Source organism: Flavobacterium chuncheonense, from assembly GCF_042686145.1.
Classification (GTDB): domain Bacteria; phylum Bacteroidota; class Bacteroidia; order Flavobacteriales; family Flavobacteriaceae; genus Flavobacterium; species Flavobacterium chuncheonense.
In genome coordinates this window covers 57,672-115,342 of sequence record NZ_JBHUPC010000012.1, presented here as the reverse complement: position 1 = coordinate 115,342, position 57,671 = coordinate 57,672, and the positions used below count along the sequence as shown (strand labels likewise).

Sequence of the window (57,671 nt, the reverse complement as noted above, 5' to 3'; positions counted from 1 at the left end):
TTATTGTTTAAATACGATTTAAATATCCCTTTTAGAGTTGGATCTGCGGATGGTATTTCTAATTATAATTTTGAATTGATTCAAGATTTTATTTTGTATGTTTTAACTATATTTTTATTGAGTTATTTTATCAACAAACTGGTAATTCCATTTGGTAAATAATTATTCTAGGTTTGTATTTTTCAAAGGACTTAGGTTTAAAAGAGCTATTATTTATTTTTACATCGTTTTACGAATTGTTTTTTTTATATTTGAAAATGTAGTAATAGTTTTAAAAATGAAATCATTAATAGTTTTTTGTGTTTTAGTATTAATGTTACAATTGAGTTGTAAAATTTCATCTATAGCATCCTTAGATAATGATACTGAATCTGCATCAAAGAGAATTTTAGGTGTGTGGGTAAGAGAAAACAGTATAAGCGATAAAATTGAATTTTTAACTAATGGTCAGATTAAACGTTATGAAGATAATATTTTAATATATACCGATTATTATGCAATAACAAATACATGTAATGGAATAGACTCAGGAAATAATCAGCTTTTTTTACAAGTGATTGATTCAAATGATGGTAGTTTTACATGTGATATAATTAATAGTGTTGATGATGGAGGAAATGGTATATTATCATTAACTACTGCTGGTCAAGGAAAATTGGTTGTATATTTAAAACAATAGGTTAAAATTTTTATCTATTTTTTTTTGTTAAAACACCATGTTTTAGTGTGTTATGAATTGTTGAAAGAATACTGTTTTGAATGCTTTTTGTAAATATATGCTTTATAAAGTCTTTTTAAAGTGTTCAAGGGTTTGGTTAAATGAGTTTTATCATAAAAAAAAAGCTCCTATTTTTAATAGGAGCTTTTGATTTTGTATGGAAAAGGAAAATTATAATTTCCCCATGTTCTGTGCTAAAGTTTCAATGAATTTACTGATAGGCCCTTTTACCATCATAGCCATCATTGGGTTGAATTGCCCTTCAAATAAGAGTTGTACTTCACTTTTGTTTTCGTCAAGGCTATTAATGTTACCTGTTAATGTAAAAGGAAGTTTGTCGCTTGCAGCTCCTAATATTACTTTAGAAAACTCTTGCTTGTCTTTCATTTTTAATTTGATTTCAGGCATCCCTTTTAAGCCAAAAATGAAAGCGTCGTTGTCTAATACTTCAAACTTAGCAATGTTGTCTGGCATTAATTTTTCAAAGTTTTTAACGTCTGTTAATGCATTAAAAATGTAAGCTGCAGACTTGTCTATGGTAACTTTTGGGCTTTCTAAATTCATAGTTTGTTTTTTATTTCGATACTTCTACATTCCAAGTTGATGGACTTTTGCGCCATTCTTGTAAAGTAGCCATTTCGTTTTCATTAATATATTGTTTTGCTACCGCTCTTTTCAATAAGTTGTCGTAATTGCTTAACGTGAATACGTCTAGTTTTGCTTCAGCAATTTTTTCAACCGAAATATCAAAGCCATAAGTAAAAATTGCAGCCATACCTTTTACGTTGGCACCTTCGTTACGTAATGCTTCTACAGCTTGTAAGCTACTTCCACCTGTACTGATTAAATCTTCCACTACAACAACGTTTTGACCTTTTTCGAAGTGACCTTCTACTTGGTTTTGGCGACCGTGTTTTTTAGCTTCTGGGCGAACATAAACAAATGGTAGTCCCATAGCTTCAGCAACTAAAATTCCTATTCCAATTGCACCTGTAGCTACACCAGCAATAACGTCTGGACGACCAAATTTATCTTCGATATGTTTGGCAAATTCATCTCTTACATAATTACGAACCGCTGGAAATGAAAGGATTATGCGGTTATCGCAATAAATTGGAGACTTCCAGCCTGAAGCCCATGTAAAAGGATTTTTAGAATTTAATTTAATTGCGTTTATTTGTAAAAGCAATTCGGCTGTTTGTTCGGCAGTGTTGTTATTAAAAATCATATTGCAAATGTATAAAGTTTTTGTTAACGATAAGTCACTTTTTTTGACAAATGAGGTTCAAAAAGAGACAGATTTTCAAATTTTTCTTCTAGAAAGTATTGATATCAAGAAGCTTATTGTGAAAATGTATCAAAATAAAATTTCAAGTGCTTTTTTGTACCATCCGGACGAAAAACTTATCATGAAAACTTTAAGGGCAAAAATACCTGTTGTAAAAGCTGGAGGAGGATTGGTTTATAATGACGAAGGAAAAGTGCTTTTCATTTTTCGTAATGGAAAATGGGACCTTCCAAAGGGTGGAACGGAGAAGAATGAAACCATGGAACAAACGGCAATTCGAGAAGTAGAAGAGGAGACAGGTGTAACGGGATTGTCAATTGTACAAAAGCTGCAAAAGACCTATCATATTTTCAAACGTAACGGTCGTTATAAGTTAAAAGTAACGTATTGGTACGAAATGAAAACTGCGTATCAAGGAACTCCTCAAGGACAAATAGAGGAGGGGATTGAAAAAGTAGAATGGATTAACCCAAACGATATTTCTAAAGTTTTAGAGAATTCTTACGAAAATATTAAGCTTTTATTTGAAGAAGCTAAAGTAAAAGGATAATTAATTATTTGTTTTTCTTCAAGATTTTATACTCTTCGTAGCACGAACTGATAGCATCCATGATTTGTAAATCGTTAGCTGTTTTGATAAAGTATTCCGAATAATTACAGTTTTGCAAAATAAGCGGAATATCGTCTTTGTCGATTTCTAATAGTGCAGCTAGGGTTTCACGGTCAAATTTGGTAGCCAATAATTCACGCACAGTGTCATCTTTTTTCATTTCCTTCAACTTCTTCATTTGTTTTGGTCGCTTACCAAAAGCATTGTAAAGAAAATCAGCAGGATTGAAAATAGATTGTAATACCTTGGTTACGGCACCAGGTGATTTGTTTCCGGCTTCGTATCCGGCATTTAATCCCGAAATACTATAACGGTAATTATCTTCTTTTACGGGGATTAATTTGGTGTCAACTTCCATATAACCTGTCAAGTTATATTGCCCCAAGATAATTTCTTCAAGAGCATATGCTTTTTCTGTTAAGGCTACTTTAGATGATTTGTTTTTCACCCAGTCGTGGGTTACTTTTAGTTTTATAGTTTCAAACCCTAAATAGGAGAAAAGTAAAGTGTCATTTGCACGAGCATGAATTTCAAAAAAGCCATTTCCATCGGTTACGGTTCCTTTTACACGAGTTGTATTGATGACGTGAACGTTGCTCATGGGTAGGCGTGTAGTGTTATTTATAACTGTGCCTTCAATAATACTTACTATGGTGTCATTTTGGCTAAAGCCTAAATGGGTAACGAGTAAAAATAAAAAAACTATAAAATATCTCATGCGTTGATTATTGATTCAAAAATACAAATCAAACTGAGATATTTTATAGTTTATATTTAATTTATAAGAAAATTAACTAATAAGTTGTTAACTTCTTCTTGAGCGTTTTGCTTTTTCAAAAAAACCTTTAGATTCACCACCTTCGCTTCTGCGACCACGGCTTTCAGTTCCTCTTTTTTCAAATTTACGTTCTCCAGGTTTACTGTCTCCACGTCTTTCGCTTCCGCCACGTCTTTCACCACCTTTTGAGCCTCTGTCGCTTCTCTCGCCTCTGAAACCACCGCCGCCACGTCTTTCGCCGCCACGACCATTGTGATCTCTTCTTCTACTATTGCTTCCGCCGTCGTTTTTAGAGATTTCAACATTAATTTTTCTGCCTTCTAATTGGAATGAATTTAAGATTTCCATTACTTTCGGAGCTAACTCAGCATCGGTGTTAAAGAAAGAGAAGCCTTCTTTTACATCAACTTTGAAAACATCGTCACGACCTAAGTCTAATGTTTCTTTTAAGAAGTCTTTTAATGACATCCAGTCGAAATTATCTCTAGCACCAATATTAATGAAGAATCGAACTGCGCCATCAGTAGGCATTTCACCACTTTCTCTACGAGTTCCTCCGTCAGAAGATAAATCTCTTGATTTTTTATAGTAATTGATAAAACGATTGAATTCAACCGATACCATTTTCTTGATTAATTCTTCTTTAGGAATGTCTTTTAAAACCTCCTCGATTGCAGGTAAGTAAGTGTCAATTTCGTGGTCTACTTCTACATCTTTAATTTTGTTAGCCAAGTGGAATAACTGAATTTCGCAGATTTCCATTCCTGAAGGAATTGGTTTTTCTTCAAATTTCATTTTGATGATACGCTCGATTGCAGAAATCTTACGTAATTCACTTTTAGTGATAATTACTAATGAAGTTCCTGATTTTCCAGCACGACCTGTACGACCTGAACGGTGTGTGTAGGTTTCTACTTCGTCAGGTAGTTGATAATTGATAACGTGTGTAATGTCGTCAACGTCAATTCCACGAGCAGCTACGTCAGTTGCCACTAACATTTGAATTTGTCTACCACGGAATGATTTCATAACGCCATCACGTTGTGCTTGCGATAAGTCACCGTGTAATGCCGCAGCACTATATCCGTCTTCAATTAATTTTTCAGCAACTGCTTGTGTGTCTCTTTTGGTTCTACAGAAAATTACAGAGAAAATATCTGGGTTAGCATCAGCAAGACGTTTTAAAGCTGCATAACGATCACGAGCGCTTACTAAATAAAACTCGTGCGATACATTTTCGTTACCTGAATTTTTATGTCCAACCGTAATTTCTAATGGTTTTCTCATGAAATCTTTTGCAATACGTGCTACTTCTTGTGGCATAGTTGCAGAGAATAACCAAGTGCTTTTTTCTTTTGGTGTATCTGATAAAATTGAAGTAATGTCTTCATAGAATCCCATGTTTAACATTTCATCTGCTTCATCTAATACACAATAGTTAATGTTTTTAATGTTAACCATTCCACGGTTAATCATATCTTGCATTCTTCCTGGAGTAGCCACAATAATTTGTGCTCCTCTACGTATGTCTTTTGCTTGTTCTGTGATACTAGCTCCTCCATAAACGGCTACAGTGTGTAATCCTTTTATGTATTTTGAGTATAACTTAATTTCATTTGTAATTTGAAGACATAACTCTCTTGTAGGCGATAAAATTAATGCTTGTGTTTCTCTGTTTTCAGCATCAATTTTTTGAATAAGTGGAAAACCAAACGCTGCAGTCTTACCCGTTCCGGTTTGCGCCAACGCTACAATGTCTGTGTCTTTTTCCAATAATAGGGGAATCGCTTTTTCCTGTACTTCCGATGGATTCTCAAATCCAAGGTCTTTGATCGCGAGCAGAAGCGATTCGTTTAGACCTAATTGTTCAAATTTATTCATGTATGTATTTAAAATTGGGTGCAAAGGTACATTTAATTAATCATATAATCTAATTTGTTAGCTATTGATTTTCAAAAAGTTAACTTTGATTAGGTGTTGTAGTGTTATAAAAAGTGTTTTTGTTGTTTAGAATAGTTGTTTAAAAAAATGAAATCTTGTTACATTTGCTAGTAACTTAGTTGAAAAGCAATGATAGAAGTTTTAGATATTATAGGTGTGTTTGTTTTTGCCATTTCAGGTGTTTTGGCGGCAATTAATAAAAAGCTCGATTTGTTTGGGGTTTTTATTATTGCTTTTGTAACGGCTTTAGGTGGAGGGACTTTACGTGATACTTTGATAGGAAGAACGCCTGTTGGGTGGATGGTTGATCTACAATATGTATACTTGATTATCGCTGCTTATGTTGTAGCGATTGTTTTTCGAAATTACCTTAATAAATTACGTATTTCATTGTTTTTGTTTGATACAATTGGATTAGGGGTATTTACTTTAATTGGTATCGAGAAAGGGTTAGAATACGGTTTACATCCTACTATTTGTATTGCTTTAGGAACAATTACGGCTAGTTTTGGAGGGCTTATTCGTGATATTTTATGTAACGAAATTCCGTTGTTATTGCGTAAAGGGACTATTTATGCAACAATTTGTATTGTTGGCGGTGTGTTATTTTTTGTTTTGCGTGAAATTGAAGTGGATAACTCAGTAAACGAACTTTTAACCTCTCTTTTTATTATAATATTCCGTTTAGCGGTTGTTCGTTATGGTTGGAGTTTACCTGTTTTAAAAATCAAGACTGCCTAAAAACTCAATTAGCTTTCTAGTCGCAATTCCTCTATGGCTTAATTTTGCTTTCTCATCCATTGTCATTTCTGCAAAGGTAGTAGTGTGGTTTTCTGGAGTAAAAATGGGATCGTATCCGAAGCCTTTATCGCCTCTTTTTTCAGAAATAATTGTACCTTCTATAATTCCTGTAAACAGCTTTTGTTGCTTGTTAAGGTTCAGTGCAATTACGGTTTTAAATTGTGCTGTTCTATCTTCTGAGTTCGAAAGTTCAGAAAGTAATTTATCCATATTGTCGTTTGCATTCTTTTGTTCGCCTGCATAACGAGCAGAATAAACCCCAGGAGAGCCATTTAAAGCTTTTACTTCCAATCCGGTATCATCGGCAAAACAATTGTATCCGTATTTTTCGGTAATATAATTTGCTTTTAAAATGGCATTTCCTTCTATAGTTTCAGCTGTTTCTGGAATATCTTCTGTGCAACCAATATCTTCTAAACTTAATAGTGTTATAGAAGCGGGTAACATTTTTTTGATTTCAGCAATTTTATTGGGATTGTTAGAAGCGAAAACGAGTTGCATTTTGAAATGGATTATGTATAAACATCAAAGTTACAAAAACGAAATGGTATAAAAGTATAAAAGCCGAGGTGGAGCCCCCGACTTTTATGGTGAACGTGTAACCACATTGCTGTGCGTTCGGGTGCAAAGGTAATTTAATATTTCAAATACACAACGATTTTATACAATTAAAAAAAATTATTATTAAGTCATTTTAATTCTTATTTTTGCCTCGTTTTTAAAACAATAAGTATTATGGTAAAAGATTTATTTGAAAGAATACAACAAAATAAAGGACCTCTAGGAAAGTGGGCATCTCAAGCTGAAGGATATTATGTGTTTCCTAAGTTAGAAGGGGAACTTGGACCGAGAATGGATTTCCATGGTAAGCGTATATTAAACTGGTCAATAAATGATTATTTAGGTTTAGCAAACCATCCAGAAGTAAGAAAAGCGGATGCTGAGGCAGCACAAAACTGGGGTGCAGCATATCCAATGGGAGCTCGTATGATGAGTGGTCACACGAAATACCATGAGCAATTAGAAAATGAATTGGCAGCTTTTGTACAAAAAGAGGCAGCATACTTATTGAATTTCGGTTACCAAGGTATGGTGTCTATTATAGATGCTTTGGTTACTAAAAATGATATCATTGTTTATGACGTAGATTCTCATGCTTGTATTATTGACGGTGTTCGTTTGCACATGGGAAAACGTTTTACATACAAGCATAATGATTTAGAAAGTATGGAAAAAAACTTGCAACGTGCTACTAAAATGGCTACGGAAACAGGTGGAGGAATACTTTTTATTACTGAAGGTGTATTTGGAATGCGTGGTCAACAAGGAAAATTAAAAGAAATTGTTGCTATGAAAGAAAAATACAATTTCCGTTTATTAGTAGATGACGCACATGGTTTTGGTACACTTGGTAAAACAGGAGCTGGAGCAGGTGAGGAGCAAGGTTGTCAAGATGGTATTGATGTGTACTTTTCGACTTTTGCTAAATCTATGGCTAATATTGGAGCTTTCGTAGCTGCAGATCAAGATATTATTGATTATTTAAAATATAATTTACGTTCGCAAATGTTTGCTAAAGCGTTACCAATGATTCAAACGATTGGTTCGTTAAAACGTTTGGAGATTTTACGTAATTCATCTGAAATTAAAGATAAATTATGGGAAAACGTAAATGCATTACAAAACGGATTAAAGGATAGAGGGTTCAATATTGGAGATACTAATACTTGTATTACGCCAGTATATTTAGAAGGTTCTATTCCAGAAGCAATGGTAATGGTAAATGATTTACGTGAAAATTATGGAATCTTCCTTTCTATTGTGGTTTATCCAGTAATTCCAAAAGGTATCATCTTATTGAGAATGATTCCTACTGCTTCTCATACAATGGAAGATATCAATGAAACTTTAGCCGCTTTTGAAGCTATCCGCGAGAAATTAACAAACGGTACTTATAAAGCAGTTGCTGAAGCAAATGTTGAAAATGTTGAGTAATCTCAATAAAATATAATAATAAAAAAAGCCATCATTTCGATGGCTTTTTTATGCTGTTATCTAAAATTTTTCAAATATGTTTTTCGACGTTTGTTGATTCTCGGATTGAAATTTTTCCACAAATTATGCATCGCATTGTTTTCTTCTAACTCTGGTGTACGGATACAGGTATTAATATTTTTGGCTTCGAATACTTTGTAATATTCTTCAAAAATAATTGCGGTAACCCCTTTGTTTTGAAATTCTGGAGTTACACCTATTAGATAGAATACAGCTTCTTTAGAGTGTTTTTTCGCTTGTAACAAGTGCCAAAATCCAAAAGGGAATAATTTTCCGTTTGCTTTTTGAAGTGCTTTAGCAAAATTTGGCATTACAATGGTGAAAGCAATCATATTATTGTTTTCATCCATAATGAATTTGATGTACTCCGGATTAATGAAACTGATGTGTTTCTTTTTGATGTGTTCAATTTGTTCTGGAGTAACAGCAACAAAGGATTGTAAAACGGAATACGTTTTGTTAAATAAGTCAAACATTTGATCAACATACGGCATGATTTCTTCAGATTTTTTGAAGTTTAATGCTGTAAGTTTGTAGCGCTCTTTAATCATCTGACTTGCTCTAATGAATGGTGCAGGGTTTACATCAAGCATTGAGAAAACACTTTCTTGGTACTCTTTTTCAGGGCTAAAACCCAGTTTTTCAAAATGTTCTTTGTAATACGGCATACTGTACCATGAAATCATAGTGCCTAATTCTTCGAACCCTTCAGTTAAAACGCCTACTTTGTCGAGGTTTGAAAAACCTAATGGTCCTTCGTAATGGTCCATTCCTTTTGCTTTTCCAAATTCTTCAACTTTTTCCAAAAGAGCTTTAGTAACTTCAATGTCATCGATAACATCAAACCAACCAAAACGCGTTTTCTTCTTGTTTAATTGGTTTACTTCTTGCCAATTTACAATAGCAGCTACTTTTCCTACAATCATATTGTTTTTATAAGCCAAATACAATTGAATGTCGCAATTTTTAAGATTTGGATTCTTCTCTTTGTCAAAAGTTTCCATTTCTTCTGAAATTAATGGAGGTACCCAATAAGGGTTGTTTTTAAATAAATCAAAGGAAAATAAAACAAAGTCTTTCATTTCCTTTTTGGTATGTACTTCTTTAACTGTTATCATATTAATCTACTGCGTCTTTTCTTTTTTTAGCTTCTTTATCGGCTTTCTTCTTCATTTTTTGATCCATTTTGCTGCCTTTGTTCTTTTCGATTTTTACTTCTTCGTAAGTATCGGCAAAGCGCCAAGAGAAACCAACTCCTGCTGAGAATAAACTAGGAGTGTTTTTGATGTTTTTACCCACTGAAGCATCAACTTGCATTTTTGAGTTAATCAAATAAGCAGCTCCTAAACGGAATACTCCATCTGAGTAATAATCTCCGTTGTAACCTTGATTTTCAACAAATCCAGACCATTTTGCGTTAAATCCTCGGGTAAGTGTAACTATATAGTTTAAACTTGCGAAATCGGTTCCGATTTTATCATACATGATATTGGTAACCAATACCCAGCGTAATCCAAAATGATTTTGAGCGATTAATGCAACTTTTGGACTTACCGTTGCTTCTTCAATTTCTTCAGGTGCGTAATTGAATGGATTATCTCCAAAACTAAAATTTGCACCCCCATATGCCGCTACAGCAGGAATAAATTGTCTCCATTTGAAACGGTGGTTGGCTTTCCAGCTGTATACATTTGGTTTTTCCTCGTAGTTTTTAAAAGGATCATAAATCAAATATTTAGCACCTAATGTCAATTGACGTAAACCACTTCTATTTTCTTCGTAAAATGTAGAGGTATATTTGTCAGTTTGATACTGAATTTCTCCAATAATCTCCAACTCTTCTTTCCAAACACCATAACGGATAGCAAGTTCTCCTAAAAAGCCATTGGCGTCATATTTTAATTTATCATGATTTTCATTCAAATAGGTTAAGCCTAATTCCGTTTGAAATACTTTTTTACCCACTGCAAAAGCCATCATTGATTTTCCAGGTCGGTTAGAATTAATTTCATCGGTAAACTGTGCAAACTGTATTTGGTATACAAAAAGTAAGAGTACAACTAGTGCTTTTGGGTATCTCATAGTGGTTCGTTTTATTTTCAAAAATAGTACTTTTATAATAATTTTAAGAAAGATTTGATACTAAATAAACGCAGATATCCATATATTTGAGCTTTAAAAAGTTTGATAAATGGAATTGGCTTCTTTTACAGGTTTTGTAAGAACCTTAATTTGGATTATATTAATTTATTATGCATTTAAATTCTTAGCTAGAATATTTGCACCTATAATTATGCAAAAAGCTGTAAGCAAAATGCAAGAAAAGATGGAGCAACAAATGCGAAATCAACAAAATAGTAACCAACAACAATATACACAAACCAAAAAGGCTGAAATGCCTACCGAAAAGAAAAAAGTAGGGGAGTATATTGAATTTGAAGAAATAGAATAATTATTAATTCATGTTTTTGATTACAAAAAAGGGTATTGTTTCAGTACTCTTTTTTTATTTACTTTAGCCTTTTATTTTCTGACAAAATATATCCATGAAAAAAATACAGTCCTTTCTACCTCATATAACCGCTATTTTTGGTTTTGTAATTGTTGCCTTACTATATTTCTATCCTGTTTTAGAAGGAAAGAAAATCTTTCAATCGGATATTGCGCAATATACAGGAATGGCAAAAGAGCAAAATGATTTTCGTGAAACTGCTCAAGAAGAGCCATTTTGGACCAATAGCGCCTTTGGGGGAATGCCTACATATCAGTTGGGGGCTAAATACCCACATAATTATATAAAAGCTTTGGATGGTGCTTTACGTTTTTTACCGCGACCAGCAGATTACTTGTTTTTATACTTTCTAGGTTTCTATATTTTGTTAATGGTGTTGAAAATTGACCCGCTAAAAGCCTTTTTTGGAGCTTTAGCATTTGGTTTTTCGACCTATTTAATCATAATTTTAGGAGTTGGACATAATGCAAAAGCACATGCTATTGCTTATATGCCAATGGTAGTAGCGGGAGTTTTACTAGTTTTTCAGCGAAAATATATCGTTGGAGGATTGTTAACAATGATAGCAGCTGCGCTAGAAATACAAGCCAATCACTTTCAAATGACCTATTATTTGTTGATTTTGTTAGTTGTAATTGGTGTTTTCTATAGTGTACAGTTTGTAAAAGAAAAAGCATTTTCAGAATTAGGGAAAGTAGTAGGTGTTTTTGCGATAGCTGGTTTATTTGCTATAGGTGCCAATGCAACCAATTTAATGGCAACTTCGGAGTATGCTAAATTTTCTACTCGTAGTAAAAGCGAATTAACCAAAAATCCAGATGGTTCTGTTAAAGAAAGTAATAATGCTATGAGTTATGAATACATAACGGAGTATAGTTATGGTAAAGCAGAAAGTTTAAATTTAATTGCACCGCGTTTGTTTGGTGGTTCCAATCATGAGGATTTGGGCACTAAATCAGAAATGTATGACTTTATAACCCAACAAGGTGTGCCTCCATATGAAGCTGAAAACTTAGTAAAACAAATGCCTACCTATTGGGGGGATCAGCCTATTGTAGCTGCTCCAGCTTATATTGGGATTGTAGTTTTCTTCTTTTTTGTTTTGGCGTTATTCATGTCTGAGAAAAAGCAATTGAAATACATGCTTTTAACAGGCGCAATCATATCATTATTATTGTCTTGGGGTAAAAACTTTGCGTTTTTAACGGATTTCTTTATCGACTTTGTGCCAATGTACAATAAGTTTAGAGCGGTTTCTTCAATTCAGGTGATTTTAGAATTGTGTATTCCGGCTTTAGCAATATTAGGTTTTTACCAATTTTTTAAATTGGAAGATAAAAAACAACAGTGGGATTATCTTTGGAAAGCAGCTGCTGTTGTATTTGGTGTTTTAGTTGCATTGTTCTTGTTTAAAGGGATGTTTGATTTTGCGGGTGTGAATGACGGTTATTACGCTGATTCTTACGGACCAGAATTTATGCGAGCGTTACGTGAAGACAGAATGGGGATGTATTCTTCGGATGTTTTACGTTCAATGGGGTTTGTAGTAGCAGTATTTGCTGTTTTGTATTTGTTTACCAAAAACACTATTAAACCAGCGATGACTGTAGTTGTAATAGGTGTTTTGATGGTAGGCGATTTGTTTTTTATTGATAAAAATTATGTGAATAAAGAGAGTTTTGTTGCGGCTCGCGAAATGGATAAACCATTCCAACCAACGCAAGCAGATATGCAAATTCTTCAAGATAGTTCGCATTATCGCGTTTTTGAAGTATCAGGTAATATGAATAGCGCAAGAAGTTCGTATTTTCACAATTCGATAGGTGGTTATCATGCAGCAAAACCACGTAGAATGCAACAATTGTTTGATTATCACATCGCAAATAACAATGTTGGAGTATTGAATATGTTGAATGTAAAGTATATCATTCAAAACGATGAGGAAGGAAGACAATTAGCGTTAAATAATCCAAAAGCAAATGGAAACGCTTGGTTTGTTGAAAATGTAAAGGCGGTTAATACTGCGGATGAAGAAATTGCTGCTTTGGATGAATTGGATACTAAAAATACTGCAGTGATTAATGCTACTGATTTTAAATTGAACAAGTCGAGTTTTGTAAAAGATTCATTAGCAACAGTTGCATTAAAAGTATATAAACCAAACTATTTGAAATATACTTCAAATAATGCGTATGAAGGCTTAGCGGTTTTCTCTGAAATGTATTATGAAAATGGTTGGGTAGCGACTATAGATGGAAAACAAACAGATATTTATAGAGTAGATTATGTTTTACGTGCTTTACAAATTCCAGCTGGTCAACATACAATTGAATTTAAATTTCAACCGCAAGTTGTAAAAACCGGTGGAACTATAGCTTTGATGAGTTCAATAGGTATGGTGTTATTAGTGCTTGGAGGTTTGTATTTTGAAAATAAAAAGAAATAACAAGTATAGTTTTTAATCAATAAACCAATTTACAATTAAGCCAATTAAAAAAGTATTAATCGTATCGTATTATTGGCCGCCAGCTGGTGGGCCAGGAGTACAACGTTGGTTGAAATTTGTAAAATATTTACCAGATTTTGATGTAGAACCGCATGTTTACATACCAGAAAATCCAACGTATCCTTTACTGGATGAAAAATTGGTTGGTGATGTTTCAAATAAAGCGATTATTGTAAAAGGTAAAATCTTTGAGCCTTACGGTTTGGCGTCTGTTTTTTCCAAGAAAGGGACAAAAAAAATAAGTTCAGGTATTATTCCCAATCAAAAGAAACAATCCTTTGTTCAAAAGGCATTGCTGTGGGTAAGGGGAAATCTATTTATTCCAGATGCTAGGGTGTTTTGGGTAAAACCATCGGTTCAATTGCTCAAAAAATACCTTGTTGAAAATAAAATTGATACTGTAATAACTACAGGTCCTCCTCATAGTTTACATTTAATTGGTCTGGAACTGCAAAAAGAGTTGCCAATCCATTGGATAACTGATTTTAGAGATCCTTGGACAACAATTGGATATCACAAGCAGTTAAAATTGAGTAATTGGGCAGCCAAAAAGCATAAATTATTAGAAAAAAAGGTTTTAAATAGTTGTGATGCTGTAATTGTAACTTCTCCAACTACCAAAAAAGAGTTTGAAGCCATTACCTCAAAACCAATTTCGGTTATAACTAATGGTTATGATGTGGAAAGTGTATCCAAACTTGCAATGGATGAGAAGTTCACTTTGTCACATATTGGTTCTTTTTTATCGGAACGTAATCCGCAAATTTTATGGGAATCGTTAGCAGAACTTATTAGTGAAAATACAGTTTTTGCGGATAATTTTCAATTGAAATTAATAGGAGCGGTGAGTGGTGAAGTATTGCAATCCATTCAAGATTATAATTTGGATGCTTTTGTAAATCATTTAGGTTATGTTTCGCATGAAAAAGCATTGCAAGAGCAGCGTTGTTCACAAATTTTGTTGTTAATAGAAATTGATTCAGCAGAAACCAAATGTATTATTCCTGGTAAATTGTTTGAATATATGGTTTCGGAGCGTCCAATTCTTGCAATCGGACCAAAAGACGCCGATTTTTCAACCATTATAAAAGCGACTAATACGGGGATGTTTTTTACGTATGAAGAAAAAGCAGCCTTGAAAAGTCAGATTTTAAGTTACTTCAATCTGTATTTGAAGCAAAATTTAAAGGTTTTTCCTGTTGGGTTACAACAATACAGTCGAAAAGCATTGACAAAACAGTTGGTTGATTTTTTAAATAAGGATTAAAATATGAGAAAAATTGATTTTGAAAATTGGAAAAGGAGAGAGCACTATGAGTTTTTCATGAAGTTTGATAATCCTTTTTTTGGAATTGTTACAGAAATTGATTGTACAAAGGCTTTTGATGTAGCAAAAGAGAACAAAATTTCTTTTTTTTCAAGTTATATGCATAAGTCCATGCTAGCGGTTAATCAAGTTGAAGAATTTCATTATCGAATTGTTGATGGAGAAGTAGTGGTTTTTGATGTAATTCATACAGGAACCACAATAGGGAGGGCTGATGAAACGTATGGATTAGCTTTTATTCCATATTCAAGTGAATTTGAAACTTTTAATTTTTCGTTACAAAGTGAAATAGAGGCGGTACAAAAAAGCTCTGGTTTACGTCTGAATAATGAAGATATTAAGTATGATTTGGTACGCTATTCAACAGTACCATGGTCTTCTTTTACGGGGTTGCTACATCCTACAAGAAATGACGCTACAGAATCGGTACCCAAGATAACTTTCGGTAAAGCTTTTTTGAGAGACGGCAAAAGGTTTTTACCAATTTCAGTTGAAGCAAATCATGCGCTTATGGATGGATTTCATATTGCAAAATATTTGGAACAATTTCAGTTTTTAATGAATGAGTAAGCAATAGAAATAAAAAAATCCTGCGTAGCAAAAGCGAAGCAGGATTTTTAATTAACTAACCAACCAAAACTATTTTTTATCTCTTTCTGTCATTATCTGTATTGTTTCTTTTTATAGTGTTAATATCAGAATTGTCCATTTTTGCTTTTGTACCATCTTGACGGTAATAGTAGTAATCTTCATCATTATACCCTGAACCGTTGTCATAATCATAATTGTTGTAAGTGTTGCTTGGATGGTAATGATTATTTGTTGGGACATATTGGTAGGCTTGACTGTGATTATTTACATAGCCTCTGATATCAATAATGCGACCTCTTCTATCGTAAATGATATGTAAACCTCCTACTTGTGTTAAAGCAAAGCTATTGTAGCTCATGTAAACTGTCCCAACACGTTTTACCCTACCAACAGCATCATAGTTGATAAAAACGTTTCCTACGCGTCTTACACGGCCGTTATTATCGTGTTCGATTCTTATTCCTTGTGGCGTTCTATTTCTATAATATCCATTTGCATTTCCACGTGGCGCTCCGTAAGTAGTGTTGGTTGTGCTTCTTGGACCAGAAGGTACAGTATTGAAATCAAAAGCTCCATCAGGGAAAATGTAGAATTCAATTCCTCTTTCCATGAATACTATCGGTTCAGCGTAACGGTAATCTAAAGGTGGATAAATTCTTTTAACATCATCAAAAACCTTTTCTGCTGATGTGTTAGCCATCATGTTTCCAATTGTAAGGATCAGGGCTGCTAATACTAAAGTAATTTTTTTCATAATACATCATTTTAAGGTTAAACATTTCAACTTTGTTGTTGTGTAGGTAAAACCAATTTGCGTGCCAAAAATGAAAGAAAAGAAAAAATATTTTTGGAATTATAGTTTATATAGGGTTTTCATAATAAAAAAAATCCAGCTGTAAAAGCTGGATTTTTGTTGAAAATTTTAAGTTTATTGTATTCCGTTGCGACGCATCATCTCTTTATACATGTCCATAAGGCCTTCTTGTCCTATTGTGGAAAATAATACAATTACATAGACTAAATACAATGTGCTTATTGTAATTCCTATAATTGCTAAAATGCGACCAATCTTTAAATTGTTGTAATTACTATATAATGTAGGGTCTTGTTGGTAAAGCTTAATGTCTTTGTTGGCTAAAACAAGTCCAATAATTCCAAGTGTTAGTCCAATGACGCCATAACAGCAACATGTTAAAATGGAAAAGATACCTAAAATTAGAACTGCTGTTGCATTGGGTAGTTTTTGATTTTGCATAATTTATTTGAGTTTTAATTGATTGTGTTCATTTTAATAACATAGGCTATTATTGTAATAATTGCATTTAATATTGCAATTCCAATTATGGCTTTTGTATAGTTTCTCGATTTATCTGTAAAGTGTAATGTGATTAAAACTAGTAAAAGGAGTAGGGTGTAAATTGCCGGAAACATTTTAAAGGCTCCTATAAAATCACCTTCAAGAAGTAGTATAATGGAACGCTGTGTTCCACAACCTGGACATTCAATTCCAAACAATTTTTTGTTCAAACAAGGCAACATGAATTCTTCCATAAATGAATTTCTTTCGTACAAGTTTACGAATTTTACAGCTTAAAAAAAATCTTTTTTCTTTTGTTTGCTATCTTTGAAAAAAATGAAATTGATGAAAAAAACGATGTATATAATCGCATGTTTTGCGATAGGAATTTTTGCTATTTATGAGCAAACAAAACCCAATCCGAATAAGTTTGTAATGGTAGGGGCGTTGGCTATTTTTATGATTGGATTGTATTCCATTATGAAAAAAATACCACCTAAAAATGATAATAATGATGAAGCATAATTTAAGCGTAGGCGATAAGGTTTCAGTTTTGGATGAAGCCATTGATGGAACCGTAATTAAGGTTGATCGGGATCAAATAACCATAGAATCAACTCATGGATTTGTGATGACATATTTTGTCAACGAATTGATTAAAGAAAACAAAATGAGTGATTTAGTTAATTCTTTTTCATTTAAAAGTTTAAGTGATGTTATGAAAGAGAAATCGGAGCCTAAAAAGCGCTCTTTTGTGAAAGAAAAGCATTCAAAAAAGGATGAATTTGTTTTAGAGGTCGATTTACATATTGAAAAATTAGTTCCTTCAACACGTGGTTTGTCGAATTTTGATATGCTCAATATTCAGATGGATACTGTAAAAAGGCAGCTTGAATTTGCTATCAAAAATCGCATGCAAAAAATGGTTTTTATACATGGTGTTGGTGAAGGTGTTTTGAAGTCGGAATTGGAATTTTTATTATCCCGATATGATGAAGTAGTTTTTCAAGAAGCGAGTTTTCAGAAGTATGGTTTTGGGGCAACCGAGGTGTATGTAAAACAAAATCCAAATCGATAAAAGTTAAATAATGATGCAATGAAAAAGGGGTTTTTTAAACCCCAATCATTGTATCTTTTAAAGAGTAGACTATTGCCAAAACATCTTTTTTTGATTGTTCGTCCACTTGATGTTTTTCCAAAGTGTTCATGATGTCGTCTATGGCATGCATGTATTCTTTTTCATTAATGTTCATACCACGATGTGCATCCGTCATGTTTTTACCGGTGTAATTTTGAGGTCCTCCGCTACCCGTAATTATAAAGTTTATTAAATGCTGGCGTGTAACAGCAAAGTGCTCTGAATTGTCCTTTAAAGGCAAAAAACGAGCCTTTATTGCTGGGTTGTTCATGTGTGCTTCAATTATGTCGTCAACTATGGCAGAAATACCTTTTGTTTCGCCAAGTCTTTTGTAAAGTGAGTTTTGATTTGTAGCTTCCATTTTTACTTGTTTTAAATTAATAACTAAAATCGAGAAGCAGAAAATCAGGATTAATTGGAGAATTTTGGTAGTTATTGAGAATTATAAAGGTACAAAAAAACCAGCAAGGATTAGCTGGTTTTTGTGTTTAATTGTTTGTATTGTAGTGTTTTACGGTTGGTAATCTCCAAAAATATAGGTCGTGAAGCTAAAAGAGTCTTCAGTACTTGAAAAGTTCACATTTTGAAAAACTAAGTTATAGGTAAACCCTAAAGAGGTACCATCTGTTTCATCGAATAATTCTGTTGCAATAACTTCTATTGTACCGCCTGAAGCATTCCACTCTTTAGTAACTACAGGTGTTGCAGGAGGAATTAACGTACAAATGGAGTTGTTAGTTAAGTTGTCAGAATATTTGCGATAGATAATTTTATTGTTTGTATTTACATTGAAAACCCTCGGTTCTCCTTCAGGAGTTGAAGCTTCTTCAAATGCTGTAGCAAAATCATTGTCCGATAAGCTTACTAGTAGCAATTCGTCGTTTTTTATTTTAAAAAGTAAGTTGTTGTTGGAACATTTAACAATGGTTTGTTCTTCAAAATTAAAAGATTCTAAAGTGATATCTCCATCGTCGCAAGAGTTTAGCGTAACTGCTAGAAATAATAAGGCGATGATTTTTCTCATGGCTATCAAAAATTTAGACAAACTTACATAAAATTCAACGAATGACAAATAGGGATTTTTTTCTTGAGATACTGAATATCTAATGGGTTTTATTTTACTGAAAAGGTTTGTTAATTCGTAAATCGTAGTATATTTAGGCTTTAAATCAGAAAAAATGAATACAAGTACACCTAAAACCAATTATCCTGCTTTATATACCTTGATAACCGTTTTCTTCTTTTGGGGGTTTATAGCGGCTGGAAATAGCATTTTTATTCCATTTTGTAAGCATTACTTTAGTTTGGATCAATTCCAATCGCAATTAATTGATTTTGCCTTTTATACAGCTTACTACGTAGGGGCACTTTTGCTATTTATTTTTGGGACGTTAAAAAGTAGTGATGTTGTTGGAGATTGGGGGTATAAAAAGAGTATTGTGTATGGATTACTGTTTTCAGCATTAGGAGCAGGAGCTATGATTATAGCTGTTGAGGCTAACCTATATGCAGGGATGCTTGCGGGACTATTTATTGTAGCGCTTGGTTTTTCACTACAACAAACGGCTGCGAATCCTTTTGCTATTTTATTGGGTGATCCTAAAACGGGAGCAAGTAGAGTGAATTTAGGAGGTGGCATTAATTCCTTTGGTACCATGATAGGACCATTATTGGTAGGTTTTGCTTTGTTTGGTTCTGCTGCATCCATTACAGATGAGCAAATAGCCAATTTAGAGTTGAATAAGGTTATTTACTTGTATGTTGGAGTAGGGGTACTATTTATTGCTGCAGCAGGTCTTTTTTATTTTTCCAAAAAGGTTCCTGCAGGAATTTCAAAAGAACCGATGGAAAAAGCAGATAAAGCACTTAGAACACTCGTTTTAATGACAATTCTTTTAGGTGTTATGTTTGTTCCTGTATTCAATAGTTATAAAAGTGATGTGGCCAAACAAATTGAAGTATTGGAAGCTGAAATAAGTGGACAAAAGGAACAAAATCAAACTGCTATTGCAACTCAATTTGAAATACATTCTAAAAGTTTTGATGAGAAAAGTCAAGAATTAGAACAATTAAAAGAGGGATTAGAAACAGAGCGTATGTATTGGCTTTCGGGAGCTTTGTTGGTAATTTTAGGAGGAATTTTCTTTTCGTATGTAGCTGCCAGTAAAAATGCGGAAGGTTGGGGAGCTATGCAATATCCACAATTGGTTTTAGGGATGTTAGCTATTTTTACCTATGTGGGCGTTGAAGTAGCTATAGGAAGTAATTTAGGAGAATTGTTAAAGTTAAAAAGTTTTGGAGGTTTGCAATCATCAGAAATTGCTCCTTATATTTCAATGTATTGGGGGAGTTTAATGATTGGAAGATGGGCAGGCGCTATAAGTGCCTTCAATTTGTCTAGAGAAAAGCGTATGCTAGCTTTAGTAGTAGTACCCTTATTAGCTTTTGCTGTTATTTTAGGAGTTAATATAATCTCTGGAAAAGATATGAAACCGCTGTATTATTATGTAGTGTGTGTGGTTTTACAAATCATCGCTTTCTTTTTAACCAAGGATAAACCGGCTAGAACTCTGATTGTTTTTGGTTGTTTTGGTGTTATGGCGATGTTAGTAGGTCTTTTTTCAACTGGAACTATTGCCATTTATGCTTTTCTTTCGGGAGGATTAGCTTGTAGTATTATGTGGCCTTCAATTTTTAGCTTGTCTATTTTAGGATTAGGGAAATATACCTCTCAAGGTTCTGCTTTTTTAATTATGATGATATTAGGAGGAGGAATTATTCCTCCAATTCAAGGAAAATTATCGGATATTATTGGAATTCATGAATCGTATATAGTTGCTGTAGTGTGTTTCGGATATTTAACATTGTTTGCCTTTTTGGTAAAAGGGATTTTAAAGAAACAAGGTATTGAAGTCGATAAAATAGAATCAGAAGTCAGTCATTAAAAATAAAAACCGAGTATTAACTCGGTTTTTTTATGTTGATATTGAAATCGGGAGCTTTGTAATCTTTTGGTAAATATTGTGCCGGAATTGTGGTCATATTACCATCTCGAGCAGCTCTGTAATGTGGTGATAGAATTTCAATTCCTTTCTCGTTACACACATCTTGAATGTTTTGATGGAGGTTAGAATAAATTAAGCCTTGTCTGCTGGCTTCATTGGTATAGGCGTTTATTTGATATGAAACATAGAAATCATCAAGACTAGTTTGGTAAACAAATGGTTTTGGATCTTGTAAAATCATATCTGTTTTTAAAGCCGCTTCAATAAGCGCTTCGTGTACATCGCGCCAAGGAATATCATAGCCTAATGTTATTGTAGTATGAACGATTAATCCTTTATCGGCAGCTTCAATACTATAATTGGTAGTGTTTCCTGTTAAAACGGAAGAATTCGGAATGGTAACAATTTCATTTTTTACCGTTTTTACTCGGGTTACTAAGAGGTTTTTTTCAACAATATCACCTGAAACATCACCAATTTTAATACGATCGCCAATTTTAAACGGTCTCATATAGGTAATAACTAATCCGGCTACCATATTGGCTATAGCAGAAGACGAACCTAATGAGAATAAAACACCTATAAATACTGAAACACCTTTGAAAATATTGGAATCAGACCCTGGAAGATAAGGGAAAATGAGTACCAACATAAAGGCATAGAGTAGAAACTTTACAATGCTGAAAGTAGGCATAGCCCAATCGGGGTGAAATCCATTTATGGTAAGTTTTTTGGATTCAATTTCTTTGAAAACATAGCGTACAAAGCGAATTAAATACTTCATTACAACTACAATGACAAGTATGCTGAAAAGGTTTGGAAGGTAATGCCAAACGGCTAGTAATAGACTTTTAAATGGTGACCAAATGAGCTCAAATAAAGTGTTTGCCCAATTGCGCGAAAATGGAAAAATACTAAATACAATTGGTAAAGTAATGTAAAAAAGGGTAGCATAAGTTAGCCATCTTAAAGCATTAACTGTTGTACCGATTACTTTCATTTCTTGGTCCGCAGTTAAAAAAGTGTAATCTTTAATGGAGAGGTCTTTGAGCCAATCTTCTTTTTTTAGTGCGATATAGTCCAATAATTTTGCATATCCTTTACGAATCAACCAAATAAATAACCAAGCCAGGACCAAAACCAATACAACCAATCCCAATCGCGATAGAGTTTTAAGCAAACTGTTTTCTTTTTTGGCATTAACTATTGACGTTTTTAAGGTGGTTTTGAAATTTTCGGCTACTTCCTCTATTGTTTCATTGTACCAAATGGCATCGTTTTCAGAAATACTCATTAAAATCATTTCATGGTATACAATATCGATATCGTTTTCAGATTTTACGGTTTGAATGGAATCCGCTTGAAAGAAATCGTCGTCGTATAAGATTTTAATTTTTTTATTGATGTTTGTTGCTCTTTCTTTTGCTGAAGAAGCCCCTATTTTGGAATAAATAGTAAAAAGTGTATCATTTAAAATGCCAATTACTGGAAATCCTTTTGCGGAATTTCGCATAGCATCAATATGCGCTTTTTTTGCGTCAATTCTTTTTTGCTCTTGTTCTTCAATCTTTTTTAATTCATCGAGTAATTCTGATTTTTGAAGATTGTCAGTAGTTTTTAGCTGAAGCAATTGGCGTTCCAATTCGCTTTTTTGTAATGAATCGGCAACACGTTGCTTCTCGTCCTTAATGCTTTTCTCTTTATATTCCTTTAGAACCGCAAGATTAATAGAGTCACTTTGAGAATTTATACTATCATTTTGTGCAAATGAAGCGTTACAAACAAGAAATGTAACGGTAGCTATAGTTTTTATAAGTAAACATCTCATAGAGTTGGTGTTGTTTAACCAAAAATACGAAATGAATGTCAAAAAGTTAAGTTTTTGCTATTTAAATATATTGATTATTAGATTTTTGTTATGCAATTATAACGAATATTGGTCTAAGGAATCTCTTGATGAAATTCGTTCGGCAAATATACCTCCAATCCAAGCCATAGGGATATAAGCCACTACAATATCTAAAAATGTAAACCATATAGGTCCAGGTAACATACTATTAACCATAATGCCTCCAATTAAAAACAGCATTCCTATAACAATTGCAAATTTCATTTTTTGACGAACCGCAATGATTCCGGCTAATATTGCACCAGTAAGCGTTCCTAAAGCATGTGCTAAAAAAGGAAAAATAAAGTGTTTTACTTCTAAAGTAGGCATTATTTTCGCTAGAGCATCCATGTCATTTAAATCAACGCCATGTATAGGATATAAAAAATGACCTATTTGAAGTAGTCCCATGTTGATAATACTACCTCCTATCCACCCCGCAGTAACAGCTAAAATATTTTTAAGCAACGGCTTCATAATGATACAGTTTAAATAAAATGTTATAAATAAAAATATACCTACTTATTTGTTTTACAAATATAACATAAACTTTGAGAATTGATTACAATTACTTTATCATGTAATTTGGTTTGGTATAAGTAGAAAACTTTGAATAAAAAAAGAGCAGTGTTTAAGCACTGCTCAAGAAAAAAACTTTATTAGAAAATTAGGTTACTTTTCTAAATAGTTTTCTTGCATTTTATTGATGTCAACATCAAGTAAATCTAAAAAAGCACTCATGCTTCCATAATCTTGGTCAATTTTATTTAAAAAGGCTTCAATATATTCAATTTCAACGCCTAAAAGCGGACGTAATAATTCGCCAGAGTTATTCCCATATGTATTGTTTATGTATGAAATAGTACCTTCAATGTAATCTGATAAGTAAATATTTGAAGCCATAAAGTCATTAATAATAACGTCACGATCTACTCCTAATGAAGATAAAATTAAAGCAGCTGTCATACCTGCACGGTCTTTACCAGCAGTACAATGCCATAATGTAATATTGTTTTCTTCAAGATGATTGAAAATAGTTGTCCAAACTTGGATTCTGTGCGCGTCAATAGTATAAGCAGAAAGTAACATTTCACTTGCATCAACTTCACCACTTAAGATAGCTGACATATAATCTGTTTGTCCTGATGCCACACTCGATTCTTCGATTAAAGATAATTCTATACGATTAAAACCCTCAATTGTTACATCTGGATGTTCGTTACGTTCTGTTTCTGTTCTTAAATCCACAATAGTTTTTATGCCCAACGACTTCATTGTTGCAATATCATTTACCGTTAGAGCAGATAGTTCTCCAGAACGGAATAATTTACGAAACACTACACGTTTACCATCTTTACCGATGTAGCCTCCCATATCTCTCATGTTGTCTTCACCTTCTAGTTGTACATGTTTTTCATACACTTGATATTTTTCTACGGTGTTTTCATCGTCATTGTTACAAGAAATAAATGATGTAGCCAATAAACCTACTAATGCATACTTTGAAAAAATACTTGCTTTCATAATTTTTTTGATGTTTATTTTTTTAAGCAAAGAAAGTAGTGGAGTGAAAAGTTTATGTTATTGTGAGATTAACAAAAATTAAAAATAAATCACGCAATGTTAAATTTTATTTATATTGTTTTTTTTGTAGTGTTTATGTTTTTTTAATTCGTAAAGCGTTTTTTATTTTCACAATGGTTGTTTTGTGTTTAATTGTTATGCAAAAGAGAATTTAGCTACCCAAATTCTCTTTTGCATCTCTAAAAATTAATTTTAGATCTTAGTTTTTGCGTAATATTTTTTCCATTTTTTTTCCTTTAGCAAGTTCATCAACTAATTTATCCAGATAGCGTACTTGTTTTGTTAATTCATTTTCAATTTCTTCAATGCGATATCCACAAATAACACCTTTAATGAGTTCAGCATTTGGGTTTAAGATTGCTTGTTTAAAAAAACTTTCAAATGTAACTTTTGTATCTATAAGTTCTTGTATTTTTATATCATCAAAATGGGTTAGCCATTTTATTACTAGATGTAATTCCTCTTTTGTTCTTCCCTTTTTTTCAACTTTTGCTACATAATGAGGATATACAGAAGCAAATGTTAGCTTTGCAATTCGTTCATCGTGTTCTGGAGTAGTTTTCATTTTTCTAAATTATAGTTGGTTTTCAGTAATTTTACATTAATCGTGTAATTCAAATATATAACTTTTTGTTAAAATAAATAAAAAGAGATTTTAAGAACTGCTCAGTATTGTATAAGTAAAGCTGAGTAGAAATTTGAATTACATGTACTTTCTTATATTTGCACTAATAATTGAATTATGAAAACTGTATATTTTGACAATGCCGCTACAACCCCTTTACGTAAAGAGGTGGTAGAACGAATGACTCAAGTTTTATCGAATACTTTTGGAAATCCATCTTCTACACATAGTTTTGGAAGAAGTGCCAAAACACTTGTTGAGGCTTCTCGAAAAAGTGTAGCAAAATGTTTAAATGCACAAGCATCTGAAATTATTTTTACTTCAAGTGCAACTGAAGCTACGAACTGGATTTTACGTGGTGCGGTTAAAGATCTAGGGGTTAAACGCATTGTAACTTCAAAAATAGAACACCATGCAACTTTGCATACGGCATTACATTTAGAAGCAGAGTTTGGTATTCAAGTAGAGTATGTTGCTGTTTTAGAAGATGGTTCGCTTGATTTGAAACATTTGGAAACTTTATTGGAAAGTGAAATTTCTACAATTGTGTCCTTGTTACATGTTAATAATGAAACAGGAGAAATTTTAGATATTAATAGAGTAGGTGCTCTTTGCCGAGAACAAAATGTACTTTTTCATTGTGATACAGTTCAGTCCGTTGGTAAAGTTGAACTTGACTTGCAAAATATACCTGTTGATTTCATTGTAGGTACTGCACATAAATTTCATGGTCCAAAGGGAGTTGGATTTGCTTTTATAAGAAAAAACAATTTTATACAACCTTTAATTTATGGTGGAGAGCAAGAGAAAGGTGTTCGTGCAGGAACAGAAGCGGTTCATCAAATAGTAGGTTTAGCAACAGCACTTGAACTTTCATATGCAAATTTAGGTGAGGAGCGTAGCTATATAACAGGTTTAAAAGAAACATTTATTCAAGAGCTGAAAAGAGTTTTTCCGGAAGTAAAGATTTTAGGTAAAGATACGTTGTACACGGTTTTAAATGTTGTATTGCCTTTTGATACTGCTAAAACTTCAATGTTATTGTTTACTCTCGATATTAAAGGTGTTGCGGTTTCTCGGGGAAGTGCATGTCAAAGTGGTAGTATTAAACCGTCACATGTTTTAGCAGCTTTTTTAACTGAAGAAGATCAGCAAAAACCGAATTTACGTATTTCATTTAGTCATTTTAATACTAAGGAAGAAGTTGAATATGTAATTGATGTTTTGAAGCAACTTCAATAAGGAAATTAAAATATTTTTTTCAAAAAACTAAAAATTGCATACCAACTCGAATATTTTTCAAAAGTATTTTTTACAATTCGAGTTGGGTTAAGTTGCTCCTTAATTTCTCCCTTAACACTTTTTAGCTCCTCCAGCGCAATTTGTTGTTCAAGTTTATAACGCTTTAAATCACGCTGTATTTCTTCTAGGGAATTGTATTTTGGCTTCATATTATTCAAAGAATTTAGTTGACATGGTTTGAATAATTTTAGTGCTAATCAAATGTCTTTTGGTATAGGCAACGTAGGTGAGAATAAAAAATATTGCTCCCACAACAAGATAGCCTAATGCTGTATTGTTTAATAAGTCGCCTAAAGCTAAGGCTACTGAAATAGCTAAGAAGAAAGCGCCAATTGAAAACAAACTTCCGAGTAATAGAATTTTGCCAAGTAAACTTAAAGAAATTGTAAGTTGTTCAAATACCTTTAGTTTAACGTAATTTTGAGTGGCTTTTAAATATTGTTCACTAGATTCAGCAGCTTTATCAGCACTTTCGTTTATAGAATCAAATATTTGCATAGTCTGTCTTTTTTACTTTTGGTATTTTTTGTTTTTAGCTTTTAATTCTGCTAATTTTTTTTCAAGCGAACTAATGAGATCTTCAGCTTTATAACTAGTATCTGATATAACCGATTCTAGTTCTTCTTCCAAAGTAGCTTTTTTAGTGTTGATTTCACTTGATACTTTTTTGCTAATTTCATCAATGTCGTGCTTTACTTTGTCTTTAAAGGCATTTGCATTGTCTAAAATTTTCTTGCGTGTATCTTCTCCTTTTTCAGGTGCTAACAAAATACCCACAACAGTACCTATGGCTGCCCCAACCATAACACCTAAAATTGTTTGCGATGTTCTTCCCATAATTTTATTTTTTTACGGATTAAATAATTGTTAATGAGGTTGTTTTGTAGAGGGGTAATACAAATTTACAATAAAAATATAATGTTTGTTTACTCTATTCTTATTGATTTAGAATCAATTGGATGCTTTGTATATTTTGGCTATTGTCATAAAGAGTCCTACAATTACAGGTCCAACGATAATACCCGTAATACCAAACAGACCAATACCTCCCAAAGTACTTATCAAAACTAAAATATCAGGTATTTGGGTGTCTTTGCCAACAAAGTAAGGTCTTAATACATTATCTACAGAACTTACAATACCAAAGCCCCATATTAAAAGTCCTACTCCAGCTGTAATTTGATGAGTTATCAAAAGGTAAATAGCAACTGGCACATAAACTATTGCAGTACCTACACTTGGTATTAATGAGAACAAAGCTGATACTGCTCCCCAAAAAACAGCACCAGGTATACCTATTACTGCAAAAGCAACGCCAACAAGTGAACCTTGTATAATACCTATTAAGAATGCGCCTTTTAAAGTAGCTTTTGAAATGGAAACAGCTTGTGTGGTGATTTTACGAAACTCTTGATGGGTTATAGGTAGGTAATTAGGAACTTTTTCGAGTAAACTTTTTCCATCGGTTAAAAAATAATGCATAGCATAAAGTGTAACAAAGAAATTAAAGAAAAATACTAACGTTCCTTGAGTCAAACTACTTAAACTGCTAATGATAATACTTGTTATGCTTTCTATTAAATTGGATAACTTAGAAAATATTTCTTCAGTATAAGGTACTAGTTCTTCTTTAAAAGGGAGCCATTTTGGTAAGCTATTATGTGTTTTTCCTGTAGCTAAAAATTGGGTTTCTATAAAAGGAAATATTTTTCCAGAAACATAACTTGCTTGGTGAATTATTTCAGCCACCATAAAAAAAGAAGGGATAACAATTACCAGCAAAAACATTAAAATGACTAGGGCAGAGGATAGGGATTGTTTACCTTTTGTAAGGACAAGGAACTTTTGATAATACGGATGAAATAATCCTGCTAGTAACATAGCCATTAGAATAGGAATTATAAATTCTTTAATGACAATTAATAATAATAATAAAGCTAAAATGAATAAGGATATAATAAAATACCGATGTTGTTTTTGTTTTGAGGATGTATTCATAATAATGAAGTATTACATTAAATTAATTCACAAATTAGTATTGTTTTTATAAATCCATCAATGCGAAAAGAGCATTAAGCATCATAAATTTAATAAAAAAACACACGTTAATGTGAAATATGGTAAAAATTGCTTTACAAATTGTTGTTTTACTGAAACCTGCAATTAAAATGTATTTATATCTTTTACAAAATTCAATTTTTTACAAAACAAAAAAGAGGCTTTAAGCCTCTTTTTTTAATATCAATTTTATTGAGTTTTAGTATAAACTAGGGAATTTGGCAGGATTTGCTTCATTCATAATAGCATATACTTTTTCAAAAATATCTTCAATACTTGGTTTTGAGAAATAATCCCCATCAGTACCATAAGCCGGACGGTGTGCTTTAGCAGCTAACGTTTGAGGTTCGCTATCTAAATGACGGTATGCATTTTGATTTTCAATGATCTCTTGTAAAATGTATGCACTAGCACCCCCAGGAACATCCTCGTCAATAACTAATAAACGATTTGTTTTAGCTACCGATTTAACGATATCATGATTGATATCAAAAGGTAAAAGTGATTGAATATCAATAATCTCAGCACTAATACCTACAGATTCTAACTCTTTTGCTGCTTGTTCAACCAAACGTAATGTAGAACCATAAGATACTATAGTAATATCGGTTCCTTCTTTTATAGTTTCAACAACGCCAATAGGGGTTTTAAATTCACCTAAGTTAGTTGGCATTTTTTCTTTTAAACGGTATCCATTCAAACATTCTACAATTAAAGCAGGCTCGTCTGTTTCTAATAAAGTGTTGTAGAATCCAGCTGCTTTGGTCATGTTTCTTGGTACTAAAACATGAATACCACGAATAGCATTGATAATCATTCCCATAGGAGAACCTGAATGCCAAACGCCTTCTAAACGGTGACCACGTGTTCTGATGATTAGTGGAGCTTTTTGACGACCACTAGTTCTGTATTGTAAAGTTGCCAAGTCATCGCTCATAATTTGGATAGCATACAATAGGTAATCCAAATACTGGATTTCAGCAATAGGGCGTAAACCACGCATTGCCATACCAATACCTTGACCTAAAATTGTAGCCTCACGGATTCCTGCATCTGCTACACGGAATTCACCGTATTTCTCTTGCATTCCTTCTAGTCCTTGGTTAACATCTCCAATGTTTCCAGAATCTTCTCCAAAAATTAAGGTTTCAGGATGTTTGGCGAAAATTGCATCAAAATTATCACGCAAAACCAAACGTGCATCAACTTCTTCAGCGGTTTCATCATAAGTAGCTTTTACCTCTTGAACTGAATATACAGTTTTGTCTGATTGTGAAAACAGATGAGAACTGAATTTAGGTTGTGTTTTTGCTGTATAGTCTGTTATCCAAGTAGCCAATTGTGCTTGTCCACTTTCACCAATGATCATACGTAATACTTTACGTGCTGTTGTGATAATGTCTTTACGGATTGGTTCTTTGATTGCAGCTAAATCATTAGCATGTTTTTCAATAAATACTTTATTTGCGCTTGAAGCTGCAATAGTATTCAAAACATTCACTAATTCTTGTTGTTCTGCTTTAAAAGGAGCTGTAAAGGCAGCCCAAGCAGATCTTTTTCCTTCTAAAACTTCTTTTTTAGAAGCTGCATCAATATCGTTTAATTCTTCCTCAGTGGCAATATTGTTGGCAATCATCCATAATTTCATCTGCGCTAAACAATCGAATTCTGCTTCCCAAGCCAAACGTTCCTTGTTTTTATAACGCTCGTGACTTCCAGAAGTTGAGTGACCTTGAGGTTGTGTTAATTCGTTTACGTGTACTAAAACAGGTACATGCTCTGTACGAGCAATTTCTGCAGCTTTTTGATAAGTGTCTACTAAAGCTGGGTAATCCCAACCTTTAACACGTAATATTTCGTAACCATTATTTTCTTCATCACGTTGGAAACCTTTTAAAATTTCCGAGATATTTTCTTTTGTTGTTTGGTAACGAGCGTGAACCGAAATTCCGTATTCATCATCCCAAACACTCATCACCATAGGTACTTGTAAAACACCTGCAGCATTTATAGTTTCAAAAAATAAACCTTCAGAAGTAGAGGCATTACCAATAGTTCCCCATGCTACTTCATTTCCACTTATTGAAAATTGTGTGTGGTTTTCTAAACCTTTTACATTTCGGTAAATTTTTGAAGCTTGTGCTAATCCTAATAAACGCGGCATTTGACCAGCAGTAGGAGATATATCAGCACTTGAATTTTTTTGTTCTGTTAAGTTTTTCCAATTTCCATTTTCGTCCAAACTGTGTGTAGCAAAGTGTCCACCCATTTGGCGACCACCGCTCATTGGGTCAAAATTCAAATCAGTATGTCCATACAATCCAGCGAAAAACTGTTCAATGTTCATAGCACCGATAGCCATCATAAAGGTTTGATCACGGTAATATCCCGAACGGAAATCACCGTTTTTAAACGCTTTTGCCATAGCTAATTGCGGTACTTCTTTTCCGTCTCCGAAAATACCAAATTTGGCTTTACCTGTTAGTACCTCTTTACGGCCTAATAAACTACATTCTCTACTAACAGTAGCAATTTTATAATCGTTTAAAACTTCTTTTTTGAAATCTTCAAATGACAACGTTTCTTTTGTGCTCAACTTACCCATGATTTTAAAAAAAATTGAATTGTTACAAATGTAATTAAATAGCCCTTACGATACAAGTGTTACAAATATGAAAATTGAATTATTATTAATAATTCAATGTTTTTGTCAATAAAAGATTATTGATTAACTGTTTTTTTAATTTTATATTGTGGATTGTTTAATAAAATTGAGGAAAATATAATTTATAACCATTTTCTAGTGAAAAGCGAAATAAGCGTTTTAGGGGATAATGTGATTACAAATCGAATTTTTTGCGAATAATTAGGATCGTTAAGTTCAAAACCATTTGAGGAATATACTGGTAAGAAAAGTTCAAAATAGTCGGGAACCAAGTTTAAATGAATACCCGAGTCGTAAACAAAATCAGCGCTACTGTAGTTTGATTTGATAAGTCCTATATCACCATAAACTTGAATCCAATTCCACACGTTTACAGCTCCATTTATAGTTGTAATCCATTGGTTGGCATAACGATGGTCAAGTTTTGATTTGAAACCACCTTCGGCGTAAACATATTGTTGGCTGTATAACCCTGTTTCTTCACTTCTTCCCAATAAACCTTGTTCAAACATATAGTCTGTTGGGCGATCCAAACCAAAACTGAAATATTCTGAATTGGTACTACGGTATAAGAATGCTCCACCAAAAAAACGCAAAGTGATTTGACGGTTGTTTTCAAAGAGTTTACGATAGTGGATTTCGGAAGAAATTTTACCAAATGAATTAGCAACTTGTAAATCGTTTAAGAGACTAAAATGTTTCGTGCCCTCCGATTGAAAATTTCCGTATTTTGCATTGAAAACGGTATAGTTTTCTGTGTTTTTATCTGAAATATAGGGTGATTTGTCGCGGTCAATATAAAGCTGTTTGAGTTGAATAAACTCGTTTTTATTGGAACGGAATTTCTTATCTCGAAAGAAAAATTGGACTGTAGGACTTAAATTGGTATACTTTGCGTCAGGAGCATAGTGAAATTGACTACCACTCATCACGTATCGTATTCGGTAAAGTTTACCTTCTTCTCGCACATTATGGTCATAAACAAAAGAGGCTTTACCTACTATTTTTTGTGTATTGGGAGAGTAAAATGGGGTAACGCTAAAAGTAAATGGCTTGTTGAGCATTGACTTGTTATTCAAACGAACTCCTAAAGCTAATCCATCGTATAAGTTGTATTCAAATTCAGGAACATAAAACAATTGATTGTAATATGGCTCCTCTAAATCTTTATAAAAATTAAGTTTTAAGGGGCGGTTGTTAAAGAAAAAACCTTTTAACGACTTCCAGTTGTTTCGTAAATTGTATTCTGGAATTTCGTTAAAATAGTTTAATGTAAGCTTATCGGAACCGTTTCTTGGGACAACTATCGTAGTGTCGGTTGTTACATTTTCAATCCATTTTTTGTACACTACACTGTCGTTTTTTAATTCATAAAACGAAATGGGTACATTCGTTGAAGTGGTATTGCGAATTGTAACACTGATGCTATCCTTTTCTTTTAGTTTTTTTACTTTTCCGAATTTGTAATCAATGATGTTACGTGAGTTTACTAATTCATCAAAAAACCAATCAATATTTTTATTGGTTTTACATTTTAAAATCATCTCTAAATCGTAACGGGTTGTAAAGAAATCATTATTGAGTTGGATAAATTCCACTATCGAACTCGTAACAATTTGATTTTCTAGATAGTTATCCAAATAATTAAAACTAAGTCCCGCTTTGTATTTATTAGAGATTTGTTCGTTGAATTTTATCAAATCATTTTTTGGAGCCGCAAGTGGTTGATCCAAATTTTTTCGCGCCATTAACATATACAAATAATTGTACTGTTGGTTAAAGTCGATGTTAATAAAGTTGTATGATTTTAATAATTTGAAACTCGCCAAGTTTCCTGTCATTTTTAAATCAGGATAGAATTCATCAATGAAAGCCATCATCGTATAAACTTGTATACCATCAGTAATCCAATAATCTCTTCGATTATTAATTTGTAAGTTAGCTTTTAAAAAGGCGTTCAAATACGTTTTCAAGAATTTCAATTCATACATTAATTCATCTGGATATGGACTCATAAATGCTGGCAACTGATTAAGACCGTAGAAAGGCTGACGTTCATAATCTTCGTTTGCAACCAAAATCTTATTTACATAACTCGATCCAAGTTTCTCTGAAACAAATCGGGTGATTTTGTCAATTACTAAGGCTTCTTGAAATTCATTTAGTCTTTTGGTTCTAATGCTAGAACTAACTTCAATGATATCATTTTTATAACTAGTGAATTCTTTTTCGGGGTTCAGAACCACAGTGATATTGTTTAGGTTATTTCCAGTTAAGGTGTAATTCTGATTGTCTTTGAAAATATTTAAGTTGGACGCGATATTAAAATTTGAGATATTCTCAAAAGTTACACTAGCATTCATTAATGCATTGGTGATATCGTCTATATTTTCATTACTATATTTAATGAATGATTTATTGAGGTAAACACTTGGTGTTAGTAACCAATCTTTTAAATATATTTTGCCGTTATCATGTCTGCCATATTTTGTAAATCGCTGATCAGGTATTTGAAGCAAATAACTCAAATGAATGGTTACACTTTCCTTAGGGGGTAATGGATGTTGTAAATCAATTTCAATTAAATCGACATGGTTTTCAAAACGTTTCCAAGTTAAAGTCTCAAAATGATTATTGCTAACATTTTTTAAACTCGTTTTTCCTCTGTCTTTATCTTTTGCTAAATGGAAGGAACGATTGTATTCATCGGAGAAGCGTTTAGCTAATGCAGAATTTTTAGATGAAAAAGCATTGTTCCAATCGTTTAAAACAATATGTTGAAGTGTGTCAGGACTACTATTATTGTATTCTATTTCTTGTAATACCACAAAAGTGTTATCGTTTTCATTGAATTTGACTTTTGCTCGTATTTTATGTTGCGAATAGCTAAAGCAATTCAATAACAGAAATACTACTATGGATAATGTAAATTTTAGTTTCAATTTGTGGCTTTATATAAGTTACAAGTATACTAAAAAGTTAGGTATAACAAAATGCTATTTGAATTTTTAAACAGGTCAAAATTTTTTATCCCAAATTAATCATTAGGAGTAAAAAAGCGACTCGAAAGTCGCTTGTAGTCTTAAAAATTGGGTGATAAATTGTATTTTTTGTAGAAAGTATCGAGGGTTTCCAGAACTTCATCTTCGTTGTCGACTATTTTGAACAATTTTAAGTCTTCGGGACTAATGTTGCTGAATTTTTCCAGAAGGACTGTTTGAATCCAATCCATAAGACCAGACCAAAATTCGCTACCTACAAGTATGATTGGGAATTTTGCAATTTTTTTGGTTTGAATAAGAGTAATAGCTTCAAATAATTCGTCAAGGGTACCAAAACCACCAGGCATGACTACAAAACCTTGCGAATATTTGACAAACATTACCTTGCGTACAAAAAAATAGTCAAAATTCAAGTTTTTATCGCGATCAATATACGGGTTGAAATGTTGCTCAAAAGGTAATTCAATATTTAAGCCTACAGAAGTACCGCCTCCAAAATGAGCACCCTTATTTCCAGCTTCCATAATACCAGGCCCGCCGCCAGTAATAACTCCGTAACCTGCTTTACTTATTTTATAAGCAATTCTTTCTGCTAATGTATAGTATTTGTTATCCGGTTTAGTACGAGCAGAACCAAATATGGTTACACAAGGACCAATGCGTCCCATAGATTCATAACCGTTTACAAATTCAGACATGATTTTAAAGATTGCCCAAGAGTCGTTGGTACGTATCTCATTCCATGTTTTTTGTTTGAATTTTTCTTGAATTCTGTGGTCTTCGTTCTCAAAATGCTCTATTGCCATAATCAAAATGCTCTTTTATTATCTTCAATAATGACTAAGATAGCTCTTTTTTCAAAAACTGAGCGGTATAACTCTTTTTATTTTTAGCGACTTCTTCCGGTGTCCCAATTGCTACCACTTGTCCGCCACCTTTTCCACCTTCATATCCAATATCAATAATATAATCGGCTAGTTTTACCACATCTAAATTGTGTTCGATAATTAAAACAGTATTTCCTTTATCGACAAGTTTTTGAATAACATCCATTAATACTCGAATGTCCTCAAAGTGCAGTCCTGTTGTAGGCTCGTCAAGGATGTAGAAAGTATTTCCAGTGTCTTTTTTTGATAATTCAGTAGCTAATTTTACACGTTGAGCTTCACCTCCCGAAAGGGTAGTACTTTGTTGTCCAAGTGTAATATAGCCCAGACCTACATCTTGAATGGTTTTTACTTTGCGATATATTTTTGGAATGTTTTCAAAAAACTCAACCGCCTCATCAACTGTCATGTTTAATACATCGGATATTGACTTTCCTTTGTATCGAATTTCCAAAGTTTCTCTGTTGAAACGCTTTCCTTGACAAGTTTCACACTCTACATATACATCAGGTAAGAAACTCATTTCAATAGTACGTACTCCTGAACCTTCACAAGTTTCGCAGCGTCCACCTTTTACATTAAAACTGAAACGTCCCGGTTTATAACCTCTAATTTGAGCTTCTGGAGTTTGGGTAAATAAACTTCTTATTTCCGAAAAGACATCGGTATAGGTTGCAGGATTACTACGTGGTGTTCTTCCGATTGGGCTTTGGTCAATATCAATTACTTTATCAATATGTTCTAAACCTTCTATTTTTTTATACGGTTGAGGCTTTTTAACGGCATTAAAAAAATGAGTATTTAAAATAGGGTATAGGGTCTCATTTATTAATGTCGATTTACCACTACCAGAGACTCCTGAAACGCAAATTAATTTTCCAAGTGGAAATTCAACACTTACATTTTTTAAATTGTTACCAGATGCTCCCGTAAGTTTTAAAACCTTGCCATTACCTGCTCTTCGCTCTGAAGGGACTTCAATTTTCATCTGTCCACTCAAGTACTTAGCAGTAATAGTGTTGTGTGATAAAATTTCCTTTGGCGTTCCTTCGCTAATGATATTTCCGCCAAATCGACCCGCTTTCGGGCCTATATCAATGACATGGTCGGCGCGTTCAATCATGTCTTTATCATGTTCTACTACAATAACAGAATTTCCAATATCGCGTAGATTTTCCAATGATTTAATCAAACGTTCGTTATCTCTTTGGTGTAAACCGATACTCGGTTCGTCTAAAATATACAGTACACCAACAAGCTGTGAACCGATTTGTGTAGCCAATCGGATACGTTGAGCTTCACCACCAGAAAGTGATTTTGAGCTTCTGTTTAACGATAGATAATCCAAGCCTACGTCTAGCAAGAAACGGATACGAGCCGAAATCTCTTTTACTACTTCTGTTGCTATTGTTTTTTGTTTTTCTGATAAATGGTCGTTTAAATTATCAAACCAATTTGCTAGCTCGGCAACATCCATTTGGGCAAGGCTCCCAATGTTTTTACCATTAATTTTAAAGTACAAGGCCTCTTTACGCAAACGTGTTCCTTCGCATTCTGGACAGGTGTTTTCATCCATGAATTCTTTAGCCCAACGCTTAATTGAAGCCGTTCCACCTTCATCGTATTGATTTTTGATGAAGTTAGAAATTCCTTCAAAATCAATTTTGTAATCTTTTGTAATTCCCATTACTTTTGAAACTACTGAAAATTTTTCATTTCCACCATTTAAAATCATTTCCATTGCTTCCTTCGGGAGAGTCTCAATGGCATCGGTTAATTTGAAATCAAACTTTTGCGCAATAATTTCAAGTTGTTTAAATATCCAAGAATTTTTATAGTCACCTAATGGTGCTAAACCACCCGATTTAATGGATAGTTTAGGGTTGGGAATGATTTTATTTAGATTAATCTCGTTAATGGTTCCAAGTCCATTACAGTGTGGGCAAGCTCCTTTTGGTGAGTTGAACGAGAAGTTATTGGGTTCTGGATTTGGATATGAAATACCTGTTGAAGGGCACATTAAATTTCTACTGAAATAACGTAACTCATCCGAATCTTGTTCAATCACCATCAAAATATCTTCTCCATGGTACATGGCTGTTTGGATACTTTCGCTCAATCGTTTTTGTGAATCTTCATCATCCTTTACCAAAATTCGATCGATAACAATTTCAATATCATGGGTTTTGTATCGGTCTACTTTCATTCCAAGATCCAAATCGCGAATTTTACCATCCACACGAACTTTTAAAAAGCCTTGTTTGGCAATTTGATCAAAAAGTTCGCGATAATGTCCTTTACGCGAACGAATAACAGGGGCTAAAATGTTGATTTTTTTACCAAGAAAATCAGAAGTAATAAGCTCTTTTATTTGTTCGTCAGAATACGAAACCATTTTCTCACCTGTATTGTAACTATAGGCATCTCCAGCGCGCGCAAACAATAAACGTAAGAAATCGTATATTTCTGTAATAGTTCCTACAGTTGAACGCGGACTTTTACTAGTTGTTTTTTGTTCAATAGCAATCACAGGGGACAAACCATCAATTTTATCCACATCGGGACGTTCTAAACCACCAAGAAATTGACGCGCATATGCTGAAAAAGTTTCAATATATCGGCGTTGACCTTCGGCATATATAGTGTCAAAAGCCAAAGACGACTTTCCAGAACCTGATAAACCAGTTATTACAACTAATTTCTCACGTGGAATGGTAACATCTATATTTTTTAAATTATGGGCACGAGCACCTATAATTTCAATTGTATCTTCTGAGTTGTGCATAGTTTTTTGGCAAAATGCAAAGATACAAGTTTGTTACTTTAAATGCTAATGTGCTAAATTTTAATATGAATTGTAAATTCTAAGTTTAAATAAGTTTTTGGACTTTCTATATAGAAAAGAGCGAAGTATATACTTCGCTTTTTTTTTATTCCAATGCTGGCTCATAACTTATAATTGCTTCTCGCATCCATTCAGGAATTTCAATTGATTTGCCTAAAGAAGTATCAATTAAAACTTGTACACTTTTTCCTTTGGCATGAATGATTTCATGATTTTCCTGATCCAAACTAGTAATCAAATACTCAATTTCAAAACTTTTCGAACCTAATGAAGCGGTTCTGATTTTTATAGTTGGTTCTTTTGCTAGTAGTTTCAATTCTTTAAAATAATCACATTCTATGTGTGCAATTACAAACATATGCTTATTCCAGTCCCATTGAGGGCATGCTGTAGGCATATAATAGCCGCGACCTATTTGAAAATATTCAAAATAATATACATTGTTTACATGGTTTAACGGGTCAAGATCATTCCAACGGATGTTCAACGGCATTGAAAATTTAAAATCGGAAGTATGTATCGTTTGCATGTTTTTAGGTTATAATTATTCGATAATCATTGCTTTTAGTTTTTCACGGTATTTTTCCAAAACATGTGCTTTGGTGATAAACCCAATGAAAATCCCATTTTTAAGAACCGGTAATTGATTGGTATGTGATGATTCAAACTTGTCCATTATAGTTTCCAAAGTTTCATCGTAAAAAATGATTTCCTTTGGAGGTTGCATTATCTCTTCTGTAGTTGTATATTTTACTTTAAAAGCAGAGAAAATAATCGGGCGGATTTCGTCTAAGTTTATTAAACCAATTAAGTGTTGTTTTTCATCTAAAACTGGAAAAATTGAAAGATCGGTCTGCTGGATTTTTTCCAATAAATCTTCTAGAGATTTTGAAGAGGTAATGGCTTTGTATTCCGTTTGGATAAACTGAGAAGTTTCTAATGAATTTAAGATATTCTTGTCTTTGTCGTTGGTATATACATCACCTTTGTCGGCTAAATCTTTAATGTCGAACGAATAGGGTTCAAATCGTTTTGAAATAGCAAAACTAACAGATGAAACAATCATTAGCGGTACCATAAGATTATAACCCCCTGTAATCTCTGCAATAAGGAAAATTGCGGTTAAAGGTGCATGAAACAGGCCACTTAAAATTCCAGCCATTCCAACTAAGGTAAAGTTACTTACGGATAAATTATCGGTGAGTCCGATAAGATTAGAAAATTTTGCCAAAACAAAGCCTAAATATGAACCTACAAATAGGGAAGGAGCAAAGTTACCACCGTTTCCTCCTGAACCCAATGTTAAACCAGTCGCATATACTTTGATTAACATGGTTAAACCTACAAATAAAAGTAGTATCCATTGATTGTCTTTGTAATCACTTAACAGGGTGTTCTCAAGAATTTTTTCGGGATGTTCGTTGGCTAAAATTTTAATGCTTTCGTATCCTTCACCAAAAAGCGTTGGAAAAAAGAAAATTAATAAAGCCAATATACCAGCACCATATAAAGCTTTTTTGTAATCACCTAATTTGGAACTACCTAAAAAATGTTCTATTTTCCTAAATGTTCTAGCATAATTGATAGAAATTAAACCTGATAAAAGCCCTAAAACAATATAAAGTGGTATGTTTTGGTAATCAAAAGCTTCACCCCTTTGAAAAGTTAAAAGAATATCTTCATTCAAAACAATTGCTGAAACTAAAGCACCAGTAGCGGCACTAATCATAATAGGAATAAAAGCTGTAATACTGATTTCAGTAAGCACTACTTCGATTGCAAATAAAACACCCGCAATAGGGGCGTTAAAGGCAGCAGCAATACCTGCAGCAACTCCACAGGCTAATAATAGTGTCCTGTCTTTGTGACTTAATCGGTAATTTTGAGCAAAGTTACTTCCAAATGCAGCTCCAGTAACCGTAATAGGTGACTCAAGTCCGGCACTTCCTCCCATACCAACAGTAAATGAGCTGGTAATAATTTGAGAGTACATTTGTTTGACCGGCATAATTCCCCCTTTTTTAGCTACCGCATACATGATATGAGATGTTCCTTTTTGTATAGATCCTCCTAGAATTTTTTTTACAATTAATACCGTTAAGAGAATACCAATAATAGGAAATGTACTATTACTGTATGGTAAATGAAGATAACTGTCAATATATTGTGCAAATTTATATACCCAGTGTGCAAATGTTTTAAGCACGATTACCGCCAGCGCAGAGGAAATACCTACTAAAACACACGATAAATAAATAAACTGTCTTGGGGTTAAAAGCGATTTTAAAATGAAAAGAAAACGCTCTAATCGCTTGAAGGTTTTGTTGATAAACCGTAAAGTTTGATTAGATTTTTTTGAAGACATTTTTTTAGCTAAATTATTTTTTGCGAAGTTACTTCTTAAATGAAAAACAAACTAATCTTTAAACGTAAATTGTTGTACGTTTTTTTCCAAATCTTTAAAAAAGAGTGTAAATTCCGTATCAAAATCGAGATAAAATTCCTGTAATTCTTCTACGGAATACTGCATCTTAGATCGAAATTGCGTTCGGTAATCCATTTGATACAAAATCCTACTGATGCCTTCAATTGACGCATAACTTACAAGCCAATTCTGTTGCATCATTGCAGGCATAATTTTTTTTGTTTTCTCGCTTAAATAATCATAATTCGATTCTAAAATACTATAAAAATGAGAAACATAATCCTCTAAAGGTATGTTTGAATAGTTGCTCCAGTTTTTGGCTAAGAAATGATCGTAAAAAATATCAATAATTACCCCTGAATAGTGCCCATATCGATTATGAAGACGATGTTTACTTTCTCGCCAAATAGGGTGTGCATCGGTATAAGTGTCAATTTCCCGATGGAGCAGTATTCCCTTTTGAATTTCTTTTGGAAATTTCAAATAACTATTGCCACGAATACCGTCGGCCATAAAATTGCCAATTTTAACCAAATCTTGGTCGCCAGAAAGGTATATGTGTGCTAAAAAGTTCATCGATATTTTTTGAATGGGAACCTTTTATTTAAAAGGTCAATTAGTATATTTGTTTGCAATTTAAAATTAATAACTCATAATTCATAATAAGAATGACCTTAATAAAATCAATTTCAGGGATTAGAGGAACTATTGGAGGTAATGTAGGCGATAATTTAACACCAGTAGATGCGGTTAAGTTTGCATCTGCATATGGTACTTTCCTGAAAAATACTTTACAAAAAGATAAATTAAAAGTTTGTATAGGACGTGATGCGCGTATTTCCGGACCTATGATTCATAATTTAGTAGTGAACACTTTAATCGGGTTAGGAATTGATGTTATTGATTTAGGGTTGTCAACTACACCTACAGTTGAGGTTGCTGTACCTTTGGAACAAGCTGATGGAGGTATTATTTTAACAGCTTCTCATAATCCTAAACAATGGAATGCATTAAAGTTGTTAAATGCAAGAGGAGAGTTTTTAAATGGAGCGGATGGCGCAAGAATTCTTGAGATTGCAGAAGCAGAAGATTTTAGTTTTTCGGATGTAGATTCTTTGGGAACTATAACCGAAAATGATGCCTATATGGATATTCATATCGATGAAGTTTTAAATTTATCTTTAGTAGATGCGGAAGCTGTAGCAAAACGAAAATTTAAAGTAGTTGTAGATGGTGTTAATTCATCTGGAGGGATTATTATTCCTAAGTTGTTGGAGCAAATGGGTGTTGAAGTTGTAGAGTTATATTGCGAACCAAACGGGCATTTTCCTCACAATCCTGAACCTTTAAAAGAGCATTTGGGTGATATCTGTAAGTTGGTAGTGGAAGAAAAAGCTGATTTTGGTATTGTTGTCGATCCTGATGTTGACCGTTTGGCCTTTATTTCAAATGATGGTGAAATGTTTGGAGAAGAATACACTTTGGTAGCTGTTGCGGATTATGTGTTAGGTAAAACGCCGGGTAATACGGTTTCTAATATGTCGTCTTCTCGTGCTTTACGCGATATTACAGAAAAACATAGTGGATCATACCAAGCGAGCGCTGTAGGTGAAGTAAACGTAGTAACGTTAATGAAAGAAACAAATGCTATTATAGGAGGAGAAGGAAACGGAGGAATTATTTATCCAGAGAGCCATTATGGTAGAGATAGTTTGGTAGGAGTAGCGTTGTTTTTAACACATTTGGCAAATTTAGATATGACGGTTGCGCAATTGCGTGCAAGTTATCCGCAATACTTTATGAGTAAAAATAAAATTGAATTGACGCCACAAATTGATGTTGATGCAATTTTAAAAACAATGACTGAAAAATATGCAAATGAAAATATTTCTACTATTGATGGAGTGAAAATTGATTTCCCAACAGAGTGGGTACACTTGCGTAAATCAAACACAGAGCCTATTATTCGTATTTATACAGAAGCACCTACTCAGAAAGAAGCTGATGTGCTAGCAGAGCGTTTTGTAGGTGAAATTAAGCAAATAGCTGGTATTTAATATTGGATACAATTTTATAAAAAGAAAAGCCTGAGTTTTACTCAGGCTTTTCTTTTTTAATGTTTTTTATGTTTTCCTTTTTTGTATTTCTTATGATGATTATGATGGCTATAGTGGTGGTGACAATGGTCATGGCAATGGTCGTAATTATTATGTCTTCTGTATTCAACAACATGAACCTCATTGTATACATAAGGAGTATGTCCGCCTATTTCTAGTTGTACTTGTCTAGAACGCCCTAGGTTAACATTGGCATATATTCCAGGTAAACTAGCTGAAATTGACCAACCACCATTGTCTAAATAAAAATAAACACTTCGTTCTACATCGTAATAAAAGTTTTGGTCAGGAAAGTAGATATGTCTTGTTTTGGCTCTATATCCATGAGCTGGAGCCCATGGTGGAGGACCTTGCGAAAATATATCTTGTGGGATTAAAAATAAAAATCCTAATACCAATACTCCTATTAAAGTACTCTTTTTGAAATTTAGCGTTTTCATAATATTCAATTTTGGGGTTATGTAAAATGGTTTTCCAATTACTGTGCCAAAATTAATCCACTATTGAAAACTATTTTGGAAATTCATCAAAATTAACCATCCAATTCACCCCAAATTGATCCGTAAACATACCAAAATAAGCGCCCCAAAAGGTGTTGTCCATTGGCATTATAATTTTTCCTCCCTCAGACAAACCCTTGAATAATCGATTGGCTTCTTCTTTACTAGTTGCATTTATTGAAACTGAAAAATTGTTCCCAAAAGTAACATCTCCACTAAATGAAGTACTGTCGCTTCCCATTAAAACCGTTTCTTTACTTATTGGTAAACTTACATGCATAATACGTTCGCCTTCTTCTGTACTTGGCGGGGGACAATCTTCTGCTGGTGGCATATCTTTAAATTTTCCAATATAATCAAATTCACCACCAAATACTGATTTGTAGAAATTGAATGCTTCTTCGGTATTGCCATTAAAAGTTAAATAAACATTTACTGTTGCCATGATTTTTTAAGTTTAGTTGTTACAATATTTTTTAAAGTTATTTAAAATGGCTTGCCATCCATCACGTTGCATAAAAACAGAGTGTGTTTGTTCGGGTTCAAAACTGCCTAAAATTAATGTTTTACCGTTAAAATCAACAAATTCTGTCCATACTTTTCTACCGTCTTCAAGATTAAAAGCTAACTTTTTTAAAGGGATAACTTCGGTGTAAGTACCTTCTAAATCAAATCCCATACTACCATCTTTAGCTTCCATGGTATAGGCGAATTTTCCACCAGTTTTAATTTCGTTTGATGCTTTTGGACAGTGCCAATCGTCTGAAGCAAAGTTCCAATTGACAATATCTTCTGGTTGGGTATATTTTTGCCACACTTCTTCAATTGGTTTATCTACAATTGATTGTACAGTTATGAATTTAATGTTCCCATTTTCTGCGTCATCTTTAATTTTTTCAAGTGCTTTAGGAAAGGTTGTATCGAAAAAGTTTTGCCATTTATCGTCAATTTTTAATACCGCTTTTAAAGTTGTATTGCCTTTTTCTTCAGTTAGATAGTAGCTTTCTTCAGAATCAGTCCATTCATTATTGATGTCTTGTTCTATGAAATTTTTGATTTCGCCCAAGTGATGAAAACTCATTTGTTGGTTCGGAATCATTTCGGTAATTTCAGAAAACATACCATCTCCTTTCGGCATTAAAAAATGCACTTTACTGTCTTTGTTCCAATCAGAAAGAGCAAATGAACCTTCAGAGAACACACTTGTCCAATTTTCATAATTAGGTTTATTCCACATGCAAAACCAAACTTTTTCAGCCGGCGCATTGATAACTTGGGAAAATGTTATTTGTTTCATACTTATGTTTTTTGGTTAACTAAAGCTACTCATTTTTTTGTTAATTAGGAACTACAACTCAACATGGAACTTCCGATTTTTGTTCGAGCCCAGTCGGGACGTTTTGCAAACCATTTTTCAAATTTTGGCTGCTCATCATATGGTTTTAAAAGCATTTCATATAATTCATTTAGAACAGTGTAGTCTTCGTTGTCTGCTGCTTCAATTGCTACTTGCGCCATATAATTGCGTAAAACATATTTTGGATTTACCTTATTCATTTTTGTAGCCCTAGCTTCATCAGAGAGTGTTTCTTCTTGTAAACGAATGATGTAAAGACTTAGCCAATACAACCATGATTCTTTAGTGTTGTTTGTAACACTTTCTGGAATATAAAAAGCAAAGTTTAATTTTTCTAATGCTGATTCAGGACTATCCTTTTTAGATACTTTAGCTAATAAGCGGTAGAAAATGGTCATATCAGTTTCAACTTCTTGTAATGTTGTTAGTAATTGATTAACTAAATTTTCATCGGTCGTTATAATGTTTTCAATCCCTAATTTTTCCAATATCATTTTTTTGAATTCCGATTGAAATTCATTGGAATAGTTTTCTAAAATGGTTTCCAAAGGTTTAGCATCTTCAATTAAGGGGTATAAAGCATTTGCTAATTGGAGTAGGTTCCATAAAGCAATATTGGGTTGGTTGCCAAAGCGATAACGCTTGCCTTCTGCGTCTGTAGTATTAGGTGTCCAATTCGGATTGTAATCATCGGTCCATCCATATGGGCCATAATCAATAGTTAGGCCTAAAATTGACATGTTATCAGTATTCATAACACCGTGTACAAAACCAACTCTTTGCCATCCCAAGATTAATTTTTTTGTACTAGTTGTAACGGCTTGAAAGAAATCAATATATTTTTGTTTGCCCTTTGTTGTTATTTCAGGGAAATGATATTTTATGGTATAATCGGCTAATCGTTTTAGGTTTTCAATATCATTTTGCGCTGCAAAAAGTTCGAAATTTCCAAAACGGATAAAAGTTGGCGCCACACGACACACAACAGCTCCTTTTTCATAATCCGGATGACCATCATATAGCATATCTCTTAATACTTGGTCGCCAGTTGTGATTAATGAAAGGGAACGTGTAGTGGGGACTCCTAAATGATGCATGGCCTCACTGCACAAATGTTCGCGAATAGAGGAACGTAAAACGGCTAATCCATCCCCACGGCGGGAATATGGAGTTTTACCAGCACCTTTAAGTTGGAGCATCCATTGTTTGGATCGATGGTTTACTTCAAATAAATTAATAGCTCTACCATCGCCAAGTTGTCCTGCCCAATTGCCAAATTGATGTCCTGCATAATTCATAGCAAAAGGTTGGGTATTGGGATGTGTTTTTTTTCCTGAAAAGACATCTAAAAAATCGGATGAGGCTGTATCCGCTTCTGATAAACCGACAAGTTTTGCTACCTCCTTTGTGACATGAATGACCTTCGGATTACTTGGTGATCTGGGAGTTACAAAAGAAAAACAAGCTTTAGAAACATTGCGAATTTCGTTTGTAATGTTTTCATCTGCAGGTAGTTCCTTGTTAAAAGTATCTAAGATTATTAATTTCATAACGTATAAGTTGCTCAAAGTTACAAATTTAATAGGCGACCTAAAATTTAAAATTGTGGAATTGCGTATATTTGCACAAATTTTTGAGTAATGATTACAGCAAAAGAAACAACGCAATTAGAACAATATTTCAACTCCTTTAGAAAAAATATTATTGGTATTGATCAAACATTTGGTTCTCCTTATGGTGACATGAATATTATTTATACCGATTGGACTGCTAGTGGAAGACTATACCGTCCTATTGAGGAAAAAATGATGAATGAGTTTGGACCTTTTGTTGCCAATACACATACGGAAACTTCAGTAACGGGGACGGCTATGACAATGGCTTACCACGAGGCAAGAAAAATCATCAAAAAGCATGTTAATGCTAATGAAAATGATGTATTGATTACTGATGGTACTGGTATGACGGGTGTTGTAAACAAATTACAACGTATTTTGGGACTTCGTATTGCTGAAAATCTTAAAGAATATGCTGTAATTCCTGATGCGATTAAACCTATTGTTTTTATTTCGCATATGGAACATCATTCAAATCAAACGTCATGGTTGGAAACAATTGCTGATGTAGTAGTTGTTCCGGCGAGTGTAGATGGATTGTTTTGTTTGGAAAATTTTAAAAAGGAAATTGCAAAGTATCAAGATAGAAGTTTTAAAATTGCTTCAATAACATCTTGTTCCAATGTTACGGGAATTAAGACACCTTACCACGAAGTAGCAAAAATTATGCACCAAAACAACGGTGTTTGCTTTGTTGATTTTGCTTGCTCTGGTCCTTATGTAGATATTGATATGCACCCAGCAGATGATGAAGCGTATTTGGATGCTATTTTCTTTTCGCCACACAAATTTTTAGGAGGTCCTGGTACTTGTGGGGTTATGTTGTTTAATAAGAATTTATACAAAAACAATGTGCCTGATTGTCCTGGTGGAGGTACTGTAAAATGGACTAATCCATGGGGAGAGCACAAATATATTGATAATATCGAAGAGCGTGAAGATGGTGGAACGCCTGGTTTTTTACAGGTAATCAAAACAGCTTTAGCAATTCAACTGAAAGAACAAATGGGAGTTCAAAATATTTTGGACAGAGAGCATGAAATTGTAAGTTATGTTTTTGATGCTTTAGGTAATATTCCGAACATTAACATATTGGCGCCTCAGCACACGAATAGATTAGGTGTTATTTCATTCTATATTGATGATTTGCACTTTAACTTAGGAGTTAAATTATTGAATGATAAGTTTGGTATACAAACCCGTGGAGGTTGTAGCTGCGCGGGAACATATGGGCATTATTTATTGCATGTTGATCAGGAGCGTTCAAATTCTATTGTGTGTAAAATTTCTTCAGGAGATTTAGAAGAAAAGCCAGGATGGATTCGTATGTCAATTCATCCAACAACAACAACTCAAGAGATTGAATTTGTATGCAATTGTATTAAAGCTTTGGCTGAAAATCACCAAGAGTGGGCTAAAGAATATAAGTATAACAATAGAACAAATGAGTTTACACACTTAAATTTTGAAGCATCGGAAAAGCAAATGGTTCAAAATTGGTTCAAATTGTAAAAGAAAGAATAAACATAAAAAAGAAAAAGCGGAATATTATTCCGCTTTTTCTTTTTTATGTTTCCATCGTTTATGTGTCCATAAATAGTATGCAGGAGCTTCGTATATTTGTTCTTCGACAAGTTTCAAAAATTGGTCTGTAATTTCGTAATTAGGAACGCTTTTAATGTCTGTACTGAGTACTTCAAAGCTTGCTTCGTAAAAACCTCTTTTTACTTTTTTAGTTCTCAAAAAGATGACATTCATGTCGAATTTTTTAGCAAGCATTTCAGCTCCAGTATGTACGGGTACATGGTGTCCCATGAAGTCAGCCCAATGATGAGCTGCAGATGGTTTTGGGCTTTGATCGCTAGCAAAACCATAAACACACATTTTTTTGGATTTAAAATTCTTGAAAATTGTAGGTATAGTTTCTTTAGTGGTTACCAATTCTGCTTTGAATTTTGAGCGAATTTTATGTACCAGTTTGTCAAAATAAGGATTAGCAATTTGCTTGTAAATACCTACACCTGTGAATTTAATATGATAGTTCATCGATACGGCCCATTCGTAACTTGCGTAGTGGGCACAAAGTAAGGCAACACTTTTTCCTTTTTTTTCTAATTCTTGATATACTTCTAAGTTCTTAAAAACATATCTTTTTTCAATTTCTTTTTGTGAGATTGACATGGTTTTAATCATTTCTAAAAACATATCACACATATGTTTATAGAATTCTTTTTCAATGGCTAATCTTTCCGATTTGTTCAGATGAGGTAATGAGAGTTCGATATTTTCTCTCACTGTTTTTTTTCGGTATCCAATAATTCGATATACAACAATGTAAACAAAATCAGAAAAAAGATAAAATAGAGGGAAAGGTAAAATAGAAATTAACCACAATAAAGGGTAGGTGATATAGTATACAAGTAAGCGCATTAAAAAACTTTTTACAAATATACTTTTTTATAACTGTATAGAAATACATCAACTATTGTTAAATTTACTAAAATTTATTTTTTATGGACATTGTACTTATTTTAATTATAGTAGTTACAGGAGTGGTTAGTTTTAAAGGGTTTAACGATTCTTCTTTTTTTAGACGTTATGAATTTCATGTGGGAAGTATTAAAGCTGGAGAGCAAATACGAATGATAACAAGCGGTTTTTTACATGTAGATGTTACACATTTTGCCTTTAATATGCTGACACTTTATTTTTTTGCACCTGTGGTAATACAGTCTTTTGGGCATTTGAATTTTTTGATAATTTATATTGGAAGTTTGATATCGGGTAGTTTGTTGACTATGTATATGCATAAAGATCAATATTACTATAGAGCTGTAGGGGCCTCAGGTGCTGTGACGGGTATTATTTACAGTTCAATATTGTTATTTCCAGAAATGAATCTGTATTTGTTTTTTATTCCAATACCAATTCCAGGTTATATTTTTGGAATAGGGTATTTGTTATATTCAATTTATGGTATGAAAGCAAAAAATGATAATATAGGGCATACGGCACATTTTGGAGGTGCTATAGGGGGGTATTTGATAACTTTGGTAAAGCAGCCTCAAATGATTTATACCAATGCTAAAATGGTGTTTTTGTTGTTAATCCCAATTGTTGTTTTGTTTTATTTGAACAAAAAAAATAAATTGTAAGAGTTTTGGCATGGGAATTGGAATGGATAAAGTAAATAATTAGTTATGAAGAAATTTTTTTTAGTACTTACATTAATTACAGCTATGGTACAAGCACAAACAATTCAAACTGTTCCTCAAATTTCTGTTGTAGGAGAAGGGAAAATAAAAGTAACACCTGATGAAGCGTTTATTACGGTAGGAGTTGAAAATATTGGTAAAGACGCTTCTGAAGTTAAAAGGAAAAATGATGAAGTGGTGGAATCGGTTATTAAAACAATCAAAAAGCAAGGAATTGCTCCAGCTGATTTTAAAACGGAGCATGTTTCTTTGAATAAGAATTTTGATTACCAAACTAAAAAGTATTCTTACAAGGCTACACAAACGATTTCGATTCATTTGAAAGATTTATCCAAGTATGATGTCTTGATGATGGAATTGGTAGATTCTGGAATTAATAATATTCAGGGAGTCGATTTTAAATCGTCGAAGTTGGAAGAGTTACAATCAGAGATACGTAAAAAGGCTATTTTAAACGCAAAAAAGAAAGCAGAGGACTATGCAGGTGTATTGGGTCAGAAAGTGGGTAAAGCGATTGCAATTACTGATAATTCACAAACCTTTTATCCGCAACCAGTATATCGAAATGTTATGATGGCAAAAGCAATGGATGAAAGTAGTGTAAGAGAAACGCTTGCTATAGGAGAAATTGAAATTAGTTCAACAGTAAATGTTAGTTTTGAATTGAATTAAAAGAATAGAATATTGATTGAATTAAAAGAGTAGGGTTTTATCCTGCTCTTTTTTTTGGTATGAATGGTAATGAAATGCATATGGGTATAAACAAAAAAAAACACTTAAGGAACTTAAGTGTTTTTTTGTTTTGTGGGGAGAGCAGGATTCGAACCTGCGAAGACTTAGTCAGCGGATTTACAGTCCGCCCTCGTTGGCCGCTTGAGTATCTCCCCAGCCTTAGTGTGCTTTGTTGTTTAAAGCGATGCAAATATAGGACTGTTTTTCATTTATGCAAAAAGAAATCACTCTAATTTTGCACTTTTTTTTGCACTTTTTTTTAAGCTATTGAAAATGAAATGTATAAAAAAATCTCCCTGAGGAGATTTTTTTTGAATAGTATGTTTTTTTTGGAACTTATAGCCCTAAAAGTTCTTTTACTTTTGCTTTTAAAGCTTCTCCTCTTAAATCTTTTGCTACAATAATTCCGTTTTCATCTAAAATGAATGTAGCAGGAATTGATTTTACGTTGTATTGTTCTGCAATTGGATCTTGCCAAAATTTAAGATTTGATACTTGATTCCATGTTAAACCATCTTTTTCGATAGCAGCTTTCCATTTATCAGCATCTTTGTCTAATGAAACACCAATGATATTTAAACCTTTTTCATGTAACTCATTATATAAAGCAACCACGTTCGGGTTTTCTGCTCTACATGGACCACACCAAGAAGCCCAAAAATCAATAATTGTAACTTTTCCTAAAGATTCTTTAAGTGATATGGTTTTGCCTTCTGGAGATGGTGCAGAAAAGTCTGGAGCAGCTTTACCTATTTCAACTGAATTGAATGCCTCTAATGTCTTTTTAATGTTTAAAGCATTCTTAGTGTTTTTGTACTTTTCATTGATATTGTCAAAATATGATTTTGCTACTTCAGGAGTGATAGTTTGCATCATAATTTGATTTTCCAATAATAAAATAGTTAAGTATTTCTTTGGATTATTTTTGATGGTGTTTTCTGCTAAAACCGTTAACTCATCTTGAATATTTTTCAATTGATCCATTAATGCATTCATAGTAACAGTATCGTTGCTACCTTGAGCCGTCATGAATTTTTCTTGATTGTTTTTTTGAAACGAACTTATTCTTTTATAGATGCTTTTAGTATTTGTAGTGTATTCTTGAAAGAAATCGTTTTCGGGAGTTCCTTTTACTACTGAATTTTGGATACTATCTTTATCTAAAATTACTGAGATTGTTCCGTTTTCAAGAATTAAAGGAACACGAGTATTGTTTTCAAGTGTTAGGAAACCAAATTCTGGAATTTCAGAGTTTCCAATCATTTCAAATTTTCCATTTTCAATAACAGCAGTGTCTTTGGCAATCATATCCATGTCACCTTGTACTTGTAAGATAACTTTGTTTCCGTTTTCAAACCCTTCTGCAGTTCCTGCTATAGTAAACCCTTCGTTTGATTTTTTTTCACAAGCAACAAAAGCAAAAACTCCTGCTACTACTAATACGATTTTTTTCATAAATAAAATATAGTTTTTATACTGCAAATGTATTTATTTTAAAAGGTTTGCATCTCCTTTTTCTATTAATTTTTTCATAAAAAAATCAGGTTTTCACCTGATTTTAATTTTGTTTTTTCTCTGTTATTTTAAAGTCGAAGGACAAACATAATTGGTTAATGGAATATTTGTATTTCTTATTCCTGACATTCCTTTTTCAACATTAATCATGTTGTGGTATCCTCTAGCTTTCATGATAGAAGCCCAAATTACTGAACGGTAACCACCAGCACAATGCACATAAAAAGCTTCTTCTTTAGGGACTTCTGCTAAGTGTTCGTTAATATAGTCTAATGGGATGTTAACAGCTTTTTCAACACGCTCAGCGATAAACTCACTTGGTTTTCTAGCATCAATTACAATTGCATTATCATAATTTGTAGCTAAAGTTTCTGGTGAAACCGATTCAATACTGTCGGTTTCAAATCCTGCTTCTTTCCATGCTTCAATACCTCCGTTTAAGTAACCTAATGTATTGTCAAAACCAACTCTAGATAAACGTGTAATGGTTTCCTCTTCTTTACCATCAGGAGTAATCAATAAAATAGGTTGTTGTACATCTTTAATTAGAGCACCTACCCAAGGAGCGAATCCACCGTGGAGTCCAATAAAAATTGATCCAGGAATGTGAGCTTTAACAAAATCATTTTCGTGTCTTACGTCTAAGAGTAAAGCTTCTGTTTGATTTGCAACTGTTTCAAATTCTTGAGGTGTTAAAGGTTTCTTTCCTTTCTCCATTACGTTATCCAAACTTTCATACCCTTTAATGTTCATCATTACATTTTGTGGGAAATAGGCTGGAGGAGGAGTTAATCCTTCTAAAAGTTCTTTTTTGAACTCTTCAACCGTCATATCGGCACGTAATGCATAATTGGTTTTCTTTTGATTACCTAAAGTATCTGTTGTTTCTTTACTCATGTTTTTTCCACAAGCACTTCCTGCACCATGATTTGGGTATACAATCAAATCATCAGCTAAAGGCATAATTTTGTTTCGTAAAGAGTAGAATAACTTTTCTGCTAATACCTCTTGCGTTAAATCTTCAACTAATTTTTGAGCTAAATCTGGACGACCAACATCTCCAATAAATAAAGTGTCTCCTGTGATGATACCATGTTGTTTTCCGTTTTCATCAGTTAATAGGTAACACGTACTTTCTAATGTGTGTCCTGGAGTGTGTAATGCTTTAATTGTATAATCACCTACTTTGAATTCTTGTCCATCTTCGGCGCTAATGAAATCAAAATTTGGATTAGCCGTTGGACCATATACAATTTTTGCACCCGTTTTCTTGGCTAAATCCAAGTGACCCGAAACGAAGTCGGCATGGAAATGTGTTTCAAAAATGTATTTAATAGTAGCATTATCTTTATTTGCACGGTCAATGTAAGGTTGCACTTCACGTAAAGGATCAAAAATAGCGACTTCTCCTTTGCTTTCGATGTAGTATGCAGCGTGTGCAATACAACCAGTATATATTTGTTCTATTTTCATAAAATATGTTTTTTTAATTTGATGATGTAAAATTACGAATTTTGAATGGCTTTAATGCAACCAAAGTTACACTATAACGTTTCTTTAAATAAAATAAAGGTTGCCATAAGTAACACAAAATAAGCAAATCCTTTTTTTAATTGAGCTTCGTTAATGAATTTGTTTAAATACCCTCCTAAAAAGATTCCTATTATAGAAACAGATGTAAAAGTCATTAGAAAAAACCAGTCTATAGTTAAGGTTTGCACATCGCCTAAAAAGCCAATTAAGGAATTCATGGCAATAATGAATAATGAAGTACCGATTGCTTTTTTCATCGGCAATTTTGCAAATAATACCAAAGAGGGGATTATTAAAAATCCACCTCCTGCACCAACAAGACCTATTATAATTCCAATAAAAAATGTTTGCAAAATCAATATGCTGACAGCAGCTTCTTTATCTGTTTGTGCCGCATTGTTTTTCTTTTTGAGCATTGATATTGCAGCTAAAATCATGATAACAGCAAAAAAGAGCATTAAAAAGGTTCCTTTTGTTAGTGTGAAATTTCCTATTGTGAATAATGTTTCTGGAATTTTCGGAACAATATAACGTCTTGTAAGATAGACTCCAACAAAAGAAGGAATTGCAAATAGGAATCCTTTTTTAAAATCGACTAATCCTTTTTTAAAATTTTGAAGTGCTCCAAAAACGGATGTTGTACCAACGATAAACAAGGAATAGGCAGTTGCTGTTACAGGATTTAAAAATAGAATATAAACTAAAATAGGAACGGTTAACATTGAACCACCACCGCCTGTTAAACCCAGTACTAATCCTATAAGTAGCGCTCCTAAATAACCGAGTACTTCCATTATAATTCTAGTATTTCAATTTTATTGCGGTGCAATTTAATTTTTCCTTTTAGTTCTAAACTTTTTAAAATTCTAGAAATTACTACTCTTGAGGTATGCATTTCATTAGCAATTTGTTGGTGTGTGTTTACAATATCTGTAGTGCCAAGTACTTTGGCTTTATCACTCAAATATTTGAACAAACGCTCGTCTAGATTCATAAAAGCTAGTGTGTCTATGGCTTCTAGCATTTCGTTTAAACGGATATTATAACTTTCAAATACAAAATTGCGCCACGATTTATATTGAGTAATCCATTCCTCCATTTTTTCAATAGGAATCATAAGCATATTACCGTCTGTTTCTGCAATTGCTCTAATTTTACTTTTTGATTTACCCAAACAGCATGTAAGTGTCATTGCACAAGTATCGCCTCTTTCTAAGAAATAAAGCAAAAGTTCGTCACCTTCTTCGTCTTCGCGGAGAATTTTAATTGCCCCATCAATCAACAAAGGCATAAATTGAATATTGTCACCAATTTCGATAAGGTAGTCATCGGCTTTAAACTTTTTTAACGTAGCAACTTTTGCAATTTCATTCAAAAGCTCTTCTTCAAATATAAAGCCATAGGCTTGTTTGAGGATTTCAATCATTATAAATTAAGCTTTAATTTATAGTAGTATATAAATAATGGTAAAGATACAGGATTAAAGATAAACAAAAATGTAACAATTGTTACTTAAAAATTGAATTGTAATGTTATCATTATATTTTTTATATTTGTTATAGTCATATCCGAAGTAGTTATGGAAAGATTGAAAAAACCTACTTTTCTACACAGCCCCAAGGATGATTTTTTTAGAAAACTCTCTAAAGAAGTAAAAGAGAATATACTCGTCGATACTTCTGTCCAAAGGAAGAGTATTTATAAAGCCTTATTTTTATTAGCGTTGTTTCTGTTTTTTTACAGTTGTATACTCTTTTTTGGAAATACAATTCGGTATTTGTATTTATTTTACATCCTTATGGGGATAAGCATGATTGTCATTTTTGTGAATTCGTTTCATGACGCCGCACATGGTGCTGTTTTCTTTAAGAAAAAACACAACCGATGGTTTTGCTATACTCTAGAATTATTTGGAAGTAATAGTGCGGTTTGGATCAAAAGACATACTTTACTACATCATCCTTATCCAAATATTCAAAATTGGGATTGTGATATCAAACAGAGTGATGCAGTACGGTTATTTCCAAATAGTAAATGGTACTCGTTTCACAAATACCAACACATTTATATGTGGTTTGTGTATCCGTTTTATACTTTAATTTGGTTGTTTATTCGTGATTTTAAAGACTTTTTTGGAATCAAAGACAATTACTTAAAACGTCTTTATACTATTCCAAGAGTGGAATATGTACGATTATTTGTAGCAAAAGCGTTTAATTTGTTTTATATGCTAATGGTGCCATATTGGGTCTTAAATCATAGTTTTTTGACTATTTTTTCGGCTTGGATAGTAATGCATCTTATTGCTAGTGTTGTTGGTGTTGTTGCATTAATATCTACACATGTAGATGAAAGTGCTGTTTTTCCGATACCCGATGAAGAAGGAAATATGCAAACAAGCTGGTTGGAACATCAGTTAAGTGTCACAAAAGATTTTAGTGCAGGAAATACTGTTGCTGATTTTTTATACGGAGGCTTTACGCATCATACAGCGCATCATTTGTTTCCGACAATTACACATACGTATTACCCACAGATAACACCATTGATTCGTAAATATGCGAATGAAAATAATTTGCCGTATACTTGCTATCCCGTTTTACATGCTATACGATCTCATTTTCGATTATTAAAGCATTCGGGGGCATCGGAAAATATTATCAGAACTGGCGAATTATAATGCAAGACAACATAACGTACAATCGGTTTAATTTTCACAATCATACTTTTTGTGTATTTCAAGAAGTTGATCCCTCAAGTTTGAAAGGGATATCAAAAGGCTACACCAGTAAGTCGGGTAGTACTTATTATTTTACAGCAGAAGGCGTTTATCGAGTTTCCAATCATTGGGGAAGGGCAGCAAATTGCAGATGGCGATTGCAGACTACGAATGAGCAAGTCAATCAAGTAGAAAGGATAGGTTATGCAAAATGGACAGACTTTTATCCCAATAATGAAAATCAGAATTTGTTTTATATCGAAGTGGATTGGAAAACAAATGATGTTACTTTTCAGCATAAAAACAATCCTAGTTATGATTCTATTGCTGTTTTAAGAACGGCTTCCGCTACTGCAAAAGTTATTCAGCAAATAAAAGAGGTGCTTTTGGAAGATAATTGGGCAAAATATCTGAAATTTGAAGATTTAAACGAATTACGAAAAATAATTGTTGATAAACTTATTACCACAAACAATTCTTTGGTTGTGATTAAGCGCGAATTTATATAAAATGGGAAGACGTAACGAAACCAACCGTTTGGCACATAAAAAGAAAGTTGACGCTAAAAAGAAAAATGAAAATGAAGCAAAGAATGCATTGAAAGCTAAGCGTAAGGCAATTATGAATCAATTTAAAAATAAACCTACAGATACGAATGAATAATCCTTTTTTTGATGCTTTAAATGCTGAAGTACAAGCGATAATTGATGCAATTGCACGAAAAGAATACAAAACAGCCAACACTAGAATTGAGATTATCAATAATAAAATTGAAGATTTAATTGATACTTCATCTGATGAGGTGTTTTTACGCGAAATCAGTAAGTATCAAGTTTTAGTAAGCCATTTGCATAACAAAATTAATGCTTCAGAATAATGGCTTTATGTAATTGTGGTTCTGGAAAGCAATTCGAAAGTTGTTGCGAACCTTTTCTTGTAGGGAAAGAGAGGCCTAAAACTCCCGAGCAATTAATGCGATCGCGTTACACAGCTTACACACTTCATGATGCCGATTATTTGATTTCAACTACACATAAATCGCAACGTGAGTACTTTTCTAAACCAGAGATTTTAAAATGGGCTACAACCAATACTTGGATTAAATTGGAAGTTTTGTGGGCAAAAGAGCATCAAGTTGCTTTCAAAGCTTATTTTTTCGATGAAAATTTGCAAGCGCAAGTGCATTATGAGAAATCAGATTTTAAAAATGAAAATGGTGTTTGGTATTATGTAGATGGAGAATTTAACTAAATCATAATATTTTAATATTTTAAATGTATGAAAATCACCATAATTTAGTTAAATTTGGTAAAAACCATAAAGCTAAATTATGACGGATAAGACTCCACTTCGCAGTACACTTTTTTCACATTTAGACGGATTAGTAACAGCTCCTGTAGCAGTCAGCCTGCTTAATAAAGGAGTTCTAGATTATCTTTTGGAAAAAGAGACGTGTAGTTTATCGGATTTACAACAAGAATTCAAAGCCAATGAAGGTTATTTGAATGTAGCTTTGCGAACTTTAGCTTCACAAGGTTTTTTACATTATGAAGTAGACAATACTTTAAATAAAATAACCGTTAAAAGTAATTCCAACAGTAAAGTTGCATTTGATTTAATGCCTTTGTATCAAGATGTGGTGACCTTGCTTGAGGAAACCGAATTATTCACTTCAGTTGAGATTGCATCGGAAGCAATTCCAAAACTTCAAGCAGTTTTTCAAAAATACCAAAATAACTTCGGACTTACGTTATTCGAAAACATTGAAGAACGTCAATTACAAGAGCAGGTTTTAAGACATATAGAAGGCTATTTAGTTGGTCCCATTACAGTCAGTCTGGGAATGACAGGAATGTTTCATAAGTACTTTATGGAAACGTCATTCCGACCTGAAGAATTTCATAGAGAACCTGAGGTTTTCAAAGTTATATTAGATTTTCTTACCTTTTTGGGTTGGTTTTCACAGAAGAACGGAAACTATCAATTTACAGAGAAAGGCTTGTTTTTTGCAAAGCGAGCAACGGCGTATGGAGTCACCGTTTCGTATTTACCCATGTTTAAAAGGATAAACGATTTAATATTTGGAAATCCAAAGCAATTACGTGATGTTGCAATAAACGAAGAGGAAAAACATGTTAATCGCGAAATGAATGTATGGGGTAGTGGTGGTGCTCATGCAACTTATTTTAAAATTATTGATGAAATTATAATAGAGTTGTTTAACCGACCTATAGCAGAACAGCCGAAAGGTATTCTTGACATGGGCTGTGGAAATGGTGCTTTTTTGCAGCATATTTTTGAAGTTATTGAGCGTCAAACTACACGTGGCAAAATGTTGGATGATTACCCACTTTTTTTAGTGGGTGCAGATTATAACCAAGCGGCATTAAAGGTTACCAGGGCTAATTTAATAAAAGCAGACATTTGGGCAAAAGTAATTTGGGGAGATATAGGACGCCCCGATTTATTGGCTGATGACTTAAAAGAGAATTACAATATTGCATTAGGTGATTTATTGA

Annotated in this window: 59 protein-coding genes and 1 tRNA gene (2 of these 60 cut by a window edge); 23 read left to right on the top strand and 37 right to left on the bottom strand. The window is 33.1% G+C overall.

Going from position 1 to position 57,671, the window contains the following annotated elements; translation table 11 throughout:
* Window positions 1-162, top strand: the 3' portion of a protein-coding gene (locus ACFS5J_RS04505; protein ID WP_379810838.1) for a hypothetical protein. It extends 69 nt beyond the left edge of the window; 162 of the gene's 231 nt are visible here — the last part of the coding sequence; its start codon lies off the left edge, out of view; the stop codon is at window positions 160-162.
* 115 nt (window positions 163-277) lie between these two features.
* Window positions 278-679 (top strand): hypothetical protein, encoded by a 402-nt coding sequence (locus ACFS5J_RS04500; protein ID WP_379810837.1) that lies wholly within the window; start codon window positions 278-280, stop codon window positions 677-679.
* A gap of 210 nt (window positions 680-889) precedes the next feature.
* Here the strand turns inward: ACFS5J_RS04500 and ACFS5J_RS04495 are convergent, their stop codons facing one another.
* Window positions 890-1,282, bottom strand: coding sequence for an SRPBCC family protein (locus ACFS5J_RS04495; RefSeq protein ID WP_379810836.1), 393 nt, complete (start codon window positions 1,280-1,282; stop codon window positions 890-892).
* A gap of 10 nt (window positions 1,283-1,292) precedes the next feature.
* Window positions 1,293-1,946, bottom strand: coding sequence for an orotate phosphoribosyltransferase (gene pyrE / locus ACFS5J_RS04490; RefSeq protein ID WP_379810835.1), 654 nt, complete (start codon window positions 1,944-1,946; stop codon window positions 1,293-1,295).
* Window positions 1,947-1,953: 7 nt separating this feature from the next.
* Here pyrE and ACFS5J_RS04485 point away from each other — a divergent pair, with 7 nt between their 5' ends.
* On the top strand, window positions 1,954-2,556 hold the full coding sequence (locus tag ACFS5J_RS04485; protein ID WP_379810834.1) for an NUDIX hydrolase: 603 nt from the start codon (window positions 1,954-1,956) through the stop codon (window positions 2,554-2,556).
* Between the two features lie 4 nt (window positions 2,557-2,560).
* Here ACFS5J_RS04485 and ACFS5J_RS04480 read toward each other — a convergent pair whose 3' ends face one another.
* On the bottom strand, window positions 2,561-3,334 hold the full coding sequence (locus tag ACFS5J_RS04480; protein ID WP_379810833.1) for a carboxypeptidase-like regulatory domain-containing protein: 774 nt from the start codon (window positions 3,332-3,334) through the stop codon (window positions 2,561-2,563).
* A gap of 87 nt (window positions 3,335-3,421) precedes the next feature.
* The gene (locus ACFS5J_RS04475) at window positions 3,422-5,275 is read right to left on the bottom strand and encodes a DEAD/DEAH box helicase (protein ID WP_379810832.1); all 1,854 of its coding nucleotides are present in this window, start codon (window positions 5,273-5,275) and stop codon (window positions 3,422-3,424) included.
* A gap of 189 nt (window positions 5,276-5,464) precedes the next feature.
* Between ACFS5J_RS04475 and ACFS5J_RS04470 the strand changes: the two genes are divergently transcribed.
* The gene (locus tag ACFS5J_RS04470; protein WP_379810830.1) at window positions 5,465-6,076 is read left to right on the top strand and encodes a trimeric intracellular cation channel family protein; all 612 of its coding nucleotides are present in this window, start codon (window positions 5,465-5,467) and stop codon (window positions 6,074-6,076) included.
* On the opposite strand, the gene ACFS5J_RS04465 is transcribed toward ACFS5J_RS04470, so the two are convergent.
* On the bottom strand, window positions 6,056-6,637 hold the full coding sequence (locus ACFS5J_RS04465) for a non-canonical purine NTP diphosphatase (RefSeq protein WP_379810828.1): 582 nt from the start codon (window positions 6,635-6,637) through the stop codon (window positions 6,056-6,058). The genes ACFS5J_RS04470 and ACFS5J_RS04465 overlap by 21 nt on opposite strands.
* A 234-nt stretch (window positions 6,638-6,871) precedes the next feature.
* Here ACFS5J_RS04465 and ACFS5J_RS04460 point away from each other — a divergent pair, with 234 nt between their 5' ends.
* Window positions 6,872-8,131 (top strand): aminotransferase class I/II-fold pyridoxal phosphate-dependent enzyme, encoded by a 1,260-nt coding sequence (locus ACFS5J_RS04460; protein ID WP_379810827.1) that lies wholly within the window; start codon window positions 6,872-6,874, stop codon window positions 8,129-8,131.
* Window positions 8,132-8,187: 56 nt separating this feature from the next.
* Here ACFS5J_RS04460 and ACFS5J_RS04455 read toward each other — a convergent pair whose 3' ends face one another.
* Both ACFS5J_RS04455 and ACFS5J_RS04450 read right to left on the bottom strand, forming a co-directional pair.
* Entirely contained in the window at window positions 8,188-9,309 is a 1,122-nt protein-coding gene (locus tag ACFS5J_RS04455) for a GTP cyclohydrolase (RefSeq protein WP_379810826.1), read from the bottom strand.
* A 1-nt stretch (window position 9,310) separates the two neighbouring features.
* Window positions 9,311-10,273 carry a transporter gene (locus ACFS5J_RS04450; protein WP_379810825.1) on the bottom strand — a complete coding sequence of 321 codons (963 nt, stop codon included), beginning with the start codon at window positions 10,271-10,273 and terminating at the stop codon, window positions 9,311-9,313.
* 109 nt (window positions 10,274-10,382) lie between these two features.
* Between ACFS5J_RS04450 and ACFS5J_RS04445 the strand changes: the two genes are divergently transcribed.
* The 4 genes from ACFS5J_RS04445 (at window position 10,383) to ACFS5J_RS04430 (ending at window position 15,106) form a co-directional block, all read left to right on the top strand.
* Window positions 10,383-10,643: a DUF4834 domain-containing protein gene (locus ACFS5J_RS04445; protein WP_379810823.1), complete on the top strand. Its 261-nt coding sequence runs from the start codon at window positions 10,383-10,385 to the stop codon at window positions 10,641-10,643.
* A gap of 94 nt (window positions 10,644-10,737) precedes the next feature.
* Window positions 10,738-13,149: a YfhO family protein gene (locus tag ACFS5J_RS04440; RefSeq protein WP_379810822.1), complete on the top strand. Its 2,412-nt coding sequence runs from the start codon at window positions 10,738-10,740 to the stop codon at window positions 13,147-13,149.
* A gap of 43 nt (window positions 13,150-13,192) precedes the next feature.
* Window positions 13,193-14,476, top strand: a complete 1,284-nt coding sequence (locus tag ACFS5J_RS04435) for a glycosyltransferase family 4 protein (RefSeq protein WP_379811472.1) — start codon at window positions 13,193-13,195, stop codon at window positions 14,474-14,476.
* A gap of 3 nt (window positions 14,477-14,479) precedes the next feature.
* Window positions 14,480-15,106, top strand: coding sequence for a CatA-like O-acetyltransferase (locus tag ACFS5J_RS04430; protein WP_379810821.1), 627 nt, complete (start codon window positions 14,480-14,482; stop codon window positions 15,104-15,106).
* Between the two features lie 76 nt (window positions 15,107-15,182).
* Here the strand turns inward: ACFS5J_RS04430 and ACFS5J_RS04425 are convergent, their stop codons facing one another.
* The 3 genes from ACFS5J_RS04425 to ACFS5J_RS04415 form a co-directional block, all read right to left on the bottom strand.
* Window positions 15,183-15,881, bottom strand: coding sequence for a hypothetical protein (locus ACFS5J_RS04425; RefSeq protein WP_379810820.1), 699 nt, complete (start codon window positions 15,879-15,881; stop codon window positions 15,183-15,185).
* Between the two features lie 174 nt (window positions 15,882-16,055).
* Window positions 16,056-16,382, bottom strand: coding sequence for a CCC motif membrane protein (locus ACFS5J_RS04420; protein ID WP_379810818.1), 327 nt, complete (start codon window positions 16,380-16,382; stop codon window positions 16,056-16,058).
* A 14-nt stretch (window positions 16,383-16,396) separates the two neighbouring features.
* The gene (locus ACFS5J_RS04415; RefSeq protein ID WP_379810817.1) at window positions 16,397-16,699 is read right to left on the bottom strand and encodes a DUF2752 domain-containing protein; all 303 of its coding nucleotides are present in this window, start codon (window positions 16,697-16,699) and stop codon (window positions 16,397-16,399) included.
* Between the two features lie 70 nt (window positions 16,700-16,769).
* Between ACFS5J_RS04415 and ACFS5J_RS04410 the strand changes: the two genes are divergently transcribed.
* Window positions 16,770-16,949 carry a hypothetical protein gene (locus ACFS5J_RS04410; protein ID WP_379810815.1) on the top strand — a complete coding sequence of 60 codons (180 nt, stop codon included), beginning with the start codon at window positions 16,770-16,772 and terminating at the stop codon, window positions 16,947-16,949.
* Window positions 16,939-17,502, top strand: coding sequence for a Smr/MutS family protein (locus tag ACFS5J_RS04405; protein ID WP_379811471.1), 564 nt, complete (start codon window positions 16,939-16,941; stop codon window positions 17,500-17,502). Before ACFS5J_RS04410 ends, ACFS5J_RS04405 begins: the two co-directional genes overlap by 11 nt.
* Before the next feature lie 34 nt (window positions 17,503-17,536).
* On the opposite strand, the gene ACFS5J_RS04400 is transcribed toward ACFS5J_RS04405, so the two are convergent.
* Window positions 17,537-17,923: a group I truncated hemoglobin gene (locus ACFS5J_RS04400; RefSeq protein ID WP_379810814.1), complete on the bottom strand. Its 387-nt coding sequence runs from the start codon at window positions 17,921-17,923 to the stop codon at window positions 17,537-17,539.
* A 150-nt stretch (window positions 17,924-18,073) separates the two neighbouring features.
* The gene (locus ACFS5J_RS04395) at window positions 18,074-18,586 is read right to left on the bottom strand and encodes a hypothetical protein (RefSeq protein ID WP_379810813.1); all 513 of its coding nucleotides are present in this window, start codon (window positions 18,584-18,586) and stop codon (window positions 18,074-18,076) included.
* A 154-nt stretch (window positions 18,587-18,740) separates the two neighbouring features.
* Between ACFS5J_RS04395 and ACFS5J_RS04390 the strand changes: the two genes are divergently transcribed.
* Window positions 18,741-20,507, top strand: a complete 1,767-nt coding sequence (locus tag ACFS5J_RS04390) for an MFS transporter (protein WP_379810812.1) — start codon at window positions 18,741-18,743, stop codon at window positions 20,505-20,507.
* A gap of 16 nt (window positions 20,508-20,523) precedes the next feature.
* On the opposite strand, the gene ACFS5J_RS04385 is transcribed toward ACFS5J_RS04390, so the two are convergent.
* The 4 genes from ACFS5J_RS04385 to ACFS5J_RS04370 all read right to left on the bottom strand — a co-directional run bounded on the left by ACFS5J_RS04385 (window position 20,524) and on the right by ACFS5J_RS04370 (window position 24,604).
* Window positions 20,524-22,395 (bottom strand): mechanosensitive ion channel domain-containing protein, encoded by a 1,872-nt coding sequence (locus ACFS5J_RS04385; protein WP_379810811.1) that lies wholly within the window; start codon window positions 22,393-22,395, stop codon window positions 20,524-20,526.
* Between the two features lie 96 nt (window positions 22,396-22,491).
* Window positions 22,492-22,932: a hypothetical protein gene (locus ACFS5J_RS04380; RefSeq protein WP_379810810.1), complete on the bottom strand. Its 441-nt coding sequence runs from the start codon at window positions 22,930-22,932 to the stop codon at window positions 22,492-22,494.
* A gap of 195 nt (window positions 22,933-23,127) precedes the next feature.
* Entirely contained in the window at window positions 23,128-23,979 is an 852-nt protein-coding gene (locus tag ACFS5J_RS04375; RefSeq protein ID WP_379810809.1) for a tyrosine-protein phosphatase, read from the bottom strand.
* Between the two features lie 259 nt (window positions 23,980-24,238).
* Entirely contained in the window at window positions 24,239-24,604 is a 366-nt protein-coding gene (locus ACFS5J_RS04370) for a DUF2200 domain-containing protein (protein WP_379810808.1), read from the bottom strand.
* Between the two features lie 177 nt (window positions 24,605-24,781).
* Between ACFS5J_RS04370 and ACFS5J_RS04365 the strand changes: the two genes are divergently transcribed.
* Window positions 24,782-25,906: a cysteine desulfurase family protein gene (locus ACFS5J_RS04365; RefSeq protein WP_379810807.1), complete on the top strand. Its 1,125-nt coding sequence runs from the start codon at window positions 24,782-24,784 to the stop codon at window positions 25,904-25,906.
* A 5-nt stretch (window positions 25,907-25,911) separates the two neighbouring features.
* Here ACFS5J_RS04365 and ACFS5J_RS04360 read toward each other — a convergent pair whose 3' ends face one another.
* From ACFS5J_RS04360 to ACFS5J_RS04310, 11 genes are all read right to left on the bottom strand, one after another.
* Entirely contained in the window at window positions 25,912-26,115 is a 204-nt protein-coding gene (locus ACFS5J_RS04360; protein WP_379810805.1) for a DUF6327 family protein, read from the bottom strand.
* A 1-nt stretch (window position 26,116) separates the two neighbouring features.
* Entirely contained in the window at window positions 26,117-26,464 is a 348-nt protein-coding gene (locus ACFS5J_RS04355) for a hypothetical protein (protein ID WP_379810804.1), read from the bottom strand.
* 12 nt (window positions 26,465-26,476) lie between these two features.
* Window positions 26,477-26,803 (bottom strand): YtxH domain-containing protein, encoded by a 327-nt coding sequence (locus tag ACFS5J_RS04350; RefSeq protein ID WP_379810803.1) that lies wholly within the window; start codon window positions 26,801-26,803, stop codon window positions 26,477-26,479.
* Between the two features lie 114 nt (window positions 26,804-26,917).
* The gene (locus tag ACFS5J_RS04345; protein ID WP_379810802.1) at window positions 26,918-27,964 is read right to left on the bottom strand and encodes an AI-2E family transporter; all 1,047 of its coding nucleotides are present in this window, start codon (window positions 27,962-27,964) and stop codon (window positions 26,918-26,920) included.
* A gap of 259 nt (window positions 27,965-28,223) precedes the next feature.
* Window positions 28,224-30,620, bottom strand: a complete 2,397-nt coding sequence (locus ACFS5J_RS04340) for an alpha-ketoacid dehydrogenase subunit alpha/beta (RefSeq protein ID WP_379810801.1) — start codon at window positions 30,618-30,620, stop codon at window positions 28,224-28,226.
* 191 nt (window positions 30,621-30,811) lie between these two features.
* Complete coding sequence (locus ACFS5J_RS04335) at window positions 30,812-33,631, bottom strand: aminopeptidase (protein WP_379810799.1); 2,820 nt, start codon at window positions 33,629-33,631, stop codon at window positions 30,812-30,814.
* A gap of 140 nt (window positions 33,632-33,771) precedes the next feature.
* Window positions 33,772-34,497, bottom strand: a complete 726-nt coding sequence (locus ACFS5J_RS04330) for an LOG family protein (protein WP_379810798.1) — start codon at window positions 34,495-34,497, stop codon at window positions 33,772-33,774.
* 34 nt (window positions 34,498-34,531) lie between these two features.
* Window positions 34,532-37,363: an excinuclease ABC subunit UvrA gene (uvrA, locus tag ACFS5J_RS04325; protein WP_379810796.1), complete on the bottom strand. Its 2,832-nt coding sequence runs from the start codon at window positions 37,361-37,363 to the stop codon at window positions 34,532-34,534.
* Between the two features lie 145 nt (window positions 37,364-37,508).
* Window positions 37,509-37,952 (bottom strand): acyl-CoA thioesterase, encoded by a 444-nt coding sequence (locus tag ACFS5J_RS04320; protein WP_379810794.1) that lies wholly within the window; start codon window positions 37,950-37,952, stop codon window positions 37,509-37,511.
* 15 nt (window positions 37,953-37,967) lie between these two features.
* A complete protein-coding gene (locus ACFS5J_RS04315) occupies window positions 37,968-39,788 on the bottom strand; it encodes a chloride channel protein (RefSeq protein ID WP_379810793.1) in 1,821 nt (606 codons plus the stop codon).
* Between the two features lie 51 nt (window positions 39,789-39,839).
* Entirely contained in the window at window positions 39,840-40,424 is a 585-nt protein-coding gene (locus tag ACFS5J_RS04310; protein ID WP_379810792.1) for an acyl carrier protein phosphodiesterase, read from the bottom strand.
* A 92-nt stretch (window positions 40,425-40,516) separates the two neighbouring features.
* On the opposite strand from ACFS5J_RS04310, the gene glmM reads away from it, so the two are divergent.
* Window positions 40,517-41,905 carry a phosphoglucosamine mutase gene (gene glmM / locus ACFS5J_RS04305; RefSeq protein ID WP_379810791.1) on the top strand — a complete coding sequence of 463 codons (1,389 nt, stop codon included), beginning with the start codon at window positions 40,517-40,519 and terminating at the stop codon, window positions 41,903-41,905.
* A 56-nt stretch (window positions 41,906-41,961) separates the two neighbouring features.
* Here the strand turns inward: glmM and ACFS5J_RS04300 are convergent, their stop codons facing one another.
* The 4 genes from ACFS5J_RS04300 to ACFS5J_RS04285 all read right to left on the bottom strand — a co-directional run bounded on the left by ACFS5J_RS04300 (window position 41,962) and on the right by ACFS5J_RS04285 (window position 45,372).
* Window positions 41,962-42,405, bottom strand: a complete 444-nt coding sequence (locus tag ACFS5J_RS04300; protein WP_379810790.1) for a hypothetical protein — start codon at window positions 42,403-42,405, stop codon at window positions 41,962-41,964.
* Between the two features lie 70 nt (window positions 42,406-42,475).
* Window positions 42,476-42,910, bottom strand: a complete 435-nt coding sequence (locus ACFS5J_RS04295; RefSeq protein WP_379810789.1) for a VOC family protein — start codon at window positions 42,908-42,910, stop codon at window positions 42,476-42,478.
* 12 nt (window positions 42,911-42,922) lie between these two features.
* Window positions 42,923-43,762, bottom strand: a complete 840-nt coding sequence (locus ACFS5J_RS04290) for an SRPBCC domain-containing protein (protein ID WP_379810788.1) — start codon at window positions 43,760-43,762, stop codon at window positions 42,923-42,925.
* Window positions 43,763-43,806: 44 nt separating this feature from the next.
* Window positions 43,807-45,372, bottom strand: coding sequence for a protein adenylyltransferase SelO (locus ACFS5J_RS04285; protein ID WP_379810787.1), 1,566 nt, complete (start codon window positions 45,370-45,372; stop codon window positions 43,807-43,809).
* A gap of 90 nt (window positions 45,373-45,462) precedes the next feature.
* Between ACFS5J_RS04285 and ACFS5J_RS04280 the strand changes: the two genes are divergently transcribed.
* Complete coding sequence (locus tag ACFS5J_RS04280; protein ID WP_379810786.1) at window positions 45,463-46,950, top strand: aminotransferase class V-fold PLP-dependent enzyme; 1,488 nt, start codon at window positions 45,463-45,465, stop codon at window positions 46,948-46,950.
* Window positions 46,951-46,986: 36 nt separating this feature from the next.
* Here the strand turns inward: ACFS5J_RS04280 and ACFS5J_RS04275 are convergent, their stop codons facing one another.
* The gene (locus ACFS5J_RS04275) at window positions 46,987-47,868 is read right to left on the bottom strand and encodes a lysophospholipid acyltransferase family protein (protein ID WP_379810785.1); all 882 of its coding nucleotides are present in this window, start codon (window positions 47,866-47,868) and stop codon (window positions 46,987-46,989) included.
* An 83-nt stretch (window positions 47,869-47,951) separates the two neighbouring features.
* Here ACFS5J_RS04275 and ACFS5J_RS04270 point away from each other — a divergent pair, with 83 nt between their 5' ends.
* Entirely contained in the window at window positions 47,952-48,593 is a 642-nt protein-coding gene (locus ACFS5J_RS04270; protein WP_379810784.1) for a rhomboid family intramembrane serine protease, read from the top strand.
* 45 nt (window positions 48,594-48,638) lie between these two features.
* A complete protein-coding gene (locus ACFS5J_RS04265; RefSeq protein ID WP_379810783.1) occupies window positions 48,639-49,325 on the top strand; it encodes an SIMPL domain-containing protein in 687 nt (228 codons plus the stop codon).
* A 133-nt stretch (window positions 49,326-49,458) separates the two neighbouring features.
* Here the strand turns inward: ACFS5J_RS04265 and ACFS5J_RS04260 are convergent.
* From ACFS5J_RS04260 to ACFS5J_RS04240, 5 genes are all read right to left on the bottom strand, one after another.
* Window positions 49,459-49,540 (bottom strand) — tRNA-Tyr (locus ACFS5J_RS04260).
* A gap of 181 nt (window positions 49,541-49,721) precedes the next feature.
* Entirely contained in the window at window positions 49,722-50,840 is a 1,119-nt protein-coding gene (locus ACFS5J_RS04255; protein ID WP_379810782.1) for a redoxin domain-containing protein, read from the bottom strand.
* A 123-nt stretch (window positions 50,841-50,963) separates the two neighbouring features.
* Window positions 50,964-52,373, bottom strand: coding sequence for an MBL fold metallo-hydrolase (locus tag ACFS5J_RS04250; RefSeq protein WP_379810780.1), 1,410 nt, complete (start codon window positions 52,371-52,373; stop codon window positions 50,964-50,966).
* A 71-nt stretch (window positions 52,374-52,444) separates the two neighbouring features.
* Window positions 52,445-53,227: a sulfite exporter TauE/SafE family protein gene (locus tag ACFS5J_RS04245; protein WP_379810779.1), complete on the bottom strand. Its 783-nt coding sequence runs from the start codon at window positions 53,225-53,227 to the stop codon at window positions 52,445-52,447.
* Entirely contained in the window at window positions 53,227-53,859 is a 633-nt protein-coding gene (locus tag ACFS5J_RS04240; protein ID WP_379810778.1) for a Crp/Fnr family transcriptional regulator, read from the bottom strand. The genes ACFS5J_RS04245 and ACFS5J_RS04240 overlap by 1 nt, the downstream gene beginning before the upstream one ends.
* Window positions 53,860-54,012: 153 nt before the next feature.
* On the opposite strand from ACFS5J_RS04240, the gene ACFS5J_RS04235 reads away from it, so the two are divergent.
* From ACFS5J_RS04235 to ACFS5J_RS04210, 6 genes are all read left to right on the top strand, one after another.
* Window positions 54,013-55,113, top strand: a complete 1,101-nt coding sequence (locus ACFS5J_RS04235; protein WP_379810777.1) for a fatty acid desaturase family protein — start codon at window positions 54,013-54,015, stop codon at window positions 55,111-55,113.
* Window positions 55,113-55,661 carry a hypothetical protein gene (locus tag ACFS5J_RS04230; RefSeq protein WP_379810776.1) on the top strand — a complete coding sequence of 183 codons (549 nt, stop codon included), beginning with the start codon at window positions 55,113-55,115 and terminating at the stop codon, window positions 55,659-55,661. The genes ACFS5J_RS04235 and ACFS5J_RS04230 overlap by 1 nt, the downstream gene beginning before the upstream one ends.
* Before the next feature lies 1 nt (window position 55,662).
* On the top strand, window positions 55,663-55,815 hold the full coding sequence (locus ACFS5J_RS04225; protein WP_379810775.1) for a hypothetical protein: 153 nt from the start codon (window positions 55,663-55,665) through the stop codon (window positions 55,813-55,815).
* On the top strand, window positions 55,808-56,029 hold the full coding sequence (locus ACFS5J_RS04220; RefSeq protein WP_379810773.1) for a hypothetical protein: 222 nt from the start codon (window positions 55,808-55,810) through the stop codon (window positions 56,027-56,029). Before ACFS5J_RS04225 ends, ACFS5J_RS04220 begins: the two co-directional genes overlap by 8 nt.
* Window positions 56,029-56,403, top strand: coding sequence for a YchJ family protein (locus tag ACFS5J_RS04215; RefSeq protein WP_379810772.1), 375 nt, complete (start codon window positions 56,029-56,031; stop codon window positions 56,401-56,403). Before ACFS5J_RS04220 ends, ACFS5J_RS04215 begins: the two co-directional genes overlap by 1 nt.
* A gap of 79 nt (window positions 56,404-56,482) precedes the next feature.
* On the top strand, window positions 56,483-57,671 hold the 5' portion of the coding sequence (locus ACFS5J_RS04210; RefSeq protein ID WP_379810770.1) for a class I SAM-dependent methyltransferase. It continues 416 nt past the right edge of the window; only the first 1,189 of its 1,605 coding nucleotides appear in the window; it begins with the start codon at window positions 56,483-56,485; the stop codon falls past the right edge of the window.

Bases quoted from the DNA above. Each gene is read 5' to 3' on its own strand.
- ACFS5J_RS04500 (WP_379810837.1), top strand. From the start codon at position 278: ATGAAATCATTAATAGTTTTTTGTGTTTTAGTATTAATGTTACAATTG.
- ACFS5J_RS04495 (WP_379810836.1), bottom strand. From the start codon at position 1,282: ATGAATTTAGAAAGCCCAAAAGTTACCATAGACAAGTCTGCAGCTTAC.
- pyrE (WP_379810835.1), bottom strand. From the start codon at position 1,946: ATGATTTTTAATAACAACACTGCCGAACAAACAGCCGAATTGCTTTTA.
- ACFS5J_RS04485 (WP_379810834.1), top strand. From the start codon at position 1,954: ATGTATAAAGTTTTTGTTAACGATAAGTCACTTTTTTTGACAAATGAG.
- ACFS5J_RS04480 (WP_379810833.1), bottom strand. From the start codon at position 3,334: ATGAGATATTTTATAGTTTTTTTATTTTTACTCGTTACCCATTTAGGC.
- ACFS5J_RS04475 (WP_379810832.1), bottom strand. From the start codon at position 5,275: ATGAATAAATTTGAACAATTAGGTCTAAACGAATCGCTTCTGCTCGCG.
- ACFS5J_RS04470 (WP_379810830.1), top strand. From the start codon at position 5,465: ATGATAGAAGTTTTAGATATTATAGGTGTGTTTGTTTTTGCCATTTCA.
- ACFS5J_RS04465 (WP_379810828.1), bottom strand. From the start codon at position 6,637: ATGCAACTCGTTTTCGCTTCTAACAATCCCAATAAAATTGCTGAAATC.
- ACFS5J_RS04460 (WP_379810827.1), top strand. From the start codon at position 6,872: ATGGTAAAAGATTTATTTGAAAGAATACAACAAAATAAAGGACCTCTA.
- ACFS5J_RS04455 (WP_379810826.1), bottom strand. From the start codon at position 9,309: ATGATAACAGTTAAAGAAGTACATACCAAAAAGGAAATGAAAGACTTT.
- ACFS5J_RS04450 (WP_379810825.1), bottom strand. From the start codon at position 10,273: ATGAGATACCCAAAAGCACTAGTTGTACTCTTACTTTTTGTATACCAA.
- ACFS5J_RS04445 (WP_379810823.1), top strand. From the start codon at position 10,383: ATGGAATTGGCTTCTTTTACAGGTTTTGTAAGAACCTTAATTTGGATT.
- ACFS5J_RS04440 (WP_379810822.1), top strand. From the start codon at position 10,738: ATGAAAAAAATACAGTCCTTTCTACCTCATATAACCGCTATTTTTGGT.
- ACFS5J_RS04430 (WP_379810821.1), top strand. From the start codon at position 14,480: ATGAGAAAAATTGATTTTGAAAATTGGAAAAGGAGAGAGCACTATGAG.
- ACFS5J_RS04425 (WP_379810820.1), bottom strand. From the start codon at position 15,881: ATGAAAAAAATTACTTTAGTATTAGCAGCCCTGATCCTTACAATTGGA.
- ACFS5J_RS04420 (WP_379810818.1), bottom strand. From the start codon at position 16,382: ATGCAAAATCAAAAACTACCCAATGCAACAGCAGTTCTAATTTTAGGT.
- ACFS5J_RS04410 (WP_379810815.1), top strand. From the start codon at position 16,770: ATGAAAAAAACGATGTATATAATCGCATGTTTTGCGATAGGAATTTTT.
- ACFS5J_RS04405 (WP_379811471.1), top strand. From the start codon at position 16,939: ATGAAGCATAATTTAAGCGTAGGCGATAAGGTTTCAGTTTTGGATGAA.
- ACFS5J_RS04400 (WP_379810814.1), bottom strand. From the start codon at position 17,923: ATGGAAGCTACAAATCAAAACTCACTTTACAAAAGACTTGGCGAAACA.
- ACFS5J_RS04395 (WP_379810813.1), bottom strand. From the start codon at position 18,586: ATGAGAAAAATCATCGCCTTATTATTTCTAGCAGTTACGCTAAACTCT.
- ACFS5J_RS04390 (WP_379810812.1), top strand. From the start codon at position 18,741: ATGAATACAAGTACACCTAAAACCAATTATCCTGCTTTATATACCTTG.
- ACFS5J_RS04385 (WP_379810811.1), bottom strand. From the start codon at position 22,395: ATGAGATGTTTACTTATAAAAACTATAGCTACCGTTACATTTCTTGTT.
- ACFS5J_RS04380 (WP_379810810.1), bottom strand. From the start codon at position 22,932: ATGAAGCCGTTGCTTAAAAATATTTTAGCTGTTACTGCGGGGTGGATA.
- ACFS5J_RS04375 (WP_379810809.1), bottom strand. From the start codon at position 23,979: ATGAAAGCAAGTATTTTTTCAAAGTATGCATTAGTAGGTTTATTGGCT.
- ACFS5J_RS04370 (WP_379810808.1), bottom strand. From the start codon at position 24,604: ATGAAAACTACTCCAGAACACGATGAACGAATTGCAAAGCTAACATTT.
- ACFS5J_RS04365 (WP_379810807.1), top strand. From the start codon at position 24,782: ATGAAAACTGTATATTTTGACAATGCCGCTACAACCCCTTTACGTAAA.
- ACFS5J_RS04360 (WP_379810805.1), bottom strand. From the start codon at position 26,115: ATGAAGCCAAAATACAATTCCCTAGAAGAAATACAGCGTGATTTAAAG.
- ACFS5J_RS04355 (WP_379810804.1), bottom strand. From the start codon at position 26,464: ATGCAAATATTTGATTCTATAAACGAAAGTGCTGATAAAGCTGCTGAA.
- ACFS5J_RS04350 (WP_379810803.1), bottom strand. From the start codon at position 26,803: ATGGGAAGAACATCGCAAACAATTTTAGGTGTTATGGTTGGGGCAGCC.
- ACFS5J_RS04345 (WP_379810802.1), bottom strand. From the start codon at position 27,964: ATGAATACATCCTCAAAACAAAAACAACATCGGTATTTTATTATATCC.
- ACFS5J_RS04330 (WP_379810798.1), bottom strand. From the start codon at position 34,497: ATGGCAATAGAGCATTTTGAGAACGAAGACCACAGAATTCAAGAAAAA.
- uvrA (WP_379810796.1), bottom strand. From the start codon at position 37,363: ATGCACAACTCAGAAGATACAATTGAAATTATAGGTGCTCGTGCCCAT.
- ACFS5J_RS04320 (WP_379810794.1), bottom strand. From the start codon at position 37,952: ATGCAAACGATACATACTTCCGATTTTAAATTTTCAATGCCGTTGAAC.
- ACFS5J_RS04315 (WP_379810793.1), bottom strand. From the start codon at position 39,788: ATGTCTTCAAAAAAATCTAATCAAACTTTACGGTTTATCAACAAAACC.
- ACFS5J_RS04310 (WP_379810792.1), bottom strand. From the start codon at position 40,424: ATGAACTTTTTAGCACACATATACCTTTCTGGCGACCAAGATTTGGTT.
- glmM (WP_379810791.1), top strand. From the start codon at position 40,517: ATGACCTTAATAAAATCAATTTCAGGGATTAGAGGAACTATTGGAGGT.
- ACFS5J_RS04300 (WP_379810790.1), bottom strand. From the start codon at position 42,405: ATGAAAACGCTAAATTTCAAAAAGAGTACTTTAATAGGAGTATTGGTA.
- ACFS5J_RS04295 (WP_379810789.1), bottom strand. From the start codon at position 42,910: ATGGCAACAGTAAATGTTTATTTAACTTTTAATGGCAATACCGAAGAA.
- ACFS5J_RS04290 (WP_379810788.1), bottom strand. From the start codon at position 43,762: ATGAAACAAATAACATTTTCCCAAGTTATCAATGCGCCGGCTGAAAAA.
- ACFS5J_RS04285 (WP_379810787.1), bottom strand. From the start codon at position 45,372: ATGAAATTAATAATCTTAGATACTTTTAACAAGGAACTACCTGCAGAT.
- ACFS5J_RS04280 (WP_379810786.1), top strand. From the start codon at position 45,463: ATGATTACAGCAAAAGAAACAACGCAATTAGAACAATATTTCAACTCC.
- ACFS5J_RS04275 (WP_379810785.1), bottom strand. From the start codon at position 47,868: ATGCGCTTACTTGTATACTATATCACCTACCCTTTATTGTGGTTAATT.
- ACFS5J_RS04270 (WP_379810784.1), top strand. From the start codon at position 47,952: ATGGACATTGTACTTATTTTAATTATAGTAGTTACAGGAGTGGTTAGT.
- ACFS5J_RS04265 (WP_379810783.1), top strand. From the start codon at position 48,639: ATGAAGAAATTTTTTTTAGTACTTACATTAATTACAGCTATGGTACAA.
- ACFS5J_RS04255 (WP_379810782.1), bottom strand. From the start codon at position 50,840: ATGAAAAAAATCGTATTAGTAGTAGCAGGAGTTTTTGCTTTTGTTGCT.
- ACFS5J_RS04250 (WP_379810780.1), bottom strand. From the start codon at position 52,373: ATGAAAATAGAACAAATATATACTGGTTGTATTGCACACGCTGCATAC.
- ACFS5J_RS04245 (WP_379810779.1), bottom strand. From the start codon at position 53,227: ATGGAAGTACTCGGTTATTTAGGAGCGCTACTTATAGGATTAGTACTG.
- ACFS5J_RS04240 (WP_379810778.1), bottom strand. From the start codon at position 53,859: ATGATTGAAATCCTCAAACAAGCCTATGGCTTTATATTTGAAGAAGAG.
- ACFS5J_RS04235 (WP_379810777.1), top strand. From the start codon at position 54,013: ATGGAAAGATTGAAAAAACCTACTTTTCTACACAGCCCCAAGGATGAT.
- ACFS5J_RS04230 (WP_379810776.1), top strand. From the start codon at position 55,113: ATGCAAGACAACATAACGTACAATCGGTTTAATTTTCACAATCATACT.
- ACFS5J_RS04225 (WP_379810775.1), top strand. From the start codon at position 55,663: ATGGGAAGACGTAACGAAACCAACCGTTTGGCACATAAAAAGAAAGTT.
- ACFS5J_RS04220 (WP_379810773.1), top strand. From the start codon at position 55,808: ATGAATAATCCTTTTTTTGATGCTTTAAATGCTGAAGTACAAGCGATA.
- ACFS5J_RS04215 (WP_379810772.1), top strand. From the start codon at position 56,029: ATGGCTTTATGTAATTGTGGTTCTGGAAAGCAATTCGAAAGTTGTTGC.